Raw genomic sequence first — 57,192 nt, 5'->3', positions numbered from 1 at the left:
TTTTGGAAATGAATATCTGTTTTCATCGGAGGTTGCAGTCCTGCCATCCGCTTCAATCTTTTTGTGGTACTGTCATGCTGAGGCACGAAGCATCTGTTTCATCGGCTGTGAAGATAATATATCCAATATTGCTATTAATAAAAGTTATCATTATACTTTTAAGAATTATAAATTAATTTCTTCTTAATTTTCTTATAAATGTTTCCCAGCTTTCCAATTTAATTGGAAGATTGAAATTATATTCAAAGTTTTGCCGCTTATAGCTTTCTTTTATATCATCAATAGTTCGACCTCCTATAATGATATTATGAATATTAATGTCCTTGTTTTTATCAACCCGAGTCGTTTTATCAGGCCCAATAAAAGAGTTAAATAATGATTCACCACCTACTACTCTTTCTCTAATCATGTGGATATTTTTTCTAAACTCTAAATTATTTCTATGTATATATCCTAGCCTGTCCGTAATTTGTACTACCGCTCTATCTATTTTTGCATTAAATTTTTCATAGGAGCCTTTATTTAAAATATTGAATTCTGCACCTTTTATTTCTATTAAAAATACATCCATTCTTGATGTGCCTGTAAGTAATACGAAATCAACAAATCCGCCATTTAATGGAAATTCTGCAAAACAAATATAGTTGTCTGATGGGGATGCATATACTTCAGCGAATAGTGATAAATCTTTTTTTAATAGATTTAGAAAATCTATTTCTTTTGAGTTCTTTTCTACTAATTCGATCAAAGATAATTTAGGTACCATGTTTTTTTGAATTTCGAGACCTCTAAGTATATAGTCTGATTCTAATTGTCTTGGCAAATCTAAATGAGGGTTAATTTGTGTTATTGTTTTATCTATTTCATCAAGTAAAAATTTATTTTCTAGGCTTAGATTATCCAACTCTTCGTCATCACAATCCAATAAGCATTTTGCTGCTGATAAATTTATGTTTTCCCATTTGGGTTCATTACCTTTTTCTATAGTTATTATGTCGAATGTATGATCATTTACTGATGAAGGTTCATAGTGCTCAATAAAAATTGAGGTTTCTGGAACAATTAATCTAGTTTTTAAAGACTCGCAAATTATTTCGATTGAATTTGTTACTGAGGCGGAAGTATTTTTTACACCAAGATCTGTTATTAAAACATATACCTGAAACCGTGAATTAATAAACGTCCTTACTCTACATAATCCATCTTTAGGCCAATTATTAGGAAAAGAATATCTGAAAATTAAATCGTTGATTTTCATTTTTTTTTTGTAGTAATTTTAAAATTAGGTGTAACATTTATTTCTAAATTACTGAATGTAAATAACTTATTTATGAAGATTGTTAAGTATGCAAAAACAAAGCATCTTTTTTGGAAATGAATACCAGTTTTTCATCGGAAAGTGCAGCCCTGCCATTCGCTTCAATCTTTTTGTGGTATTGTCATGCTGAGGTACGAAGCATCTGTTTCATCGGCTGCAGATGCTTCGTGCCTCAGCATGACAGCATATTCAAGGTTGCTGCAAACAAAAAGGATTTTCGCTGCTGTCAGGTTTATAAACAAACGACCCCCACTTTTTTAGGTTTTAGCACGGGAAACCCTCCACCTTAAACCTTCCGCCTTCTATCTTTCTAAAATCCTCACAAAAAAGTAAACATATTAAACCTTAACATAATCCTGCAGTCAATAGAATGATTTTAAATAAATCCGATTATTTTTGAAAAAACTTAACATAGGTCAACAACAAGAGATTGGTAGTTCATCTATATTTGTATCAAATTTTAAAAAACCAGAAAATGAAATTAAAAATTAGCTCAATTTTTTTATTAGTGGCAGTAGTAGCATTGTCAGCTTTTAAAAACCCAACCAAACCAGTAACTTATACTGTAGATGCAGCAAAATCAACCATTACCTGGATTGGTAAAAAAGTAACAGGTTCTCATAACGGAACTGTAGCTTTACAATCAGGTACCTTAGCCGTTAACGGTAAAAGCGTAACTGGTGGTACTTTTGTAATCGATATGGCTTCAATTAAAGATGCTGATGGCAGCGCGAAATTAGAAGGTCACTTAAAAGCAGACGATTTCTTCGGTACAGCTAAATTCCCAACTTCAACTTTCGTAATTACTAAAGTTGCGGGTTCAGGTGCTAATGTAACCGTATCAGGTAATTTAACCATCAAAGGTATTACTAAACCATTAAGCTTCCCTGCAACTGTAACCGTTAATGCAGATGGAACAGCTTCAGCTTTAGCTGGTAAAATCGTTGTTGATAGAACTAAATATGACATCAAATACGGTTCAAAATCATTCTTCGATAGCATTGGCGACAAAGCAATTGATGATAACTTCGAATTGACTGTTAAATTGGTAGCTAAGAAATAATTATTTCCGTCTCGGAAAATGAAAGCCCCGGCATTTGTCGAGGCTTTTTTGTTTTAACCGCAAAGAGGGCTAAGTTTAACGCGAAGGGGCGCTAAATTATGTCAGTCTGAGCGAAGTCGAAGACTAACCACCGAGAACACCGAGTTTTGCACAGAGAGGCACAGAGTTTTTAAGAATTTTGGATAGCACCCAACTCTGTGTACTTCGCGCCTTTTCTCTGTGAGCTTTGTGGTAAAAAAGCGAGTAGAGTTACCTAATCTTAAACCCGCCCTCAACAGCATCCACAAAACCAGTTGCAGCACTTTTGCCATGGTAGAATAAACATTCCCAGTTTTCTTCTGCAGCTCTTTTTCCAAATTCTTTTCTTAATTCCATTGCCTTGCGACCGTCGAAATCATATTTGGCAATAAAATTTTTAACCAGTTCCTCAGGCTCAGGCAAAACATCGCCACCAAAAAATACTTTTTGATTGCCTTCTGTTAAAAGAAAAACCTGGTGGTTTGGACAGTGTGCACCAGTAAATTCGTAAGCAATGGTTTCATCCAATGCACCATCTCCCTCAACAAACTTCAACTGCGCATTTCGCTGCACAAAATCGAAAATATCGGTATGGTAAGATGAGGAAGTGCTGCTAAAAGCGGTTTCCCATTCGCCACGGTTAATGACATATTCTGCATCAGGGAAACTCAATTCAACTTTATCGTTGCCTTGTTTATGGATCATACCGCCGGAGTGGTCGTAATGTAAATGCGACATTAAAACTTTGGTTACGTCAGTTGGATCGAAACCTGCATTGCGGATATTTTTATGTAAAATCAGTTCGCCGTGGTCATCACTAAAACCTAAACCCGTATCAAAAAGCACAAGGTCGTTTTTTAGCTCAACCAAAAAAGGCTGAACATTGATGAATAATGAAGCGGGTCTGTCTTTAAAACTATGTATGGCTGGGTCGAAAGGCACAAATTTCTTTGATGCATCAACAGAATAGGTTCCTTCGAATAGGGTGTGAACTTGCAAAATGTATTAAATTTAATTGTTAAGATTTGTAGCGGATTTTATTTCATTTATCACATAAGTCATAACTAATTTAGCAATACTATCAATATTGTATTTAGATAAGAATGTCTTGTAAGGTAAAATGATTAATTCTTCATTTCTTGCGTCATTGTATATTCTATAATTATAATCAGCTAAGTCAACGCGTAATTTATAATATATGTTTTTTTGTCTTACTGTTTTTTTCAAAGCAGTACATATAATATTTATTGATGCAGATTTTATCTCGTAACCTTCAAAGGAGTTTTCAGATACATAGTCTTTGGCGGAGAAAAATAAATCTTCGTGATATCCATTTGGTTTGATTTGTAAGATTTGTAAGTCGACATCTACTCTTACAAATAAATCTTTTATTTTTTCGATTTTTGAGTTAATCTCACGAAATAGAGGAACAATACTGTTTTCAATTACATTTGCTATATCAGAATTGGTTTTCTCTTGTTCAAATTCGTTAGGAACCTGATTAAGTTCCTGTTTCAATAACTCCAATTCCTTATCCAGATCGTCATCCTCATCAATATTTTCACCCTTGGCAGCTTTAATACTCAAATCCAAACTCCATAAAAGTTGCTTACCAATATATTCAACAAAAGCATTTAAATCTCCTGCATCTGCCCTATTCAAAGTAGCTAAATAATCTTTTTTCTCCTCACTTTTAATCACTACCAAAGGAAGGTTGTTTTTGGCAAAAACATAATTCATTAAAAGCCTTGCCGTTCTGCCATTACCATCATCAAAAGGATGGATCCGCACAAAACGGTAATGTAAAAGAGCAGCTAAAAGAACCGGGTTTTCTTTTCCGTTGTTTTCATTAAACCAGGCTACTAATTCTGCGATTTCATTTGCTACTTCAGATGGTGCGGTGTAATGGAAAATCTCTCCATTTGAAAGCCTTACTGAGTTTGGCGTTTTTTTGTATTCTCCCGGAATAATCTGTTTACGAGTACTTTGCCCATCAGCAGTAATGGCGTCTTTCCAAAAAGGCTTAACTAAAATCTTTTCATTTAAATTTCTAATGAAATTTTCCAATAGAGGTCTTTCAGTTTCAGCTGCTTCTTCCTGGATCATGCGTAAAGCAACATCATGTGCCTGCATTTCCTGGTATTCACGATAATCGTGTGTGCCTTCAGTCTGATCAAAAATTAATAATAACTCAGTTTCTCCATAAGTTAAAGTGTTGCCTTCTAAATGATTGGAATTGAAATTAAATTCTAAGCGAAACTTCTTGTCAAGCTTGGCTTGATTCTCAGGACTTAAAGGCTTTAACGAATTAAGCATATCTGATTTTTCTTTAATTTCGGATAGCAGGTTTTTAGAAAGCATTGGCAAAGATTTAATTTTTAAGGAAACATGTTAAATTAAGAATAATCTAATATACAAAGGTAACAATCTAAACACTAGTATTAGTTTCGGTAAAAGCTTGGATACTTCCTTTTTTTGTAAAATATGATGCTTAAATTTCAGGCATGAATCTTCGAATTTTAATTTTTCTGCTGGCTTGCAGCCTTTCCATACAGTTAAAAGCACAACAAAAGCCAAACGTAATAATTGTATTGGCCGATGATATGGGTTATGCCGATATTTCATGTTATGGTAGTCCGCTGATAAAAACACCTTTCTTGGATGGAATGGCAGCGAAAGGAATAAAAGCTACAAACTTTGTAACCACTTCACCAACCTGTACTCCATCCAGGGCATCATTATTAACAGGAAGATATTGCAACAGAATGGATCTGCCATGGCCAATAGGCCCGGGCGATAAACGTGGCATACCCGAAGATGAAATTACGATTGCACAGATGCTTAAACAATCGGGTTATGCTACCGCATTGGTGGGCAAATGGCATTTGGGCGATCATGGCGTTTCATTACCCAATAAAAAAGGGTTTGATGAGTTTTACGGTCTTTTATACAGTCATGATTACAGGGCACCTTATGTAAAAACAGATACCACGATTAAGATTTTCAGAAATACAAAACCAGAGATTTATAAACCACACGATAGTATTTTGACGAGTTCTTATACCCGCGAGTCGATTAAATTTATTAAAAAAAGTGCAGCAGAAAAGAAACCGTTTTTTCTTTACCTGGCGCAGAATATGCCGCACTTGCCTGTGGCATTTGCCGCTCAAAAAAGCAGAATAGCACCGTCAGCAGGAGGCGAACTGGGCGATGTAATTGAAGATATGGATGCAGGTTTAGCCGCAATCTGGAAACAGGTAGTCGCTTCTGGACAGGCAGATAATACCATTTTTATTTTCACCAGCGATAATGGCCCGTGGATTAATGCACCACAACGGATGTATGATGATGGGTTTACCAAATTTTATCATGTAGGCTCTGCTGGGATTTTTAGGGGCTCGAAAGGGATTTCTTACGAGGGTGGTCACCGCGTGCCGTTTATCGTATACTGGAAAGGCCATACCCTTAACAATACCCAGTTAACCAAACCAATTTCTAATCTGGATGTTTTTCCTACGCTTGCTGAATGGACAAAAAGCAAACTACCTCAAAGAGTGTATGATGGTGAATCTGTTTCGGGATTACTTACCAACAAAGGTTATAGTAAAACGCATCGCCCAATCTATTACCATAACTATGTTTTAGAAGGGGTGAAAGATGGTGACTGGAAACTTAGGATTACTAAAAAAGATGATAAAGAACTTAGCGAGTTATACAATTTATCCTGGGATCCGGCAGAGCGCGTAAACTTAATAGATGATGCTAAATATGCAGATCAGAAAGCGCATTTGATGAAACTTTACTCGGCATATCCTGGAAATTCAAAGTAAAACCTAACATTTTGTTATTAAGGGGGTTGTTCGTCAGCTCACTAAAGTTTGCCGCCATCATATCCAATTAAAATGTATATTTACTGTTCGGAGACAGAATAAAATGGAAAAAAGATGGGTGCTGGCATCGGATTGTAATGATGACACGATAACAAAAATAGCAGAACAACTTAATATAGATCGCTCACTTGCTCAAATACTGGTGCAGCGGAATATTTGTGATTTCGATCAGGCCAAAGATTTCTTCAGGCCAGACCTCGATCATCTTCATGATCCTTTTTTAATGAAGGATATGGATGTTGCTATTGCCCGTATCGAAACCGCATTGGCTACTCACGAAAAAATATTAATCTATGGCGATTACGATGTAGATGGTACAACTTCGGTTGCGCTGGCTTTCAGTTTCTTTTCACAGCTCACTAAAAATATAGAATATTACATTCCAGACCGTTATCTGGAAGGTTACGGCATTTCTACCGCAGGGATAGATTATGCAAATGCAAACGGATTTTCTTTAATTATTGCCCTGGATTGTGGTATAAAATCTATCGATAAAATTGATTATGCCAATAGTCTAGGAGTCGATTTCATTATCTGCGATCACCATTTACCGGGCGATGAACTGCCTCAGGCCATTGCGGTTTTAGATCCTAAACGTGCTGATTGCCCATATCCTTTTAAAGAGCTTGCCGGCTGTGGTATTGGATTTAAACTGGCACAGGCTTATGCGCAAAAACATGGACTAGCTAAAGCAACTTATCTGCAATATTTAGATTTGGTTATGGTAAGCATAGCTGCCGATATTGTACCGGTAGTAGGCGAAAACAGGATTTTGGCTTATTATGGGCTTAAAAAATTAAATAGCAATCCCTGCGAAGGCTTAAGGGCTTTGATGGAAGTTTCGGGCAAAACGGAAAATTACAGTATTACCGATGTGGTTTTCACCTTAGGTCCGCGGATTAATGCGGCCGGAAGGATAGATCACGCAAAACATGCCGTTGCCATGCTGCTTTGCCAGGTGGATAGTAACTCATTGGAGCAAAGTGAACTCATCAATCTTAAAAATACGGAACGAAAAACTTACGATCAGGACATTACCCGCGAAGCTTTGGCCTTAATTGGCGAAAGTGAAATCCTCATCAACAGGAAAACCACCGTAGTGTTTAACGAAAGCTGGCACAAAGGAGTAATCGGGATTGTAGCCTCGCGTTTAACCGAAAAATATTACCGCCCAACAATTGTACTCACTAAATCTAACGGACATGTGGCGGGTTCGTGCCGCTCGGTAGTGGGCTTCGATTTATATGAAGCTTTAAGTGGCTGCGCGCATTTATTGGATCAATATGGCGGACATAAATTTGCTGCCGGTTTAACTATGCAAGAGCATAATATTGATGCTTTTGCCGATAAATTTGAAGAAATTGTATCTGCTAGCATTACAGAAGAATTGCTTACACCAATGATCAGGATCGATGCAGAAATAGAACTGGCGCAGATTGACGGTAAGTTTTACAGGGTTTTATCGCAAATGGGGCCATTCGGACCTGAAAATATGTCGCCGATTTTTGTTACGCACAATGTATACCTCGCGCAGCATGCTATGGCTGTTGGCCAAAATCATTTAAAAATTAATATAAAACAACAAAATTCGCCTATTTTTGAAGGCATTGCATTTGGCTTGGCAGAATTTCAAAACCTTTTACAACCAAAGGTGCCATTTTCTGTTTGTTATACGTTAGAAGAAAACGTGTGGCGTGATAAAAAACGTTTGCAATTAAATATTAAAGGAATAAAAGTTAATTAAATATTTCTAAGGTATCATCCTGATCCTGTCGAAGAACATTTCGACAAGCTCAATGTGATAACCAAAGAATATCAATCAATATATGATATTAAGAGCCGAAAACCTGGTTAAAAAATACAAACAGCGTACTGTTGTAAACAATGTTTCCTTTAACGTAAGTCAGGGGGAGATTGTTGGACTTTTAGGGCCAAACGGTGCCGGGAAAACAACTTCGTTTTACATGATTGTAGGTTTGATTAAACCGAATGAAGGACGTATATTTTTAGAAGAAGAAGAAATTACGGAAGATCCGATGTACCGCAGGGCACAGAAAGGAATCGGTTATCTGGCTCAGGAAGCATCAGTTTTTAGAAAACTTACTGTAGAAGATAATATTCTTGCCATTTTGGAAATGAGTAAAATGAGCAAGGAAGAACAAAAAGACAAACTTGAAGAACTGATCAATGAGTTTAGCTTACATAAAGTACGTAAAAACCGGGGCGATTTATTATCAGGTGGTGAGCGTCGCCGTACCGAGATTGCCCGTGCTCTAGCGGCCAACCCTAATTTCATTTTATTGGATGAGCCTTTTGCGGGTGTGGATCCAATTGCCGTAGAAGAAATCCAAAGTATTGTTGCCAAATTAAAACATAAAAATATCGGCATTTTAATTACCGACCACAACGTGCAGGAAACGCTTTCCATTACCGATAGGGCATACTTGCTTTTTGAAGGTAAAATTTTAGAACAGGGTGTACCCGAAGTTTTGGCCGAAAACGAAATGGTTAGAAAAGTATATTTAGGATCGAACTTCGTTTTAAAACGGAAAAAATTTGATGTTTAAGCATTCTATCGCCAATAAAAGTATTTTGATCAACAAACAAATTTTCATTTTGGGTGTTGCCTAATCGCGATATTAAAACTAAAGTTATAAAACTATTTACTGTGTATAAAAATCTGTGCGTATCCCTGCGTAATCAATGGGCAAGTATGAAAACCTTTGGCAAAACGAGGCTCATTCACTTTAACATTTAAAGATGGCATTTGTAAATTCAATTTTTACCTGGTTAATGAAAAAGCGGATCCACCAGATCGAGCTTTTTATGAAATACCCCTACGATGTTCAGGAAGAGTGGTTCCATACTTTGATCGATAGTGCAGAAAATACTGAATGGGGCAAAAAATACGATTATAAGTCAATTTTAACCCCGCAACAATACCAGGAGCGGGTTCCCATCCAAAATTACGATAGCCTGAAGCCATTTATTGAGCGTATGCTTAATGGCGAGCAAAATATCCTTTGGCCATCTGATGTTAAATGGTTTGCAAAATCATCGGGTACCACCAGCGATAGAAGCAAGTTTATTCCGGTTTCTCCAGAATCATTAGAAGAATGCCATTTTAAAGGCGGTAAGGATATGCTTTCTATTTATTGTAATAACCGCCCTGATAACCAGATGTTTACCGGTAAAGGTTTAGTTTTAGGTGGCAGCCATCAGGTTAACCAGTTAAACGAAGATTGTTTTTATGGCGATTTATCAGCAGTGCTGATCAAAAATCTTCCCATATGGGCCGAATATTACCGTACACCGGACATGTCCATCGCCCTGATGGACAATTACGAAATCAAGATGGATAGAATGGCCGAAGCCACCATCAACGAAAACGTAACCAGTATTTCAGGGGTACCCACATGGACCATCGTACTGGCAAAAAAAGTGCTCGAACTTACCGGAAAACAGAATTTACTGGAAGTTTGGCCAAACTTAGAGTTATATATTCATGGTGCGGTAAACTTTGCCCCCTATCGTGAGCAGTTTAAGCAACTCATCCCATCCGATGACATGTATTATCTGGAAACTTACAATGCATCCGAAGGATTTTTTGGTATTCAGGACCAGGATAACTCAGAAGAGATGTTGCTAATGCTCGATTATGGTATTTTCTATGAGTTTGTTCCAATGGAGAATATCTGTGAAGAAAATCCTAAAGCATTATTACTTGGAGAAGTAGAACTGCATAAAAATTACGCCATCGTGATTTCTACGAATGGTGGTTTGTGGCGCTACATGATTGGAGATACTATTCAGTTTACCTCGCTTTCTCCTTACCGCATAAAAATTACAGGACGTACCAAACATTTCATTAATGCCTTTGGTGAAGAGGTAATTATTGACAACGCCGAACAAGCCTTAACAAAAGCTTGCCTGGAAACTGGTGCCGAAATAAAAGATTATACCGCCGGACCGATTTACTTTAAAGGCGAAAAGGCCGGAGGGCATGAGTGGATCATCGAATTTGATAAACAGCCTAACGATTTTGAGAAGTTTGTCGATATCATGGATGGCACATTGCGTGAAGTTAACTCTGATTACGATGCCAAACGCTTTAAAGATATGGCGCTGGCCCGTCCTAAGGTACACAACGCACCCGAAAATACGTTTTATAACTGGTTAAAGGCAAAAGATAAACTGGGCGGGCAGCATAAAGTGCCACGCCTCGCTAATGAGCGTAAATACATTGATGATATTTTGGATATAATGAAATCTACTTAAATTTAATAAGTCTAATTTATGCGTGTCAGTCTGAGCCTGTCGAAGACTTTACAGGCTATTTCGACAAACTCACTGTGACTTCGTATAATTTAATAACGCAACTAATTATGAAAAATACCTTACTATTTTTTTTCATTCTAACATCATCGATATATTCAAAAGCCCAGGTTAAAGAAAGCTACAAAGCACAAATTGCGTATAAAATTGTAGAAACCTCACCAAGGTGCAAACAGCTTACCAAAGGTCTCTATGAAAGGGTGGTGAAAAATGGCGGAACCTCTTACGGCATTATGCTCGAAAGTAGTCCGAACCCTCAAACCGATCCATCGCAAGAGTATTCGAAAACCTATAATTTTAACCTGCACGAAAGTTATGCAGATAGGATGCCTGTTATTGCCAGATTTGTATTTGACCCAAAAAAGCAGCAGCTTTACGAAGATGATGTGGTGAATGCACAATTGGTTGCCATAGCCTTCGATAAAAAATTACTCGCGCTCTTCAACAAAAAATAAATGAAAAGCATCAGCTATAAACAGGTGGCCTGGCTATTGTTTTTTGCCTATTTTTTTATGCTGATGGTGCAGATTACTTTGCGTTATATCCCCTTGAATAGCGAAGTTTCTTTTTTACAGATCAAACAGACCGAAGTATCCGGAATCAAAGCCTACCTGCCTATATTTTACATACATGTGTACAGTGCCATTTTTGTGCTGCTAGCCGGTTTTACACAGTTTAACAGCAAAATTTTAGCTAAGTATCCTAAAATACACCAATGGTTGGGCTATTTATATGTAGGTTTAGTGTTATTGTTTGCCTCACCATCAGGTATTTTTATTGGTTGGTTTGCAAATGGCGGGTTAATGGCAAAAACCTCATTCATAATTTTAGGTATTTTATGGTTCTGGTTTACCATTAAAGCGATATTATTGATCTTGAAAAGAAAAATAATTGCCCATAAAAAGTTCATGTACCGCAGTTTTGCTTTAGCAGCTTCTGCCATCACGTTAAGGCTCTGGAAAGTTATTTTAGTATATTTATTCCATCCGGCTCCTATGGATGTATATCAGATTATCGCCTGGCTGGGCTGGATACCCAATTTGTTAATTGCCGAATGGCTGATCAAAAAGAAAATCGTTTGACCTATAAAAACAAATAAAACACTATGAAAAAGATCTTATTACTCGCTCTGGTCCCACTTTTAATGCTGTCATGCAGAGATACAAAAAAAACTAACACTACAAAGGCAGCTGGTGTGGCTCAACAGGAAATCCACAAAGAACTGTATGGTTTTTGGGTTGGTGATTTTTACACAACAGATGAATTAGAGTACGAAGGCGACATGTCTGACGCTATTAAAAAACTGAATATCAATATCAAAAAAATCACTAAAGATACGGTAATTGCCCAGAGCGTAGTTTCTGGTAACAGCCGTCCGCTATTGGGTAAATTATCTGAAGACGGAAGTAAAATCAGTTTTGTTTTAGATGAGCCTGGCACCGAAAAATACGATGGAAAATTTGAAATCACACTGGTTGGCGATACCTTAATAGGAAAATGGAATGCCTACAAAAAAGAACTAAAATGGCCTGAAAAAGAATTTAAATTACTCAAAAAGAACTTTGAATATAATGCAAGCCTAATGTTGCCATCAGAATCGAGTTATGTAGACTGGAGTGACCACAAGATGGTAAAAAGACTGGATACCTTAGAAGATGGACAGGTTGATACCCTGAAGGCAAATCCTTTTTACAGAAGTGCATCCGATCAGATTTTTAAATTAAACGCTTCAACAACGCTACTTAAAGAGGAAGATGTAAAGAATTTAAGAAAACTTGATCTCCAGATTCTTAAAAATACCATTTTTGCCAGACATGGTTATGCCTTTAAAAAACAGACTTTTAGAAATTTTTTCGATCCTGTAGAATGGTATGTGCCTGTTAAAAACAACGTTGATAATGATTTAACCTCAGTCGAAAATAAAAATATTAAGTTATTAGACCGGTTTACCAAATATGCAGAAGACAATTATGATGCTTTTGGCCGTTAATTTGTAATACAATTAACTATGAAATTGAACAGGGAGAAAATATTGGGTTTCTTTAGAAAATCGGAAAGTAAGGCTTCGGTGATTTTAAGTAGTAAAACAAAAGCCAGCAATACCATTAAAGATGCTTTAGGAAAGGCAGTAACCAATAAAGGCGATCTGGAAGGGGTTTGGTCGAAACTGGTATTGCTGTTTGCTGTATCGAAAGATTATGTAAACGGCGACTATACTGAAATCCCGAAAAGATCCATTATAGCCATTTTAGGAGGACTGATTTACTTTTTGTCGCCCGTAGATGTGATACCAGATTTTGTACCTGTATTGGGCTTTGTTGACGATATTTATATCTTAAACCTGGTATACAGGCAGGTAGTTAAGGACCTCGAAAAATATAAAGTCTGGAAAGATGCCCAGGTGAAATTTATTGGAGATATTAATGGCTCAACCGCAACATAGTTTTATCGATTGGTTGGGGAATCATCTTTTTAGTTGTCCTTTTAAGGCACATTTCGGGATAGATTGCCCTGGCTGTGGTTTACAGCGCTCGGTTTTAGCCCTTTTTAGCGGAGATATCATATCTTCATTTAAATTTTACCCGGCAACAATCCCACTCCTTTTTGTGGTTTTATTTACCATTGTTCACCTTAAAGTAGATTTTAAGTTTGGAGCACAGCTCATTAAAATCGTTTTTGCAGGTGTTGCAGTAATTATCTTAATCAATTACATTTACAAAATATATACTCACCAATTGATCTAAATATACCGATGTCAGAAGAACAAGGAAATCCCGAAGAAAATAAACCCATTGATCTTTCAAAGAATCAAAATCCAGAACCAGCACCTTTTCAGCCGATTGATCAGGGACCTGTAACACCACCGCCTTTCCAACAACCTCCACCGTTTCAGCAGCAGCCGCCATTTGGTCAGTTTGGAGCCGGAGGATTTGGTCAGCAAAATTTACCTAACGCCACAGCTTCGCTTGTATTGGGTATTTTAGCCATCCCCGCTTGTTGCTTCTATGGTGTATTTGGGCTAATATTCGGAGTAATTGCGTGGATATTGGGCGCAGGTGACATGAAAAAGTATCAGCTTAATCCCAGTTTGTATACCGAATCATCATATAAAAACGCAAAGGCTGGTAAAATCTGCGGAATGATTGCAACCATTTTAAGTTTATTATTTATCGTTGTTGTTGTACTTATTGTTGCAGGTGCAATAGCTAATCCTCAGCTATTTGACGAATTTATTAAAGGTGTGAAGTAGTGAATTAATTTTACCTTAAAAATATAAATCGAATGGTGCATGCCATTCGATTTTCTTATTTTTGTATCATTGAAATTGTAAATAAAAACTAAGATAATGTATCCAGAATATTTAGTAGAACCAATGCGTAAGGAATTAACTAACGTTGGTTTTCAAGAATTAAAAAATGCAGCAGATGTAGATCAGGCTATTAAAGGCGAAGGTACGGTGTTGGTAGTGGTGAATTCGGTTTGTGGTTGTGCAGCAGCAAATGCACGTCCGGCAGCCAGAGCAGCAGCAGCACACGAAAAACATCCTGATAAATTGGTTACCGTTTTTGCAGGTATGGAAAAAGAAGCGGTAGATCAGGCCAGGAACTACATGATGCCTTTCCCTCCATCTTCTCCGGCAATGGCTTTGTTTAAAGATGGTAAATTGGTGCATATGATCGAACGCCACCAGATTGAAGGTCGTCCGGCACAAATGATTGCTGATAACCTGATTGGTGCTTTTGAGCAATATTGCTAAAGATTGATTGTACAGATTGAGGGATTACATCAATAAGTAATTCTTAAAATTATATTGAAAAGGTGAATGGAAACATTCGCCTTTTTGCATTTGTGGAGTTGCTAAACTAACTGGTTTATCTTGCCACGGAAACACGGAGTATTCATCGTTATGCCATCCTGAGGGATAATATATTTCATAAAAATCGATATAAATGACAGGTTTTTTTGGCAAAATGATAGGCTGCGTGAGATCGTCATTCCCAACTCGATTGGGAACCACGGAGTGCTCATGAATACCTTTGAAACAAGGGAAGCTTATGAATAATCGTAATGCAATAAGCTTTAAGATTCCCGCCTACGCGGGAATGACGATCATTCTTAGGATGACGACTCCTTCTTTAATCTGTGTTTACTAAAAATCCTTATTCAGCAATTTCTCTAATTCCCCGAAAGAAACATTCATCCTTACACGGCCTTGCTTGGCATACGATATTTCTCCGGTTTCTTCAGATATGATTACCGCAACCGCATCAGTGGTTTCAGAAACACCAATCCCGGCGCGGTGCCTTAAGCCAAACTGCGATGGCAACTGGTCGTTATCCGTTAAAGGTAAAATACAACTGGCACTTTTAATCTTGTTTTCAGAAATCACTACGGCACCATCATGCAGCGGACTATTTTTCTGGAAGATACTTTCTAATAAACGTTTTGATATTTTGGCATCTACAATTTCGCAGCTATTGGCAAAAAACTGTTCATCATAAAATTTAACGAATACCATTAATGCACCAGTACGGGTTTTTTTCATGGTTTTGCAGGCATCGATAATGGGTTTTATCCTCGTTAAATTGTTCCTTTCAATCTCTTTTCTGCCAAATAAATAACCCCACCAGGCTTTGTTTTTCTGTAAAAAAGCGTTCTTCCCGATCAGTAAAAGAAAACGCCTGATCTCCGGGTGGAAAATTACAATCAAGGCAATAATCCCCACGCTCATAAACTTGTCTATGATTGCGGTCAATAATTCCATGTGTAAGGCCTTTACTATCCAGTAAAAAACTGTAATAATAAACATGCCCACAAGCAAATTAACGGCTAGTGTATTGCGGATTAAGGTATAAACGTAGTAAATTAATAAGGCCACCAGAATGATATCAACGATATCAGTTGGCGATACTTTAAGGAAGTCAAAATCAAAACCTTTCATTTAGTGGCAAGATAGCAAAACGGATTTCAGTATACAAGATAGGTTAATTGTTTAAAGCGGTTAATTGTTTGGGGTTGTGGGTTAATTGTTTAAAACGGTTAATCGGTTAATTGTTTGGGTGCATAAGAATTAATTCTTTAATATCGATCTGCGTAATGCATTTAGCTTGTTTGTTAATTCATCTAGTTTTAACCTGAATGAAATATATTCATCTTCATTGATATACTCCAAATCGTATGCTCCGATAATGTGATTAATAGTTTCTATCGCGCTTGAATAAGACATGGATATAAAGTGTGCTTTGTCTTTGGAAGTAATTCTCGCTGAACCTTCTGCCAAACAATCCCCAATGCTGCTGGATGATCCTTTAATCTGACTGGTTAAGCCAAATGTTTCATCTTTTGGGAATTTTCTCGTCAAGTTGTAAATGTCTTTTCTAAACATTCTGGCTTTTTGCCAGGTTTCTAATTTTTCAAAGGAATATACATGCATCATAATTAAATTTTAGGTTTTAATCATTAGATGTAAGCCGAGAATAGGAATATTTGAGATGAATTTAAGCCATTAATTGTAAATGACCAATTAATTTCATAGATTATGAATGTTCAATTAACCTATTGACCATATCTTGTCAGTTAACCGATTTAAACAATTAACCAGTTAACCTTTCAATCTTTCCACCAACCTCACACATTCCACAGCTTCCTTCACATCATGCACCCTTAAAATACCAGCGCCTTTTTGCAGCGCAATAGTATTAAGTATGGTTGTTCCGTTTAGCGCTTCTGCTGCTGTAGTGCCGAGTGTTTTATAAATCATTCCCTTACGCGAGAAACCCACCAAAACAGGCAGCTTGAATATTTTAAAGGCCTCCATCTGGTTGAGCAATTCGTAATTATGTTCAGTTGTTTTTCCGAAACCAAAACCTGGGTCGATAATGATGTCGTGAATATGTAATGCTTTAAGTGCAGCAACTTTTTTCGCCAGGTAATCAATAACCTCTAAAAGCACATTATTATAAACCGGATTTTGTTGCATGTTTTGTGGGGTACCCTGCATGTGCATGATCATATAAGGTACCTGTAGTTGGGCTACGGTTTCGAACATCTTCTCGTCCATATCGCCACTGGCAATATCGTTAATGATGTGTGCGCCTGCTAAAATGGTTTCTTCGGCTACTTTCGCCCTAAAGGTATCGATGGAAATTACTGCTTCCGGAAATTCCTTTGTTAAAACTTCAACCATGGGAACCAAACGATCTATTTCTTCATTTGTCGAAATATCTTTAGCGCCTGGCCTTGATGAATACCCACCAATATCGATAAAAGTAGCGCCCTCGTTTAAAAATTGGGCAGCTTTGGTTAAGGCTTCATCTATTGTTTTTGTACGGCTGTTGCTATAAAAAGAATCGGGGGTAATGTTCAAAATCCCCATCACTTTTGGCCTGCTTAAATCGATAAGTCTGCCTTTTATGTTTAAGCTTTGTTTGGGCTCAAAAAAGTTTTTTTCTGCCATAATAAACCCTTTCGGGATTTGGGTTTCGCTTTAAAAATGTATCTTTAGCTTTTGTTTTTTCACGACAAAAATACACTAAAAACTAAATAATTATTGGCTTTGGCACAAACAAATACCTCTACAGAATTTGATGAAGTGATTGCGGTTTGCAGATCATTATTTTTAAAAAAAACTAAAGATTACGGCACTGCATGGCGGATTTTAAGACCGAGTTCGATCACCGATCAGATTTTTATCAAGGCACAACGCATTCGTACCCTGGAAGAAAAAAAAGTAAGCAAGGTGGGAGAGGGCGTAGTATCCGAATACATTGGCATTGTTAACTACTGTGTAATTGCCATGATGCAACTCGAACTGTCAGACAGCGACCCCAATGAAATGCCTTACGCTGAGGTTGAAAAACTCTTTGAAGGAAAAGTGACCGAAACCAAAGATTTAATGTTTGCTAAAAACCACGATTATGGCGAGGCCTGGCGCGATATGCGCGTTAGCTCTTTAACCGATCTGATTTTGATGAAAATTTTTAGGGTTAAACAGATTGAAGATAATGAAGGACAGACGCTGGCTTCTGAAGGTGTAGAAGCGAATTATCAGGACATGCTGAACTATTCGGTTTTTGCTTTGATTAAGTTAGGCGTTAAATAAAATAAAATTGCCCCCATCACCATTAGAAAAACAATTATACCGATGCAAAATGTACTTTTAAGATGCTCCAGAGTTTTTGTTGGTGCCTTATTCATCTTTTCAGGATTAATCAAAGCAAACGACCCGCTTGGTTTTGGCTATAAACTGCAGGAATATTTTGAGGTTTTTCACATGAACTTTCTCAGTGGAATGGCTACTGGTATTGCTATTTTGCTTTGTACTTTAGAAATTGTATTGGGTGCATTATTGTTACTGGGTTTCTGGAGCAAAAAAGTTGCCTGGGGTTTATTATTGCTGATCATCTTTTTTACCCTGCTAACATTTATTTCTGCCGCATTTAAAGTGGTTACTAGTTGTGGCTGTTTTGGCGATGCCATTCCGCTTACCCCCTGGCAGTCGTTCAGTAAAGACCTGATTCTTTTGGTGCTTATTATTGTGATTTTCTTAAAGAAAGACCTGATTCAACCTTTGTTTAAAAAAGAAGCCACGCAAAGGAATATTGCCATTGCTGCAACCGCTGTATCTCTGGGTTTCGGTCTTTACACTTATAATGTGCTGCCAATTCTAGATTTCTTACCTTACAAAGTTGGTGCACATATTCCTTCATTAATGGTGATCCCTCCGGGAGAAAAGCCTGATGAATTTGAGATCATGTACCACCTGAAGAACAAGAAAACCAAAGAAGAGAAGGATATGAGTGATAAAGATTACCTTAAAACGGAAATCTGGAAGGATAACAATTGGGAAATTATAGGTGAGCCTACCAAAAACCTCGTAAAAAAAGGATTTGAACCTAAAATAAAAGATTTAAATATTACCGACGCTTCTGGTACTGATTATACCAAAGAACTGATCGAAAATCCATACTATAATTTAATTTTTGTGGCTTACGATCTTCATAGTGCAAATGAGGCAGCCATTGGTAAATTAAATGCGCTGGCTATAAATGCTACGCAGCAATTTAATATCCGTACGGTATTACTTACTTCTAACTCTGCACAGGATGCACAGGTTTTTATCAAAAAGAACAACCTGTTTTCAGAAGTGTTTTATGCCGATGCGGTGCCCTTAAAGAGCATGGTAAGGGCAAATCCGGGTGTTTTACTAATGAAAAATGGAGTAGTGATCAATAAATGGCATTTCCATAATGTTCCTACTTTCGATCAGTTGAGCAGAAAATATTTCGATAAATAACATGATCGGATACGCACTGAAAAAACTGATGTATGGACTACTGGTAATGGGTGGTGTGATATTGGTTGTTTTTGTGCTGTTCAATATTTTACCCGGCGACCCTGCCCGGATGACGATGGGACAGCGTGCAGATGTACAATCACTTGAGGCCGTTCGTAAAGAATTTGGTTTAGATCGCTCCAAACCAGTCCAGTTTGTTTTGTATATCAACGATTTATCCCCAATCAGTGTCCTGGATAATGATAGTGCCAGTCAGCAGAAGTACCATTATGCTAAACTGATTACTTTTGATAAAAAAGTACTGGCACTAAAATGGCCATACCTACGTAGTTCTTACCAAACCAAACGCGATGTAACAGCCATCCTTTCCGAAACGGTACCGAACACTTTTATCCTCGCTTTAACCGCAATGATTTTTGCCACTATGATAGGTGTATTTCTAGGCGTTCTATCGGCGGTTTATAAAGATTCGTGGATTGATAAATCGGCTAATGCGTTTGCTATTTTGGGAATATCTGCACCTTCTTTTTTTGCTGGGATTATTATTGCCTGGCTTTTCGGATTTGTGCTAAGCAATTACACAGGTTTAAAAATGAGTGGTAGCTTATATTCTTACGATCCATTTAGTGGTGAAGTATTAACCCTGAGAAATTTATGGTTGCCGATGATTACCCTGGGTTTAAGGCCTTTGGCCATTATTGTACAGCTTACCAGAAGCGCCATGTTGGATGTATTGGCACAGGATTACATCAGGACCGCACGCGCTAAAGGTTTAAGCAGAAATGCCATTATCTACAAACATGCTTTGAAAAATGCGATGAACCCGGTTATTACAGCCATTTCTGGATGGTTCGCCTCTCTATTGGCAGGTTCCTTTTTTGTAGAATATATTTTTGGTTATAATGGCTTAGGAAGAACAACGGTAACTGCCTTAGAAATGTCTGATTTTCCGGTGGTGATGGGCTCTATTCTTTTTATCGCTTTCGTATTTGTGGTGATCAATATTCTGGTTGATATTTTATATGCTTATGTGGATCCAAGGGTTAAATTAAGTTAAAGCGATGCAGGAAGAGGAAATCATCAATTATACCGAGCTTGCCGATGGCCGGATTATCGAAATATTTAAACTGGCAACGGTTGAATTATCCGATGCTGAACGGTTATTTAGTCATGTGCTTAATGCACAGCATATTTGGGCACAACGTATTTCAGGTAAAAAACCGCTTTATGGTGTTTGGGACATTCACTCAAAGGAAAATTTTGAACGCCTTTCTGCAGATAATTTCAAACTGATCAGGGAGACAATGAATAACAATCCATTGGATAAAAGAATTATTTATACCAATTCGAGGGGTGATCAATATGAAAACCGGATAGATGAAATTTTATTTCATTTATTTAATCATTCTACTTATCATCGCGGACAGGTTGTAACTTTATTGAAAAAGGCAGGTTTTACGCCGCCTGTAACCGATTATATTATGTTAAAACGCGACCATTTGTTATAGGTCGGCTATAAAAACTTCAGATGAAAATTTTCCTTATCGGATATATGGGCTGCGGCAAAAGCACCAAAGCAAAACAATTGGCACACCGTTTAGAGTGTCCGGTGATAGATCTTGATGCCGAAATTGTTTCGAAAACAGGTAAAACCATAGCCGAATATTTTGCCGAATTTGGAGAAAGTGGGTTTAGGGATTATGAAAGCGAAATGCTTAAAACCTTCGATTACCCTGAAACTTGTGTGGTGGCTACCGGAGGTGGATTGCCATGTTTTTTCGATAATATGGAATGGATGAATGCGCATGGCGAAACAGTATACCTGCAAATGGAACCTGCTGCCTTGGTTTCACGTTTACATAACCGTCAAAAGCGCCCGTTGATTAAAGATTTAAATGATGAACAACTCCTGGTATTCATTAAAGAAAAACTTCAGGAACGTGACCCTTTTTATACAAAAGCGAAAATAATTGTGGATGCATTTGATCTGGATGGAGAAAAGCTGGAAGAAGCGATTGAGGGAAGTCGTTAGTCTATAGTCCTTAGTCCCGAGTCTTCAGTCTTTAGTCGATTAATCGCTTAAAGCAATGCTGCCATAGGTCATGAGCTATCAATAATGAACCACTAAACTATTGACCAACTGAACTAATATCATCATCAATTATCTTAGCGGACAATAACGCAAGGGGAATTCCACCACCCGGATGTACACTTCCACCGCAGAAGTATAGGTTTTTAACTTTTGAGCTGAAATTAGAGTGTCGTAAAAAGGCAGAAAACTGGTTGTTTGAGCTGTTTCCATATAAAGAACCCTGATACGATCCTGTTTTGCTTTCTATGGTTCTTGGATCTAAGATCTGTTCGCAAATGATATCTTTTTCGATGTTCCGGTTTAGAATTCGACTAACCTTTTTAATAATATTTGCTTTCGCTTCCTTAATCAATTGATCCCAGTTTTGCCCGTTATTGGAAGGTACATTGATCATCACAAACCAGTTTTCACCATCAGGTGGAGCATCACCTCTAATGTGTTTAGCACTGATATTGATGTAAACAGTAGGATCGTCGTAAATGGTTTTATCTTTCCAGATGGCATTAAATTCCTTTTGATAATCTTCAGTAAAGAAAATATTGTGTAAACCTAAATCACTGTAATTCCCATCCATACCCCAGTAAAAAATTAACGCCGAACTGCTGCGCTCCTGATTTAATAGTTTTTTAGGTTCGGGTATGGCTTTAAGCAGATTTTTATAAGTAAACCAGATGTCGAGGTTAGAGATCACAACATCTGCTTTGTAGGTTTTATCGTTAACTTTTACCCCATTTATTTTAGGTTTGCTTTCATTGGTGTATAAAATTTCTTCCACTTTCTGGTTATAATGAAACCTGATGCCCAGTTCTTCAGCCAGTTTAACTAAAGCCTTAACAATACCGTACATTCCATCTTGTGGGATAAAAGCGCCAAAATGATATTCAAAATGTGGGATTACATTTAGTGTAGCCGGTGCCTGATATGGGTTTGAACCATTATATGTTGCATAGCGGTTGAAAAGCTGTGTCATCCTCTCGTCTCTAAAGAATGATTTATTCGCCTTCGCCTGCGTTCTAAAGGCATCAATCTGGCCAAAACGGAATATTGATTTTAAGGTATCCCAATGCAGGTAACTTTTAAGTTTGTGTAAACTCCTTTCTAAAAACACACGATGAGTAATCTCGTAGATTGTATCGCTTTTTTTTAAATATCGCTGAACTTCTGCTGCGGTAGAATTTGTTTTTTCTTCTATTTCCCTAGCAAATTTATCAAGATCGGAACTGGCATTTAGCCTCAAACCATCTTCATAGAAGTAACGGCAAATTTCTTTTAGTTTAATATATTTAAAATAGTCTTCAGGATTTTTACCCGCCAGTTTAAAAAGTTCATCCACATATTGGGGCATGGTAAATAGACTTGGGCCGGCATCAAACCTGAAACTATTCATTTTTATTTCACCCAGCTTGCCTCCGGCTTTAGAGCTGGCTTCAAAAACATCAACTTCATAACCCTTTATAGAGAGTCGAATGGCAGACGCAATTCCTGCAATTCCTGTACCGATAATTATGGCTTTTGGTTTAGGCATAATACGAAAATAGAATAAATATTTTACTAACTTAAGGCAATGACTAAGGATGAAATTATAATTTATAAAAATGAAGAGGGATTGCCTGTTATAGAGGTAGCAATTAAGAATGAAACTCTTTGGTTAACCCAGAAACAGATTGCTGATATTTTTGGCACTCAGGTTCCTGCGATTAATAAACACATCAAGAATATATATCAAGATAAAGAGTTGGATAAAACAACTATTTCCAAAATGGAAATAGTTCGTGTTGAAGGCGTAAGAAATGTGAAAAGAACAGTTGATATTTATAGTCTTGATATGGTATTATCGATAGGTTATAGGGTAAATTCAATTAAAGCAACGCAATTCAGGATATGGGCTAACCAGATTTTAAAAGATTATCTAATAAATGGGTATGCCTTAAATGATAAAAAATTACAAGAGCAAAGCCAGCAACTCATAGAATTAAAGCAGACCATTAAGTTGATTGGTGCTGTTCAAAATCGCCACTTGCTTAATAATGAAGAGCTAAAAGATACTTTTAAAATTCTTACAGATTATGTTTATGCTTTAGATGTACTTGATCGTTACGATCATCAGCAGCTAGAAAATGAAGTTTCTGGTTATAAGGGCGATTTTAAAATAGATTACGATTCTGCACTTGAAGCCATAGATGATTTGAGGGTGAAATTTGGTGGAAGCAAACTTTTTGGAAATGAAAAAGACCAGTCATTTAAAAGTTCATTGTATACTATTTATCAAACATTTGATGGAGAAGAGCTTTATCCGAGTATGGAAGAAAAGGCGGCCAATCTATTATATTTCGTAGTAAAAAATCATTCATTTTCGGATGGAAATAAACGGATCGCTGCCTTTTTATTTGTTTGGTTTCTGGATAAAAATAAAATGCTCTATCGTGAAGATGGTACAAAAAGAATAGCCGATAATGCACTGGTTGCGCTTACCCTACTCATCGCAGAAAGTGATCCTAAAGAAAAAGAAATGATGGTTAAAGTAGTTGTTAATTTAATTAACTCTAAAAATTAACCTACTTCAATTCCTCTAAATACACTTTTGTTTGTTTTTCAATATCATTGGTCGCAAATTTAATGGCCGAACCTACTCTTGTGGTTTCTGCTTTTACAGGCATTTTATTAATTGTTGCCAAAGCATCTACATACCATTTGCACCAAACCTCGATAATATGCTTTTCGTCATTTGTAGCTTTTCCACCAGCAATTGCTTTTTTGCTAAGCTCAAATTCGGTTTTTAGGCGTGTCAAAGCATCTGCTTTAATTTGCGAAACAGTAGCTACAGCTGTGTTTTCATCGGCAGAAATTAAAGTATAAGCTGCAGTTAAACCACTTATACCAACGTTTTTCATTTCAGTTGGCGAAACCTTGTCTATCCGGTCGTTATCCGTGTGGTAAAATACATCCGTAAAATGCCACATCAATAATCCCGGGATCTTATTTTGTAAAAATGGGGTATGATCGCTACCGCCTTCGAAAGGATTATAGTTAACCGTCCAATTGGCAAATTTCCCCTGTGCTTTACAGATATCGAAAATAAAATCGTTAAAATAATGTGGGAAAAGATCTTTCTCACCAACATCGCCAGCGCCCCATTCGGTGTGTTTATCTGTTCCCCTTGTCCAGATGGCAGATGGATCAGGCATCTTTTCAATCAGAAAAGAACCTCCTGTTTTTTGGGTGTCTTCGCCAACCATATCCAAACTCATTCCCCACATAATGCCTTTAGCACGGATGGTATCTTCTGTAATATACCGTCTTGTCGATACAATTTCATCACCCCATAAAAAGGTTAAGGTACGCTTCGGAATGATTTTTTTTGCCTGATGCAATTCAGCTGTTAATCTCGCCATTTCTGCTAAGGTACCTACACCGCTTGCATTATCGTTTGCACCGGGCTCCTGTACGTGTGCGCTGAATACAAAACGTTCAGTGGGATTTATACTGCCCCTCACATTTGCTACAATGGTTAATTCTTCTGAAGGATATATTTTGGTCTGAATATTTACTTTTAACCTGGTTTCACCTTTTAAACAGGCTGCTTTTAGCTTTTCTTTAGCTGCGTAAGATAGGAGCAGCGTCCATACTTCGCTATTGGCTTTCATGCTGCCAAACTGAATAGAAGTTTGATGAATTTCTGGTTGCGTGTACTTCGGCATCGAATAACCTAAAACACCAATGGCTCCGGCTTTCGTTGCGATTTGAAGTAAACGTGATGGATTATTTTCTGAAAACAGGATTTTTCCTTTTAAATCCATCTTTTCTATTTCCGATGGAACTATTTTTTCGATGTAAACCACATTGGCCGTAATGCCGCCAATAGGGGTTGAGCCGCAGTTGATGGGAATCATGTTGCGGTTGGTTTTGTATGAAATAAGTGGCTGTGCCTCACCAACGATATCAATATTGGCATCAACAGGCTCCCATGTATTGTTTTTCATCGCTCTTTTTTCGATGCGATAAGTTAATGGGGCTTCAGTTTCATTTTGCTTCTGTTCTACAAATCCAGCTTTTTTAAGGATATTTTCTACATAATGAATGCTGGCATTAAAACCCGTATTGCCGGGCACACGGAAGTACTTTTCTACAAAAGCGGTGGTTTCATAAGCGTTTTTTTCGTTAAAACCTGCCCTTGTCAGTTTGAAATAATCGTTCGTTGGGTTTTGTGCGTAACATGCTACTCCCGCAAAAAGCAGTACAAACAGTATCTTCGTTTTCATGATTCATCTATAAAAACGAAAGATACTAAGAATATTTAATGTTGGTTAAGCGTAACGCTTACCTGTTTTGTTTTTTAGTCCTTCATCAACCGATAGCGGACCCGAACCAACCACCCAAAACATAATGAGCAGGAATAACACCAGCACCGAAAACCATAATTCCGAATTTGGCGTAGAGAAACCCGGGGTAAGGTTAATGAAAAACACGGCGAACAGTAAGATTGGGATCTGGATGACAACGGCAAAGCGTGTAACCAGGCCTAATGTAATCAAAATACCGCCAACCAGATGTGCAAAGGCCACAACATGAATGGCTACACTGATCAGTACTCCTGAAAAACCAAATACGTTGTTTTGTGTAATCATATTCTGGAGTACCGACGTGTCGCTAATAAAAGAAACACCTTTTCCAAAAATGATCAGGCCAAGGATAATGCGCAGATAATCCAGCCATTTTGAGTGATGAACATCTCCCCAATGTTCAATTTTACGGATAACGTTCATAATGAACCTCCATTTTTATGTGAATGATATATTAAGTTACGGATTTATATTCATTTATCAAATAGATTGCTGAAAATCAGTGGGATTGAACTCAGAATTCAAAATAATGATTGCATTTAACCATTTGATGTAAAATTAACATAAAATTAATTTATACCGTTTCGGTTTTCGGTATGAATTTTGTATTATTGCTTAAATAGATAGGTTTTTTATCATGAGCAAAGAAATATTAGAGTTTTCCGTACAGGTAGATGAAAAATTTGACCTAAAATTTAACTGGTTAGATGGCTTCTGGGGAGCTGCATTTAAATTTTTTGGAAAATAATTTTTAGAATTTAAATTTTTATACCGGACAATCTTCGTTCGAACGAGATTCTATTGTCTAATTTTTCTATTCAGGTTTAACCCTCTGCCTTTCTACCCTCTACCTTTAGCCTCATTCAGACAAATTATTTGTATTCATTCTGACCTTAGCTTTCTACTTTAGTCTTTCAGCCTTTTGCCTTATCTTTGCAAAATAATGAGTAGAAGAAAACCCGGTACGGTAACAATAGTTCCAAACGTACAAATAATCGATATCGCTGAAGAAGGAAAAGGTGTTGGCAAGGCCGACGAATTGGTCATTTTTGTTGACAAAGCCGTTCCTGGCGATGTGGTAGATGTGCGTTTGACCAAAAAGAAGAAGAATTTTGCGGAAGCAATCATTGAGCAACTGCACGAAAAATCAGCATTGCGTACCGATCCTTTTTGTCCTCATTTCGGAACCTGTGGTGGTTGCAAATGGCAGCACATGGGTTACGATGCTCAATTGAAATTCAAACAGAAAAATGTGGAGGCTGCTTTACAGCGTTTGGGTAAAATAGATACTTCGGGTACTGAACCGATTTTAGGTTCTGAAAAAAACAGGTACTATCGCAATAAATTGGAGTTTACTTTTTCGAACAAACGTTGGTTAGAGAAAACAGATATTGAACGCGAAGAAGATTTTGATATGAACGCTTTGGGTTTTCACGTACCCTTACGTTTTGATAAGATTTTAGATATTGAACATTGTTATCTTCAGGATGAACCTTCTAATTCGATCAGAAATGCAGTACGTAAATATGCTTCTGATAATGGTTTGTCGTTTTACGATCTCCGTAATCACGAAGGTGTTTTACGCAACCTGATTATCCGTACTTCTACCACTGGCGAAGTAATGGTGGCGGTGGTATTCGCTTATCCGGAGCAGGCACAGGTTGATGGTTTGATGAATTTCCTTAAAACCGAATTCCCTCAGATTACTTCACTTTTATACATCATTAACCAAAAGAAAAACGATACCATTTTTGATCAGGATGTGGTATTATTTTCTGGCCGCGATCATATTTTTGAAGAAATGGACGGTATCCGTTTTAAAATCGGTGTTAAATCTTTTTACCAGACCAATTCTGAACAGGCTTTTGAATTATATAAAATTACAAGGGATTTTGCCGGATTTAAAGGTGATGAACTGGTTTACGATTTATATACGGGTGCAGGTACCATAGCAAATTTCATCGCAAAAAATGTAAAACAGGTGGTAGGGGTAGAGTATGTGCCAACCGCAATTGAAGATGCAAAATTTAACTCCGAATTAAACGGAATCGACAACACGATCTTTTATGCCGGAGATATGAAAGATATTCTTACAGCTGAATTTATTCTGGCACATGGAAAACCTGATGTAGTGATTACCGATCCGCCACGTGCAGGGATGCATGCTGATGTAGTACAGCGCTTACTGGAAATGGAATCAGAAAAGATTGTGTATGTAAGTTGTAATGCAGCTACACAGGCACGCGATTTGGAACTGTTAAAAGAAAAATACGATGTAGTGCGCATTAAGCCGGTAGATATGTTTCCGCACACACAGCATGTAGAGAATGTTGTGCTTTTAAGGTTGAAGGCGTAAGATGGAAGATGTATGATGGAATTTTAAAACATTTCAACATTTAAACCTTTCAATAATAAAAAAATGGATAGAGAAGAATTATTACACGCAACACCGGAAGATAGCGGAGAACCGCAAAAAAAACAGGAGAGTCCGCTCGTAAGTTTAGAAAAAGACCTGGAGTTTTATGCTGACGCGATTAAGGAAGTAGCGATCGAAATTATGGTTGAAGGCATTTCTGCTCACCCGATTTTTATTGCGCACCAGCACGAAGTAAATATTGGCGAACTTATTTTAAATAAGGAAGAACTCAATACCGATTGGACAATACAAGCTTCTACCTTAGAAGAATTTGTAGAGAAAGGAATAATCAGTAAAGAAAGAAAAGAGCCATTTTTAAAGGTTTATAAAAAACCTGAAGATTTTATGTGCGTTTTTGTAGTTGTTCCGGAAGGTGCAAACTTTATTTACTATCCATATAAAAAAGGTAGAAGGTAGAAAGGCGGAGGACTTAAGGTTTCCCTGCTATAGCCATTAATAACCAGAATCTGTGTAATCTATTAATCTGTGCAATCACCTTCTAAAAGACAACGCCGCTTTGCATCCACAAAGCGGCGAGTTATTATTAACTAAACTAAAGTCTTAATTTACGTGGTGTACATCACCGCTCTTAGAGTTAGATATTTTTTTAAGTGAAGCATTTCCTTTATAGCTCACATCGCCACCACCACTTGCCGCTGCTTCCAGGCCTTTATTTACATGTACATTTACATCAGAACCACCAGAAGCCTGCACTTTTGCATATTCTGTAATCAGTTCGTAAGCATCAATATCGCTACCACCACTCGATTGAATGGTCATATTTTCAGCTTTACCTTTTAAATCCAGATCGCTGCCACCGCTTGACTGGATGGATAAATCGTTACAAACCACCGTTAGTTTTAAGTCGGAACCGCCAGAAGAACGGATGGCAAGCTTATCGGTTTTAATCTGGTTTTGGGTAAAAACATCCGATCCGCCTGATGCGGCAAGTGCATTTAATGTTTTGAAATTTACATAAGCTTTAATTACACGGTTTTTAAATATACCGCTCCATTTAATACCATCTCTGAATTTGATGTTAACATTGTCGCCGTTTTGCTCAACAATAATATCTTTTAATGTTTCCGTATCTGATTTTATACTTACACTCTCGCTATTGCCCTGGGTGAGGTATAAATCTATTCCGCTACTCACACCTATACTGCTGAAATTTTTTACCGGGAAACTTTTTGTATCCTGCGCTTTAGCCATGTAGCTGGTAACCACTATAAATAAAATGGCGGATGATTTAATAAGGATTTTCATAATTGTATTTCGTTAAATGATTGTGAAGCTATCTTTTCGCGAATGTTTCGCGGAATGATATTTCATGATTTTGTGTTTTGGTTATTCATTAGACGCATCTCTTCCGGAAACGTTGCAAACAATCGAAATTATTTTTCAAATAGTTTGAATTTCATCCTTAAAATCGTTCTTTTTGTATTCAATCCTTTTTATACAATGGCATCGCAATTACTTATTCTTAACAAGAAACAGATTCAGCAGAAAATAGACCGTATCGCTTATCAGATTTTGGAAGACAACCTGAATGAGAAAGAAATTGTACTGGCTGGTATCTGGGACCGCGGCTATAAGTTGGCACTGAGGTTAGAAAAGGTACTTAAAAAAATCTCTGGCTTTAAGTTAACGTTGTTGCGTATTGATCTGCAAAAGGAAAGTAGCAAATTGATTGCTTCAACTGATCTGGATGAAAGTCATTGGAAAAATAAAGTAATCATTATTGTAGATGATGTGCTGAATAGTGGCAAAACATTAGCTTATGGATTAGGCGTTTTCTTAAATACCCCGCATAAAAAAATCCGTACCGTAGTGTTAGTAGATCGTAGTCACAAAATTTTCCCAATCGCAACCGATTTCGTTGGTCTTGAACTGGCTACCATTCTAAAAGAACATGTAGATGTGGTAATGGATGTTGAAGGCGAAGAAGATCGGGTTTATTTGAGTTAGGGCCGGATATAAAATTGAAGAGGTAAGATGGATGAGGGGATAATGATGGACATCGTCCTCGTTTGCAACGAGTATGCGTGAGCACAGCGATTGTATCGCTGATAGATTTGTTTTTTAAAATTAATTCGCCCGCATTACAAATGCGGATCTCGCTAATCCTCGTTACAAACGAGGACTATACTACAGCAAAATTTGCAATTCACCTCAATTTTTTGCAATTTCCCCACATGTACCATCCCAGAAAAAATAACCTGATTTTTAACTTTTTCTCCTGGTACATCCAATTTATCATCAAAAAAGATTTTGCTGCGTTCAATTATGATCAAATGAAGGTAAAATCAGATGCTTCTGTATTGGTTTTAGCCAATCATTTCAGCTGGTGGGATGGCTTTTTTCTATTTTATATCAATAAAAAAGTATTTAAAAAACAGTTTCATGTTTTAGTAAACGCCGAGAATTATAATAAAGTGGGTTTTCTGAAATATCTAGGTGCTTTTGCTGCTGAAAATAAGGGAAAAGATGTGCTTTCCACTTTAGATTATGCTGGTAAATTATTAAATGATCCTTCAAATCTTGTACTGGTATTTCCTCAGGGAAAATTGTATTCAAACCATTTAAAAAATATCAGTTTCGAAAAAGGGGTAATGCAAATGATCAATGCCAGTCAGAAAAAGATTAACATCATCTTTGCGGCTACTTTTATTGATTTTTTTGCAAAAAGAAAGCCATCTGCCTATACTTATCTGCAGCATTGGGAGAATGAAGAATATATAAGTCTGCAATTGTTAAAAAGTGCCTATAATAAACATTACGATCAATCGCTTATTAAACAAAATCAGATTATCGAATGACAATTTTTATTTATGCAGTTTTAATTTTCCTGGTCATTCGGTTTTCGGTTACTGTTTTTAATTTCCTTTCCAATCCGAAATTGCCGCGGGTGATTAAACATTACCATGATAAAGTTTCCATTTTAATTCCCGCCAGAAATGAAGCTGATAACATTCTGGAACTGCTCGTATCCATCAAAAATCAGGATTACACCAACTATGAAGTTATTGTTTTAAACGATAGCAGTACCGATAATACTTTTGCGATAGTTGAAAATTTTTGCATTGCTAACCCGCAGTTTAAAGTGGTAAATGGAAAAGAACTTCCGCCAAACTGGCTGGGTAAAAACTATGCCTGCTATCAGCTCAGCGAATTGGCTTCAGGCAAATACCTATTGGTTATAGATGCTGATGAATCCATAAAAAGGGGATTGATCAACAGTTTAATTGCGAGGATGGAAACTGGAAACCTCGCGCTATTGAGTGTTTTTACTAATCAAATAATGAAATCGATAGGTGAACGGTTAACGGTGCCTTTGATGCATTTTATCCTTTTAAATTTACTGCCTTTACGTTTGGTAAAACTTTCAAAAAATCCGGCATTTGCTGCAGCTAGCGGACAGTGTATGTTTTTTAATGCCAATCAATACCGAGAAAACCAGTGGCACGAAAAGGTTAAACGCCAGGTTGTGGAAGATGTGGAAATTATGAAACTGGTAAAACAGGAAAAATTAAATGCTGAAGCGCTTTTGGCCAACGGCCTGATCTATTGCAGGATGTATAAAAACTTAGGCGAAAGCTTAAATGGCTTTAGTAAAAATTTACTTGCAGGTTTTGGTAATAACATCATAATATTATTACTTTACCAGCTTTTGGTAACCATAGGGCCGGTAATTTTAATCTTAAACTTTAACATTGCTTTACTTGTATTACCATTAACTTTAATAGTGTTAAGCAGAATCATGATCTCTTATTTATCGGGGCAAAATGTTTTGATAAATCTGATCTTACATCCATTTCAGATGTTGTTCTTCTTAATTATTTCAATCATCTCTATAACAAAGCATATTTTTAAAACAGGCACATGGAAGGGCAGAACGATCAAAACGATTTAAAGGTTAAAAAGATTGCGGTTGCAGTTATCATCGTTTTTCATTTGGTTGGCTTGCTTGGGTTTTTAATTCCTGCCGCACAGCCTTACTTTATCAAGCTGGTTCCTTTTCATTTGTTATTGATGTTTGCCATCATTGTTTTCGCTTATAATGCAGATGTTAAACGGTTGTTGTTATTTGTATGCGGCGTTTTTCTTTGCGGTTTTTTGGTAGAAGTATTGGGGGTGAGCACTGGTAAAATATTTGGCAGTTATTATTATGGCAATACTTTAGGATATAAAATTGCTGCGGTTCCATTACTTATGGGCGTAAACTGGGTAATCCTGATTTTTAGTGTGGGACAGATGCTCAAAAGTATGAAAATCAGAAACAGCATTTTAGCGTCACTTATTGGTGCTTTTGTTCTCGTTGGTTTCGATTTCTTTTTAGAGCCTGTAGCCATGAAATTTGATTACTGGCATTGGGACTGGCATGAAATTCCCGTTCAAAATTATGTTGCCTGGTTTATTGTTTCAGTAATACTATTAAAGTTTTACTATGCTTTAGACCTTAAACAACAGAAATATATTGGTACAGCCATGTTTGCATCGCAGTTAATCTTTTTTGTTGTCTTATACATGACAACCGGAACAAATATTTTTGCTTAATTTTGTGGTGTTATTTTATTTAACTTTATAACATGGAAACACTAATCGTACAGCCTAAAACTAAAAAACAACTTTTGGCAGTTGAGGCCGTGTTACAAGCGTTGAATGTAACTTTTAAAAAAGAAAAAAGTTATAGTCGGGCATTTATAGAAGAAATAGCTAAAGGTGAAGAAGATATAAAAAATGGACGCCTAACCAGGATTAAGGATGTTCAGAATATAAGGGAAAATATTTTGTAGATATTACTGATCAGGCTAAAAAACAATTAGCTGCTATCCTTAAATCTGGAGATCAGGCTTTCATAAAGAAACTCCAGCAAATTTTTATAGAATTAAGTATCCATCCGGAATCAGGCGTAGGTAAGCCTGAAAAATTAAAATTTGATTTTTCCGGCTATTGGTCGAGGCAAATAAATAAAAAAGATAGGTTAGTCTATAGGATCGATGAAGAGATTATTACAGTATTTGTAATTTCTGCAAAGGGACATTATGGCGATAAATAACTAATCCTAAAAACAAATGAGCAATTTAAACTTACAGGTTAACATCGATAAATCATCAGGCTTCTGCTTTGGCGTAGTGTATGCCATAGAAATGGCCGAAGATATTTTGGATAACGAAGGTTATTTATATTGCCTTGGCGATATTGTTCATAATGATGAAGAAGTAGAACGTTTAACCAACCGCGGATTAAAAATCATCGATCACGAAGTTTTAAAAAACCTAAGAGATGAAAAGGTTTTGATCAGGGCGCATGGCGAGGCTCCTTCAACTTATCAATTGGCTTTAGAGAATAACCTTACTTTGATTGACGCTTCTTGTCCGGTGGTGTTAAAATTGCAGAACAGGATTAAAAACTCCCATGATGATGATGAGCAGGTGCTTATCTTTGGGAAACATGGTCATGCTGAAGTTATTGGTCTCCAGGGGCAAACAGATGGCAAGGCAATCGTTTTTCAGGATTTAGCTGAGTTGGATAACGTTGAGCTTCCTGCTAAATTTACATTATACAGTCAAACTACCAAAAGCACCGATAAATTCTACCACATTAAAGATGAATTATTGAGCCGTGGTTACGAAGTGAAAGCGAATGATACGATCTGCAGGCAAGTATCTAACCGTTACGAAGAACTAGAAGATTTTGTAGGGCATTATGATAAAATCGTTTTTGTTTCGGGCAAAAAATCATCTAATGGAAAAGTGCTTTATGATGTTTGTAAAAAGCATAACGATAACTCTTACTTTGTTTCTAACGTAGAGGAGTTAAACCAAACCTGGTTTAACCAAAATGATAAAGTTGGTATTTGTGGGGCCACTTCTACACCAATGTGGTTGATGGAGAAAGTAAAGGCAGCTTTAGAGCAGTATTAGTATTGATCAGGTTTTTTTAACCTTTTTCTTCTTTTAGTGTTTAATCAAGATACATTCTTTAACTGTTAATTGTAAATTGAAAACTGTAAACTCAAATGCTGGAATCCTCGTTGCGTTAACCGTAATGGCTTGCTGGTTTACTTCCCTTTTTTTATTGTTAAACTGGCATTTTAACTGGAGTAATCCTTTGGTTTATCTGATGATTCTCATTCAGATGCATTTATATACAGGTTTATTCATCACTGCGCACGATGCCATGCACGGTACAATCTCATCCAATAAAAAAGTCAATAATTTTATCGGTTATTTATCCGTTTTTCTCTATGCTGGTTTCTTCTTTAATCGTTTATATGCTAAACATCATCAGCACCACAGGCACGTACATACCGAAAAAGACCCTGATTTTGCACCACATCGTTTTTGGAAATGGTATTTCCGTTTTATGCTAAATTATGTTACCATCATCCAACTGGTTATTATGGCGGTGGCTTATAATGTGTTAAAAATCTGGGTAGATGAAAGAAATCTGTTGTTGTTTTGGGTACTTCCTTCACTATTAAGCACTTTTCAACTGTTTTATTTTGGCACTTACCTGCCACACAAAGGTGAACACGATAACGAGTACCATTCTGCTACTTTACAGAAAAATCATTTTTTAGCTTTTATTAGCTGTTATTTTTTTGGTTATCATTTGGAACATCATCAAAAGCCGGGCATGCCGTGGTGGCAGCTGTATAAAACGAAGGGCTAGTATTGGTCGTGGTGTCAGATGTTACCATCTGACACAAAATCAAATCTTTTCTGATTCCCAAATGAATTTTTACTCCACTTATTCTAATTGTCAGATGGTAAATCTGACACCACAGTAGAGCGAAACCACATTCATAAACCTGACTGTACGAAAATCCTTTTTGTGCCACCGCCGTTTAAAAATGCATTACCGCTAACAAAAAGATTGTAGGGAAGGCAGGACTGCAATAAATAGACTTACTGCATTTGCTTTTCTAATAATCTAGCAGCAAATACTATTTTTTTTGACCAAAAAATGTCGACCATCACATTTTTAGCATAGGTAAAAAACAATAAAAAGGCGATATTTGCGCCACGAAACATATTCTTGTATAAATGAGCAAAAAGGGAATTTTACTGGTAAACTTAGGAACACCTGATAGTCCGGCAACGGCAGACGTTAAAAAATACTTAGATCAATTTTTAATGGACGAAAGGGTAATCGATATTCCAAAGTTAAACAGAACGTTATTGGTAAAAGGAATTATTGTACCTTTCCGTAGCCCAAAAACTGCAAAACTATACAAAGAAATCTGGAACGAAAATGGTTCACCATTGTTGTTCTACAGCAGGTTACAGGCTAAAATGTTACAGGAAAGGCTGGGCGATGATTACCATGTAGAACTGGCTATGCGTTATCAAAGTCCTTCTATCGCATCGGCCCTTGCCAATTTAAAAGCAGGTTTGGTAGAAAGCATTCAGGTCATCCCGATGTTCCCCCAATATGCTTCGGCAAGTACCGGTTCGGTAATGCAATTGGTAATGGAATTGGTGAGCAAATGGCAAACTGTTCCGCCAATATCGTTTGTAAATTCATTTCATGATAACGAACTGATGATTAAGGTTTTTGCAGAAAATGCCAGAAAGCATGATGTGGCAAGCTACGATCACGTGTTGTTTAGTTTCCACGGTTTGCCAGAGCGTCAGTTATTAAAGTGCGATCATACAGGAAGCTATTGTTTAAAAAGTGCAGATTGCTGCCAGACCTTAAACGATACCAATAAATTCTGTTATTCTGCTCAAGGACATGATACCGCCAGGTTAATCGCCAAAGAATTAAACCTCTCAAGAGATCAATATACCGTTTGTTTTCAATCACGCTTAGGTAAAGAGCCATGGGTACAGCCTTACACAACTGACGTGTTGAAGAAGTTAGCTGCAGAAGGTAAAAAACGTTTGTTGGTATTTAGTCCAGCTTTTGTTGCCGATTGTTTAGAAACCCTTTACGAAATCACGGTAGAATACCATGAAGAGTTTAAAGCTTTAGGTGGTGAACATGTTCAGCTGGTAGAAAGTTTGAATGATAGTCCGGTATTTATTGAGGCACTTGCCGGAATGGTTAAATAGTTTTAGCTTTAGAGATGGCGAATTTTATCATTTTAATGGGGGTTTCTGGAAGTGGTAAAACGGTTATCGGAAGGGCTTTGGCGCCGAAACTCAATGCCGAATTTATAGATGGTGACAATCTGCATTCGCAACGGAATGTTGATAAAATGGCTGCCGGAATCCCATTAACAGATGCCGACCGATTGGATTGGCTTCAGTTGATTGCTAAAGTAGGTCGCGAGCATGCCGCACATGGCACAACCTGTATTATTGCCTGCTCAGCACTAAAAAAATCATATCGCGATCTGTTAAGAACTGATAATGAATCTATCCGCTTTATTTATTTAAAGGGAAGTTTCGATTTAATTCATGATCGGATTACCAAACGTTCGCACCAGTACATGCCATCCAGTTTGTTGAAAAGCCAGTTTGAAACATTGGAAGAACCAAATGCTGACGAGCCGGATGTGTTTACAGTTTCCATCGATCAAAGTATCCCCGAAATTGTTGAAGAAATTGCTAAGGCCGATCTGATTTCGTAATCATCGAAATAATCTGATCTGTTGCTCCTTTTTTATCCGCTACGTATTTTCTGGCCAGTTCTGCCGCATTTTTATTTTCAGCGAAACTATCAAAAGCATTGATTAATTCTGCTGTTGAGCTGATACTTTTTGCCGCACCAATCGTTATTAAATCTTTCGCTTCCTGAAATTTATCATATTTAGGCCCAAAAATTACGGGTAATCCAAATGCTGCGGCTTCTAAAGTATTATGAATACCTGTTCCAAAACCACCACCAATATAAGCCACATTTCCATATTGATAGAGGGAAGAGAGCATGCCGATGTTATCGATAATGAGCGTTTGGTGTTCCGCGTTTAGCGCTTGATTGGAAGCACTTAAAACTGAAAACCGTAAACTGTTAGTTGAAAACTGTTTCTCAATACTTTCGATATGGCTTTCATGGATCTCATGCGGAGCGATAATAAACTTCCAGTTGGGGTATTTTTCTGGCAGGTTCGATAATATTTTTTCATCTTCCGGCCAGGTACTTCCGCAAACTAAAGTAGGCGAACTGCCAATAAAGCTTTCGATAAGGGGAAGCTGTTTGGGCGATTGGGCATTTTCGTAAACACGATCGAAACGCGTATCGCCATTAATGGTCACATTATTTAAACCAATTGATTTTAAAAGGTTTTGGCTTTCTTCATTTTGCACAAAGAAATAGGTAACCGATTTTAAAATATTGCGGTAAAAACCACCATACCATTTAAAAAACGCCTGGCTTCCTCTAAAAATCCCAGAAATTACATATAAAGGAATTTCGAGTTCTTTTAGTTCCTTAAAATAAAAATGCCAAAATTCATATTTGGTAAAAATGGCCATTTCCGGATTAATGCTTGCGATAAAGCGCTTGGCATTGCCAGCAGTATCAATTGGGAGATAAAATACATCAGCCAGCGCATAATTTTTTCTGATTTCATATCCCGAAGGTGAAAAAAAGGTGACCACTATTTTCTTGGCAGGAAAAAGTGCTTTTAATTTTTCTAAAACCGGTCGGCCCTGTTCAAACTCGCCTAGCGATGCAAAATGAAACCATATATGTTTTTCCTCCGGGTTAATTTTCTGGGCAATTAATGTGTAGATATTCTTACGCCCATTTATAAACAGTTTAGCCTTAGGATTAAATAATGAAAATATCCTGATGAGTAAAGTGTAGGTCCAGATTCCGATGATGTAAAGTAATTTCATATCTTCGTGCCAAGATAAAACGAATATATTTAAAAAGCTTAAAAATATATGGATCCATCTGCATTTTGCTTAGTATTCAACCGGATAAATAGGCTTCAATGATCGCTCCATAGCAGCTAAAAATAAAATAAAACAGAATGAAGATAGCCGTTATTGGTACCGGATACGTAGGTTTAGTTACCGGAACCTGTTTAGCCGAAACAGGAAATGATGTAATATGTGTTGATATTAACGAAGCCAAAGTAAAGCAAATGCAGAATGGCGAAGTGCCGATTTACGAGCCTGGTTTAGACCTTTTATTCCACAGAAATATTGAGCAGGAGCGGTTAACTTTCACTACAAACCTTGCTGATGCCGTAAAAGAAGCACAGATTATTTTTATGGCTTTGCCAACCCCTCCGGGCGGTGATGGTGCGGCCGATCTTTCTTACATTTTAGGTGCTGCAAAAGATATTTCAAAAATCATTACCGAATATAAGGTTATCGTAAACAAATCAACTGTTCCGGTAGGTACTGCCGATAAGGTAAAAGCTGTTTTTGCCGAAAATACTTCGATTGAGGTTGATGTGGTTTCGAACCCTGAGTTTTTAAGAGAAGGTGTAGCGGTGGAGGATTTTATGAAACCCGACCGCGTGGTACTGGGTACCAAAAGCGAAAAGGCTAAAAAACTGATGACGGAGCTTTATGGTCCTTATGTACGTCAGGGAAACCCGATCCTTTTTATGGATGAACGTTCTTCCGAACTGACCAAATACGCTGCAAACTCTTTTCTTGCTACAAAAATTACCTTTATGAACGAAATCGCAAACCTTTGCGAGCTGGTAGGTGCTGATGTAGATGCGGTAAGGAAAGGCATTGGATCTGACGAACGTATCGGTAAACGTTTCCTTTTCCCGGGTGTAGGTTACGGTGGTTCATGTTTTCCGAAAGATGTTCAGGCTTTGGTAAAATCATCTGATGATTATGCCTACGATTTCCAGATTCTGAAATCGGTGATGGAGGTTAACGAAAGACAAAAAACAATTCTTGTAGATAAAGTGCTTAAATATTATAAAGGCGATATCAAAGGAAAACATTTTGCCCTTTGGGGCTTGGCTTTTAAGCCAGAAACCGATGATATCCGCGAAGCACCGGCCTTGTACATTATTGATGCACTGGTTAAAAACGGGGCTACAGTTACCGTATTCGATCCGGAAGCCATGGATAATGTTAAAAATGTAATCGGTAATCAGGTAAATTATGCCAAAAACCAATACGAAGCTTTAGAAGGTGCTGATGCCCTGTTGATTGCAACAGAATGGTCGGTTTTCCGTAACCCTGATTTTGAAAAAATAGATAACATCTTAAAAAATAAAGTGGTTTTCGATGGCCGTAATTTATACGATCTGCAAAAAATGATCGATCTTGGCTATTATTATAACAGTATCGGCAGAAAACTGATAGATTAACATGGGGAAGAAAAGAATATTGATTACAGGTGCTGCCGGATTTTTGGGCTCACACCTTTGCGATCGCTTTATAAAAGAAGGTTATCACGTTATCGGAATGGATAACCTGATTACTGGTGATATGGCAAATATCGAGCACCTGTTCAAATTGGAGAATTTTGAGTTTTACAACCATGATGTTTCCAAATTTGTGCACATTCCCGGAACACTTGATTATATCTTACATTTTGCCTCACCTGCAAGCCCGATTGATTACCTTAAAATCCCGATCCAGACCCTTAAAGTAGGCTCTTTGGGAACGCATAATCTTTTAGGTTTGGCCCGCAGTAAAAAAGCAAGGATGCTGATTGCTTCTACATCTGAAGTTTATGGCGATCCGAATGTAAACCCACAGCCTGAAGAATACTGGGGTAACGTAAACCCTGTTGGTCCGCGTGGAGTATACGATGAGGCCAAACGTTTCCAGGAAGCCATTACCATGGCTTACCATACATTCCATGGGGTAGAAACCAGGATTGTGAGAATCTTTAATACCTATGGGCCAAGAATGCGCCTGAATGATGGCCGTGTTTTACCTGCTTTTATCGGACAGGCGTTAAGAGGGGAAGATTTAACTATCTTTGGTGATGGAAGCCAGACCCGTTCTTTCTGTTACGTGGATGACCTGATCGAAGGGATTTACCGTTTGCTGATGAGCGACTATGCCCAGCCTGTGAACATCGGTAACCCGGACGAAATCACCATCAAACAGTTCTGCGAAGAAATTATCAAACTTACGGGCACCACACAGAAAATAGTGTACAGGGAGCTTCCACAGGATGATCCGAAACAGCGCAGGCCAGATATTACGAAGGCAAGAGAGATACTGGGCTGGGAACCAAAAATTGGACGTGCGGAAGGATTAAAAATTACATACGAATATTTTAAATCATTGCCTGCAGAGGCCTTGGAAAAAATAGAACATAAAGATTTTACCACATTTAACCGTTAAAATGGCAAAAATATTAGTTACTGGTGGAACAGGATACATAGGTTCGCACACAGCTGTAGAATTACATAACGCAGGATACGAAGTTGTAATTATCGATAACCTTTCTAACTCGAATATCAAAATTTTAACCCAGCTGCACGCCATCACCGGCAAATGGTTCGATTTTCATGAAATCGATCTTCAGGATGAAAAAGCGGTGCAGGAATTTGCAGAAAAGCATACAGATATTGATGGAATTATCCACTTCGCAGCTTCAAAAGCCGTAGGAGAATCGGTAGAACAACCGTTAAAATATTACAAAAATAACTTTTACGGATTAATTAACCTGCTGACCTCGTTTAACAGAAAAATTAATTTTGTATTTTCTTCATCATGTACCGTTTACGGTCAGCCAGAAACTTTGCCGGTAACCGAAGCTGCGCCAGTGCAGAAGGCCGAATCTCCTTATGGCAATACCAAACAGATTGCTGAAGAAATATTGTCAGAAACTGCTGCGGTAACTCCTGATTTAAATGTAATCGCTTTGCGTTATTTTAATCCGGTTGGTGCCCACGAAACAGCTTTGATCGGCGAATTGCCAAACGGTGTGCCTGCAAACCTGGTTCCTTTTATTACCCAGTCGGCCATTGGTAAACGCGGTCCGATTACGGTTTATGGTGATGATTATAATACCCCTGATGGTTCAGCCATCCGCGATTATATCCATGTGGTAGATCTTGCAAAAGCACACGTTGCCGCCATTAAAAAATTAGAAAACGGAAACCCTAACGGCAATTACGATGTTTTTAATATTGGTACTGGTAAAGGTTCTTCAGTTTTAGAGATTATTGCCGCTTTTGAGAAAGTAAATGGCGAAAAACTCGATTATAAAATCGGTCCGAGAAGGGCAGGGGATATTGTTCAGATTTATGGCGATGTACAAAAATCGAATAATGAACTAGGCTGGAAAGCTAACCTCGATATCAATGAAATGATGCGCTCGGCATGGGAGTGGGAAAAATACATTAAGGCTAACCCTTTTTAGATGAAATTATCGGAGCACAAAGATTTAAAAACCGCCATTACCGAGCTGCCTGTTAAAGAAAAAGACAAGCTGTTATTGCGTTTGGTGGCCAAAGATAAAGTGCTTACCGAACACCTTCATTATAAATTATTAGAGGATGAAACCGATCTGGAAGACCGGAAAGAAAGGATTAAAGCCGATGTTGACGAACAGATTCCGGAACTTAAAAAACTAAATGCCAAAGAGGCATTGGTAAAAGTAAGGAAGATGATTACTTCGGTGAACCACTTTTATAAAGTAACCAAAGATCCTGTTGGGGAAGTAGAGCTTAAATTGTTTATCCTCAATGCCATCCCTTTTGACTATAAAAAATCAATTTTTGGTTACCGCGATTTTATGATGCTTTTTAGTGTATATTACATCAAAACGGTTGCGGTAACCATCAATAAATTCAAAAAACTGCACGAAGACCTGCAGTTCGATTTAAGTGAAGATCTGACTCATTTACTCGATAAAATCTATTCCTCTAAATTAGCTGGCGCAGCCGAAGCCAGTAATTTGCCAAAAGAGATTAGCTAAATTATGACCTATTATTATGTTCGGATTATTTAAAAAGAAAAAAATAGCACCCGAATTTAATTTCTCCGGTATTAAGACTGATATGCACTCGCACATCATTCCGGGGATTGATGATGGGGCACAAAACCTTAAAGACGCATTGCTGCTGGCCAAAAAGTTTAAAGCTTTAGGTTATCAGAAACTGATTGCAACACCGCACATCATGGCCGATTATTTCCGTAATACGCCAGACACTATTAACCGTGGATTGGATATTTTAAGAAAAGGCCTGGAAGAAAATGAAATCGCTTTAGAAGTTAATGCCGCTGCTGAATATTACCTGGATGAAACTTTAGAGAAAAAAATCAGGCAGAAAGAGGTGCTCACCTTTGGCGAAAATTACATGTTGTTCGAACTTTCTTATATCAATCTGCCTCAAAACCTGATCGATTTTATCAAAACCATACAGGATGCTGGCTATAAACCTGTTTTGGCGCATCCCGAAAGGTACCCATACTATTACAGTTCTTTTGAAAGTTATCATCAAATCAGAGAAACAGGCTGTTTGTTACAATTAAATTCGATTGCTTTAACAGGTTATTATGGTTCTGGAGCAAAAAAAGTAGCAGAAGAAATGGTAAATAATAACATGGTTGATTTTTTGGGTAGCGATATGCACCACTTAAAACATGCTGCCGCACTCGAAGACAGTCTCAGCACACCTCTAATGCAGCAGTTGCTTACGCAGCATCAGCTTAATAATGCATTGCTTTAGATTGGGTTAACTGTTTAAATTGGTTAATCGGTTAATTGTATAGAGCTTTCTGCAGTTAAGCAGTTTAAACAATTAACCGATTAACCTTCTGTTATTCGTACCTCAACGCCTCCACAGGATCCAGTTTCGAAGCTTTTTTAGCAGGGTAATAGCCAGAAAGAATTCCTACCAGTACGCAGAGCACAAAACCACCTATAATAAATAACCAGGGAATTAAGAATGAACCGCCCATGGCAAGGGAAATCAGGTTGCCTAAAACGATCCCCAGGAAAATACCAAACACACCGCCGATTAAACAGATCACTACCGCTTCAATTAAAAACTGGCGACGAATTACCTTTGGGTTAGCGCCAATAGCCTTACGGATCCCGATTTCGCGTGTACGTTCCGTTACCGATACCAGCATGATATTCATTAATCCGATGGAAGCACCAATTAATGTAATGATCCCGATTGCAACACCACCAATGGCAACAAATGCCAGGTTTTCGAATAAAGTTTGGGCAATCGCATCACTTTTGGTGATTTCGAAGTTATTGGTTTCATTTACTTTTACCTTACGGATATTCCTGAATAATGCAGTAGACTCGCCGATAATATTTTCCTGCATTTCATTGCTCGGAACCATTACCGTTATGGTATAAGATGGATTGGCATTGGCATTAATCTGTTTTGCTTTGATTAGCGGGACATAAACGGCCCTATCACCGCTAAAGCCCATACTTGATCCCTTTTTCTCCAGTATGCCAACAATTTTGAAACGGTTATTACCTACATTGATCAGTTTATCCAATGGATCCGAATCTTTGAATAGTTTTTCAACTACTTCACCCCCTACAATACATACATTGCTTCCCAATTGTATTTCAGAAACACTAAAATTTCTTCCCTGCGAGAGATTTAAGCCCTGCGAGGCTAAACCATTTTCATCAATCCCCTGAACGTTGATATTGGGATTGGTTTTTAAACTTCCGTATTTTACAGTAGAACCACCGCTGGCAAAAACACTCACCGCAACAGTGGCCGGTGTATTGAGGCTATCTTTAAATTTAACAGCATCTTCATAGCGGATCGCTTTAAAAGGTTTTGGCCTTTTACCATTCCCAATCCTGATTCCTGTACCTCGGTTTCTGATCGTAAATGAGTTAGCACCCATGCTACTAAAAGCATCCGTCATACTTTTCTTTACAGCATCCAGCGTGGTTAAAATCCCAACCAAGGCCATTAAACCAATGGCAATAATCAAGGCAGTAAGCATGGTACGCAAGCGGTTACCTTTAATAGATTCTAATGCCAGTCTGATGTTTTCTCTGTAATTCATTTATTGTAAGTACCAAGTCAAGTATTGAGTATCAAGTATGAAGATGGGATTAACCTTACACCCTACACCTTTTGCCTTAAACCTTTATGTGTAAAAATAAAAAAAGTCCCGATGTTTAGACAAGGGGACCGCACTATATGTTACAATAATATTTTATTTATGCCGAGAAACTCGTACCACAGCCACAGGTGCTGGTTGCATTAGGGTTAACAAAGGTAAAACCACGTGAGTTTAAACCATCTTGCCAATCAATCATCATGCCCATTAAGTACATTTGGTGTGCTTTGTTCATGAAAACTTTAATGCCATCAATAAAATATTCCTGATCGCCTTCTTTTCTTTGATCGAAACCCAAAATGTAATTCATACCAGCGCAACCACCGCCCTCTACGCCAACACGTAATCCGTAATCCTCACCGATCTCCTGCTGATCTTTTAATTTATATAACTCTTTAGCTGCTCCTTCCGAAAAAGTAACCGGTGCAAATGCTGTATCAACTGTTGTGCTCATGTTATTTAAATTTTATCTGTTACAAATATAAATAATAATGCACATTTTTGCTTTTAACGGTTCATTAATATTACCGTATATAAACAATACTTATGAATACCCAACAGATTTTAGTCGATGTAGTGATCTTATTTGCAGGCATTTTCGCAGCATTAATGGCCGTTTATTATATTTTAAAGAGCGATATTCAGCGGTTTTTTAACCTCAAAAATATTGAATTAAATAAAGAAAGCCGGGCGCATATTTTACCGCTAAGATTACAGGCGCACGAACGTTTAATCATTTTTATCGATCGCATTAACCCTGCAAACTTACTTGTGCGTCTGCACCAACAAGGAATTGCCATTGCAACTTTACAGGCAGGCATATTAAATGAGGTACGTTCGGAGTATCAGCATAACATTACCCAGCAGTTATATGTTGATAGCGTAACCTGGAATGTGGTTCGTAAATTAAAAGACGATACCATTGCAATGATCAATAACGCCGTTCAGGGTTTGCCAGCGGATGCAAATGGAATTGAACTGAGTAAAGCAATTTTGCAGCACATGGCCAGCATAGATGAAAATCCTTATGATTTAACGATTGAGTTAATTAAGAAGGATATACATAGACTGTTTTAAGAAGGGTTAACTGGTTAATTATTTAAATCGGTTAATTGCCTCAACAAATTGCCAGCCATTATGCTCAGTTAACCGATTAACCAGTTCAACAGTTAACCAACTTAGCTATTAACTATGAACCAATAAAGGACTAATGGCTAATGATCCACTGAACTAATAACCTAACCAAATGAGCGATAAAAAACATACCACCACTTCAGGCATTGAAATAAAGCCCTTGTATACCGAGGCCAAACCGATGGATGAGCGTCCGGGCGAATTTCCCTTTACCAGGGGAATCCAAAAGGATATGTACCGTGGACGTTTGTGGACCATGAGGCAGTATGCCGGTTTTTCTACCGCTGAAGAATCGAACAAACGTTATCATTATCTATTGGCGCAGGGAACAACAGGTTTATCGGTGGCGTTTGATCTTCCTACTCAAATTGGGTATGATTCTGATCATGAAATGGCTGATGGTGAAGTAGGTAAGGTTGGGGTAGCTATCGACTCGCTGAAAGATATAGAAATCCTGTTTGATGGCATTCAGTTAAAAGATATTACCACCTCGATGACCATCAATGCAACAGCTTCAATTTTATTGGCTATGTACATTGCACTGGCAAAAAAGCAGGGAGCAGATCTAAAACAGATTTCGGGCACCATTCAGAATGATATATTAAAAGAGTACGCCGCCAGGGGGACTTATATTTATCCACCAAAACAATCCATGAGGCTGATTACCGATATTTTTGAGTTTTGTAGTAAAGAAGTGCCCAAATGGAATACCATTTCTATCTCTGGTTATCATATCCGTGAGGCTGGATCGACAGCAGTACAGGAACTTGCTTTTACATTAGCTAACGGTAAAACGTACTTAAAAGCTGCATTGGATAAAGGTTTAGATATTAATGTTTTTGCAAAACGCTTATCATTTTTCTTTAATTGCCACAATAATTTCTTTGAAGAAATCGCGAAATTTAGGGCAGCAAGGAGGATGTGGGCAAAAATCACCAAAGATTTGGGTGCTACAGATGAAAAAGCCCAGATGTTAAGGTTTCATACGCAGACTGGAGGTTCTACGCTAACTGCACAACAGCCTTTAAATAACGTAATCAGGGTGAGTAATCAGGCCATGGCGGCGGTTTTGGGCGGTACGCAATCGCTCCATACCAATGGCTATGATGAGGCACTTTCGTTGCCAACAGAGTCGGCAGCAAAAATCGCTTTACGTACCCAGCAGATTATTGCCTTTGAGAGTGGGGTTACCGATACTGTAGATCCATTGGCGGGATCTTTCTTTGTGGAGAGTTTAACTGATGAGGTTGAGGCTGCTGCATGGGCTTACATCGACAGGATAGATGTAATGGGTGGTTCGGTGAATGCTATTGAAAGCGATTACATGCAAAATGAAATAGCAAGCGCGTCTTATCAGTATCAAAAAGAAATTGAAAGTGGAGAACGGATCTCAGTTGGGGTAAATAAATTTACACAGCAAGAGGAAGGATTGACGGAAGTTTTCAATATAGATGATTCGATCCGTAAACTGCAATCGGAAAAGCTTGATCATCTAAAGTCAACCCGTGATCATGTTGCGGTGGAAAAAGCGCTCGCTAAATTAAATGAGGCAGCTGGTAGCAAAACCAACGTAATGCCCTTGATTATAGATGCCGTTGAAAAATATGCCACACTTGGCGAAATAGCAGATGTATTTAGGAATGCTTTTGGTGTGTATTAATGGCTTTGGTTTAGGATTAAAATAACGATAATCTTCCTGCTGGGATGTGTTTAACTATTTAACAAGTCTCTTAGCTGAAAATTTTAGATAACAGGGTATATGCTGTCGTAAAATTCATACAAATACACAACATCTTGTGTGTGTTTGTGTGGTAAATCAGTAGTAAGATTAAAAAGATGTGCAATTATTTTAATTATGGGTTTGATTTTCAGTTGATTCGGGATTAAAAGGTGCTAAAATACTTAGGTAGAGGCTAAAATGGCTCAGAATTTGCTTTTTAAAAGCGATTTGAAATTAAAAGGAAAGAATCGTGTTAAATAATTGTAATGTGGATAACCAGTGTTAATAAATAGTTATCAACATAAAAAATTGAGGTTAAGTGGGCTACCATATTCCTTATCAGTGCGTTACGATTTATTTGAAATTTTTGTTTAAAATGTTGATAATTTTGTCAATATTCGTAGTCCCTAAACGGACCATCCCTTTAATTCGAATAGGCACTGTAAACCAATAAATTATAGAAATCGCAATGGAAAAAACTTGTACAGAAGTGTGGAAGAACTGTCTTCAAATTATTAAGGATAATATTCCGAACCAAAGTTTCAAAACCTGGTTCGAGCCGATAACGGCCCTTAAATTGGAAGGCAAGGTTTTAACCATACAGGTGCCAAGTTTGTTCTTTTACGAATGGCTTGAAGAACATTATGTAGGCTTGCTACGCAAGACTGTAAAAAAGCAACTTGGAGAGGATGGCAGGTTGGAATATAATATCGTTGTAGATAAATCATCGAACAGCGGTAATCCTTATACTACCAATATGCCCTCAAATGGAAATGGAGCGGAGGCAAAGGTACAATCGATGCCGATTCCGGTTTCCATTAATAAGGATATTAAAAACCCTTTTATTATCCCCGGATTAAAAAAATTAAATGTTGATCCACAATTAAACTCTAACTATACTTTCGAAAATTATATTGAGGGAGATTGCAACCGCCTGGCGCGTTCTGCAGGTTACGCTGTAGCTGCTAAACCAGGAGGTACGTCTTTTAACCCTTTAATGATTTACGGTGGAGTAGGTTTGGGTAAAACCCACCTGGCGCAGGCAATCGGTAATGAGATTAAACGCAGCATGCCAGATAAATTGGTGATCTACGTAAGTTGTGAGAAATTCTGTCAGCAGTTTGTAGACTCATTAAAAAACAACACCATTAACGATTTCGTTAACTTTTACCAGGCAATGGATGTAATTATCATGGATGATGTACACAACTTTGCAGGTAAAGAAAAAACACAGGATATTTTCTTCCACATTTTTAACCACTTACACCAATCGGGCAAACAGGTAATCTTAACATCTGATAAAGCACCGAAAGATTTAGCTGGTTTGGAAGAGCGTTTGTTAAGCCGTTTCAAATGGGGGCTTTCTGCAGATTTGCAGATTCCTGATCTTGAAACGCGTATTGCCATCTTAAGAAAGAAAATGTATGCCGATGGTATTGAATTACCAGGCGAGGTTGTAGAATATGTTGCGCACAACATTGATAACAACGTACGTGAGCTTGAAGGTGCTATGGTATCGCTCCTGGCGCAGGCTACTTTAAATAAAAAAGAAATTGATTTAGCCTTAGCTAAACAGATGTTGAAAAACTTCATCAAAAATACTTCTAAAGAAATTTCGATGGAATATATCCAGAAATTGGTTTGTGAATATTTTGAGGTTCCTGTTGATATGGTTAAATCGCAAACACGTAAACGTGAAATTGTTCAGGCACGTCAGATTTCGATGTACCTTTCAAAAAGTCATACCAAATCATCACTGAAAACAATCGGGGCTTTCTTCGGTGGTCGCGATCACAGTACCGTAATTTATGCTTGCCAAACCGTAGAAGATTTAATCGATACCGACAAGAAGTTTAAAGCTTACGTACACGATATCCAAAAGAAATTAAAAATGAGCTAAACTAAGGTTTAGGGACAGAAAGGTAAAAGGGTTTAAATTAAAATCTTTCGTTCAGGTTCAAAAAGTTTATGCAATAATAAAGGCCTGATATTTTATCAGGCCTTTATTATTTATGATGTTTTCTAACTATTAAAGCTTTCTATTTCTGCTAAACCATATAACAAAGCAGCAACATGTAGTGCCTGTGCTATTTTATTATCCTTAATAAACTGTTTTACCTCATCCACAGTATATTCTTCAACATTTAAAATTTCATGTTCATCTAAATGCTGTTCATGAGTTTTAACACCACCTGTTAAAAAATAGGTGAAAGTTCTGTTGTTTGATGTTGCAGGGTTAGGGTAGAGCTCTGCTATAAATTTGCAGGTTTCAAAACTATAACCCGTTTCTTCTAAAAGTTCGCGTTTAACTGCAAATTCTGGCGTTTCATCCCCATCCATTACACCACCCGGAACTTCGAGTGAAACAATATCTGCCGCATGACGGTACTGACGGACCATAATTATTTTTCCTTCGGCCGTTAGCGCAATGGCATTTACCCAGTTTGGATACTCCAGTACGTAATAATCATCTTTAACAACACCATCCGGAAGTTTAACTTCATCTACCCTCAAGGTAGCCCACTTTTCTCTTACTAAATATTTAGAGGCAAGTTTCTGCCACTTTTCTATGATCATTTATTTATTTTTATTTACTGCAAACTAAAAAACTGCCAACCGCTAACTGATATACTGTTGTATCGTTTTCTGACGGTGCAGGTTTACCAAATGTACAATCTTATGCTGATCTGACAAGTATTGATAAACCAAATTAAGTTTCGGTGCAATCAGCAGATTTCTTTCGGCGCTGATCCCCAATTCATAATATAAAAATTCACTTAAAGAATCGAGTTTCTCCGGCGGAAGCTTATCTTCATGCAGCCAGTTTTCAAAAATTGTGAGGTCGTCGTTCTCCAGAATTTCTTTGGGCAGATGAAATCCGCTCTCCATCGTTTCATCAAAAAGCTGACTGGCCTCAGCCAATTTACCTTCTAGTTTGAGTCCCATAATGCGCGCCAAAACCTGGGCAAGTTTCTGTATTTCTGCTGTGATTAAATCTCTTCTGTACATTTTTGTTACAATGTTAAAATTGTTACAAAGTTGGAATGTTTTGTAACGTTAAAAAACAAAAAGGCTCCAACTTATGGACTATGGACTAACCTACCAGCTTCCGCTTGCGCCGCCACCGCCGCCACTTCCTCCGCCAAATCCGCCAAAACCACCACCACCTCCTGATGAGCCACCGCCCCAGCCACTGCCACGGTCTCCGCCACCACCTCCAAAAAGTAGCGCCCAGAATAAGGCGTTAGAGGCTCCGCGACCACCAATAATCTGGCTGCCGCCACCGCCTTTTAATGTAATGATGATGATGACGATTACAATCAGGATAATAATTGCAACGCTGCCATAAACACCTTTTGAAGAGACTTTTGGCTTATCATTTTTATATTCACCACGGGTATATTTGATTATTGATGTGGTCGCCTCATCCAGGCCGGCATAATAATTACCAGCTTTAAAATTTGGTTTAATGTCGTCATCAATAATACGTTTGGCATAAATGTCTGGTAGTGCACCTTCCAGGCCATAACCTGTTTGAATGGAAATTTTTCTATCGCCAACAGCAACAACAATCATAATACCGTTGTTTTTGCCACTTTGCCCAACTCCCCATTTTCTGAGCAGCCCTACTGCATATTCATTAATATCATAACCGCCAACTGATTTTAAGATAGCAATAGCAATCTGAGTTGAAGAAGAGTCGCTAAAAGCTACAAGTTTATTTTCTAATGCCTGTTTTTGATCGGCAGACAATACGTTTGAATAATCGTTAACCAATGTGCCAGGTTTTTCTGGAAAATCCTGCGCAAATGCAAAACTGAAAAAAAGGCTAAAGAGCGATAAAAGGAATATTTTCTTCATCACTTATTTATTTTCTTGATTATCCATAAAAACGATATCATTTGGCAATTCATTAATGTCGCCCTTTTGTGGAGGGAAGAACAAAGCCAGTTTTTCTCCTGCTAATGCAACACCAGCAATAATGCCGTCGGCTAAATTTCCTTTCGCAAAATGGGCAGTCATGGCAATTTTAGTGGTTTCCCAGAAGTTTTCAGGTACCACCTGGTGAATACCAACATCGCCAATGATGGCAAATTTATGGTCTGCGTGCGCAAGGTAAATCAGTACGCCATTTCTTCTGGCTGTTTTATCCATATCCAGCTTGCTGAAATATTCGATGGCTTTCTCGTATGGATCGCCTTCACAAAGCTTATCAATAGCAATCCTGATCTCACCCGAAGTTGATTTTTCGGCTTCGGATATCGCATTTGCTATTTTTTCTTGTTCAATATCTGAAAATAATGGCATGTGTTTATTTTATAAGAAGTAAAAAGGGTAATAAACGTTTAATTAATAAACATTCATTACCCTTAAATGTTATCGTTAGAATATTAAAACTCTACTTTAGGAGCATTTTTTGCAGCAGCATCAGCCTCAAAATATCCTTTAGGTTTAAAACCGAACATTCCTGCTGTTAAATTTGTAGGGAATGACCTGATTTTACCATTATATTCCTGCACTGCATCATTAAAATCTTTACGGGCAACCGTAATTCTGTTTTCGGTACTTTCTAACTGTGCCGATAAATCACTGAACTGTTGTGTAGCCCTTAATTCAGGATAATTTTCGGTAATGGATAATAATTTACCCAGTGCCTGACTTAGTTCTCCCTGTGCAGCCTGGAATTTTTTGATGTTTTCTGGCGATAAATCATCTGTATTAACCGTCATTTGGGTTGCTTTTGCACGTGCTTCAGTTACTGCAGTTAATGTACCCTGTTCAAATTTAGCAGCACCTTTTACGGTTGCTACCAGGTTCGGAATTAAATCTGCTCTTCTCTGATATTGGGTTTGTACCGTTCCCCATTTCGATTTAACGTTCTCATCAAGTTTAACCATGCTGTTATAACCGCACGAACTTAAAGTGCTCACTGCAATTACTGCAGCTAAAATTCCAAATATTAATCTTTTCATTTTTATGGTTTTTGTCTTTCTAATCAAACTAAATTATAGTTCAATTTACGAATTAGATATCAAATTGCATGCCTTTGTTACAGTTTCGGTATTTATCTGACAGGTTGACAAGCAACACCAGGGTTTAATAAGGTAAAATTGGTGCATTTTGATTCGATAATTGAATAATAAATTTGTGTATACCTGTCGAGTTCTTTTGTTTTAGAGCGCAGGACCTTTCGCTTTTTTTTATGTTTGTCCCGCTCTCCGCTTTATCCCGATAGAAAACCTGTGAAACAAGCAAGCACACCAAAATATAACATAAACCGGCGCTTAAATCGGGATGCCCGCTCCGATCGGGGCTAAAAACTTTGGCCTGTGGCACAGAAAACCAGTATAGTAACGGAAAAATGGTCTAATTAACCCCAATCGAACGGTTCCCAGAGTGGGACTTTAGTCTGCTTATAATTTTTAGTCATATTCTGAAATCATCAAATATGCTATCAGATGCTTATCTTTGTACCGTTCGGGATAAAAACCTGACTTGATATGCAAAAAGACATCGAAATTACTTTGCTCCCTGATCAGGTTGAGCAGATTGAAGTTATTAAACAGAAACTTGCCGAAGGGTTAAAACTATCTGAAACGAGGATAAAAGGCTACGAAATTCTTAAAAGATCGATAGATGCCCGTTCCAGAAAGGTGATTTTCCGTTTACAGGTAAAGGTTTTTGTGGATGAAGAAGCCATTCCTGAAGTCTACACCATAAACTATCCTAATGTTAGTGATGCCAAACCGGTAATTATTATCGGTGCTGGTCCGGCAGGTTTGTTTGCCGCTTTGCAATGCATCGAAAATGGACTAAAACCCATTATTATCGAACGGGGCAAAGATGTTAAACAGCGGCGAAGAGATCTGGCTGCCATAAATAAACAAGGTTTGGTCAATACTGAATCTAATTATTGTTATGGCGAAGGTGGTGCCGGAACCTATTCTGATGGAAAATTATATACCCGCTCTAACAAACGTGGCGATATCAATAAGGTGCTTCAGGTTTTTGTAAATCATGGTGCAGAACCTGATATCGCGATTGATGCCCGTCCACACATTGGTACAAATAAACTTCCCCATATTATCACCTCTATAAAAGATACGATTTTAAATGCCGGTGGTGAGGTAATGTTTGATAGCAAGATGACCGATATCTTAATTGAATTTGGAAAGGTAAAGGGAATAGAGATTAATTTTGAAGAGAAGCTCTTTGCTGATGATATTATCTTGGCAACAGGTCACTCGGCAAGAGATGTGTACGAATTGCTGAACAGTAAAAATATCCTGATCGAAGCAAAACCTTTTGCTTTGGGTGTCCGCATAGAGCATCCGCAGGAAATTATCGATTCGGCGCAGTACCATTGCGATATCCGTTCGGAATTTTTGCCACCAGCCTATTACAGTTTGGTTGAACAGGTTGGGGCAAGAGGGGTATTTTCTTTCTGCATGTGCCCGGGTGGAATTATTGCACCTTGTTCTACCGGAGAAAATGAAATTGTAGTAAACGGCTGGTCGCCATCCAAGCGGAACAATCCTTACGCTAACTCCGGCACTGTGGTTCAGGTTACTTTAAACGATGTACAGGGATACGATCCGCTGAGGATGTTGAATTTTCAATCACAAATAGAAAAAGCGGCTTTTGAAGCCGGCGGAGGAAACCTTGTTGCTCCTGCACAGCGGATGGTTGATTTTGTAAACAATAAATTATCGCTCGATCTGCCAAAGAATTCCTATTTGCCTGGCACCAAAAGTTCGATGCTCGATAATATCCTGCCTGAATTTGTTTCCAGTAGTTTGCGAGCAGCATTGCCTTTATTTGGTAAAAAAATCAGACGGTATTATACTAACGAAGCCATTTTAGTGGGGGTTGAGAGCAGAACTTCTTCTCCGGTTAGGATTCCGAGAGACAAAGAAACCTATCAGCATCCTCAGGTAAAAGGTTTATACCCTTGTGCTGAAGGTGCAGGTTATGCAGGCGGAATTGTATCTGCAGCGATAGATGGAATCAATTGTGCAAATGCAATATTGAACGCATCATAACAAACTTTATATTGTGCCAATTGTTATTTTGGTATGTTTAATATCACGAACGAAATAAAAAAAGCCTTTAACGGTGATGCCTGGCATGGGAACCATGTTATGCAAACATTAAATAATGTGAATCCGGAAAAAGCATTTAGCCATTTTGTACCGGGTGCGCATTCCATAGCCGAAATAGCCCTGCATTTAACCGCCTGGACAGAAGAAGTTACTTCAAGATTGACCGGTAAGCCAGCTGCTGAACCTGCAATGGGCGATTGGCCCGAACCTGAAGCAAGGACACCGCAGGCCTGGGAGCGCATTATCTTTAATTTTAAGATCGCAAATGAAGAACTGATTCGCCTTTGCGAAAGCCTGAAAGACAGCCAATGGAATGATGAAGTGAAGAGTGAACGAAACCCTGCTTTAGGTACTGGCGTAACAAATGTAGAGCTTGTGAGTGGTTTAGCGCAACACCATGCCTATCATTCCGGTCAGATCGCTTTATTATCAAAATTTTAATCTGTGTAATCTTCCAATCTGAGTAATCATATTATGAAAAAGACATTAATTATAGGCGCATCGCCAGATCCATCGAGATATGCTTACAAAGCGGCCAATATGCTTAAGCGTTTCAACCACGAAATTGTTAACGTGGGGATAAAAAAAGGGGAAGTAGCAGGTGTTGAAATTGAAAAACCTGGCGAAATATACAATGATATCGATACCATAACCTTGTATATAGGTCCCGCCTTGCAGCCGCAATATCATGATTATATTTTGGCTACAAAACCCAAACGGGTAATTTTTAATCCCGGAACAGAAAATTACGAACTCGAAAAGTTATTGGATCAACATGATATTGAACCTGTTGAAGCTTGTACTTTGGTATTGTTAAGTACCGGGCAATATTAAAACCGGTACACGACGCCCCAGTTTACGTAATCGGCCTGAGCAAAGTGCATGTATGTTTTCGCCTGTAAGCCTAAGTGAGGAGTAATATTGAAGGTAGGGCCAAACGTCCAGTACCAGTTTGCTTTCTCCATTAATCTGTTGTAATGAATATATTTTCCAATCTGTGCCGCTACAGTTATCCGCCATAAATTAATGTCAGCACCAACGCTAATTCCCGTGCGCCACCGATCGTAAGAAGTGCCATAATTTTGAAAAGTATCGTTAGCATTATTCGGATCGTAAGTGGTATAATAATAAACGGCATCGGCACCCGCCTTAAGCGACATTACATCATTCAGGTAAAAATTGTAACCAGCATATAATCCACTTTTGTACAAACTTTTATTTCTATTCGCAAATACGCCTCTTGCACCTAAACCAGCGCTGAGTTCGATAGAATTTCGCTGTAAAGTAGTATAAGTGCTTTTCCGCTCCGCTGTTAATGTTTTCTGATTGTTCAATTTCAGTCCGATATAAACATTGCCGGTATTTAGGCCTCCATTAGGCACTGTTGCCCCACCGTTTGATACATGCAGAAAACCAAAACCTAATAACAGATCTGCATATTGACTCATTGGCAGCTCCATTCCTAAATCAGCTTTAATGGTTTCATTAATCGGGCTTCCCAAAAATCTGTTTTTGGTATTGTTATAGTAATACTTATTCGTATAGCCTAAACCAACCCCTGGGGTAAAATTAAATTTCGCCTTTCCAATTTTAAACAATTGGAAATCCATCTGGGCCACCAAACCATATACCTGCCCAAAGGCATGTTCTGAAGTATCTTTTGTTCCCTTTAATTTGCTTAGGTCCCTAAAAATAAACCCGACACCGTAAGATTTGGCCCCGCTAAACCCGATCCATTTGTCACTGTTCCTGCTAATATCCTTAAAGTAGGCCGCGTCGAAACCCGTAATCTGATCCTGGAACAAATGTCCCTGGTCACTATTTACATGCGTACCGAAAACAGGCTTAAAAATAATCGAATGATTTTCTGGTGCAATTTGTGCCTGGGCAAAGGTAATGCAGGTAATCAGGATGATTAGGGATAGGGATAATTTTTTCATTAGTTTTTACTGAAACGGTAAGCAAGACTATAAAAGGCATAGCGGTAGCCGGTGGCACTGTTTTTAACTTCGTTCGATGTAAAGGTAGCCGTATAATTAGCTGTCCACCTTGCAATGGCAAACGTTAAACCCACTTGCGTGGTAAAAACAAAAGGTTTTGGTTTAAAGGTAATTGGTCCTTTATCGCTCAAAAATAAGCCACCCTGCAAACTAGAATCAAAGGCAACTGCATGTAACTGCGGATTAACTGAAAGATAGAGTTCATATTTTCGCGCTGCTTTACCCTTATTGTTATTGCTCACCAAACTGTTAAATGCAGAAGAGCCATCCATGTCATTAAATCTGCCTAAGCGGAACATCGCGCCAAGGTTAGCTTTAGTAATTACGTTACCAACAGCTGCCGAAGTAGTTCCTGTAATGTCGAATATTTTATTGTTAGTGGTTACTAAAAGTTTATTGTATTCTGCGCTTAGGTTTAATGTTGGCTCGCTGTTTAAGCCATATTCCCAACCTTCAATCTGGTTTTGGCCAACCAATTTGTGAAATGCCTTCTGAAATTTTTCGCCCAGCGCATCTTTTCCCGTAACCCCAACCTGTGCCGAAACCTTTAGCATTTGTTTATTTTCGTAAAACCGGCTGTAATTTGCTTCTCCGTATAAGTATGCAGTAAAAGGTCTATCCTGTAAAGCCGGATTTGGTACAAAACTATAATATGGGTTGTATATTTTTTGACCAAGTTCAAAGCCGATAATCTCTTTGCTTCTTCCAGGTTTCAGGTTTTCACCATTTAAAGCATGCCTGAATTTAATAAACGCACCATTAGTATAATAACGGTCGCTGGTAATATCTATATAAGCATCGTTTTCAGTGATAACAACAAGCTCATTTTTATAATTTTGGGCATAACCAATTTCCGCTATTCCAATAAATAACAGTGTAACGTATAACTTGAGCATCAATTTCATTAATAAGGCATTTTAAAGCTATAAAAGTATTAATTATTGTTCGGAATTTCGACAGCTGTGAGTTAGGCTTTGTTTATATATTATAAGCATGTCTGTATTTTTCAGCAAAGCAGTTATTGTGCTACTATCTAAGTTTGTTCCCGCTTTTCATTACAAGTCCTCGCTTCGCTGTGGGCTTTCCATTCCAATCGGGTTTAGGTGGGCAGGTATTTCGGGGATTTTAAAGCGTATTATCTCAAAACCTATCCCGTTTTCGAAACCTGATAGATTTGATAAACCAGCGTTAAACACCTGTTCTTCCAAAAAGTTTTAAGTACAGCGAAACTTTTTCCTGCTGTAAACCATGCGTTTACGTTAAAGCAAATAACATTCCTTAAATATCCTTTGGAAGCAATGATATTTTTCCTACTTTTGCATCCCGCTTCGGAGGAAGGGTTTTGTTGAAAAGATGGCTTAGTGATAAAGAGGGCAGGATTTATTTTAAAATAAATATTGCTAAAGAGAAAAAGATTGCTACCTTTGCAGCCCGGTTCGGAAGGACGGAAAGCCAGTTAAATCTGGCATATTGAAATAGAGGAAAGAAGAAAAAGAGAGTGAAAAAATAAAATTTATTTT

The 57,192-nt window shown here is 37.8% G+C and carries 62 protein-coding genes; 42 read left to right on the top strand and 20 right to left on the bottom strand.

From position 1 onward, the window contains the following. Positions 1-172: 172 nt before the first annotated feature. Entirely contained in the window at positions 173-1,258 is a 1,086-nt protein-coding gene (locus tag U859_RS0122730; RefSeq protein ID WP_025145580.1) for a Shedu anti-phage system protein SduA domain-containing protein, read from the bottom strand. 535 nt (positions 1,259-1,793) lie between these two features. Between U859_RS0122730 and U859_RS0122725 the strand changes: the two genes are divergently transcribed. Further along, complete coding sequence (locus tag U859_RS0122725; protein ID WP_025145579.1) at positions 1,794-2,381, top strand: YceI family protein; 588 nt, start codon at positions 1,794-1,796, stop codon at positions 2,379-2,381. Between the two features lie 249 nt (positions 2,382-2,630). On the opposite strand, the gene U859_RS0122720 is transcribed toward U859_RS0122725, so the two are convergent. Further along, positions 2,631-3,398 (bottom strand): MBL fold metallo-hydrolase, encoded by a 768-nt coding sequence (locus tag U859_RS0122720; RefSeq protein ID WP_025145578.1) that lies wholly within the window; start codon positions 3,396-3,398, stop codon positions 2,631-2,633. 12 nt (positions 3,399-3,410) lie between these two features. Next, positions 3,411-4,760 carry a Fic family protein gene (locus U859_RS30605; protein WP_025145577.1) on the bottom strand — a complete coding sequence of 450 codons (1,350 nt, stop codon included), beginning with the start codon at positions 4,758-4,760 and terminating at the stop codon, positions 3,411-3,413. Between the two features lie 143 nt (positions 4,761-4,903). On the opposite strand from U859_RS30605, the gene U859_RS0122710 reads away from it, so the two are divergent. From U859_RS0122710 to U859_RS0122660, 11 genes are all read left to right on the top strand, one after another. Continuing rightward, positions 4,904-6,229, top strand: coding sequence for a sulfatase-like hydrolase/transferase (locus tag U859_RS0122710; RefSeq protein ID WP_025145576.1), 1,326 nt, complete (start codon positions 4,904-4,906; stop codon positions 6,227-6,229). Between the two features lie 103 nt (positions 6,230-6,332). Then, a complete protein-coding gene (recJ, locus tag U859_RS0122705) occupies positions 6,333-8,033 on the top strand; it encodes a single-stranded-DNA-specific exonuclease RecJ (RefSeq protein ID WP_025145575.1) in 1,701 nt (566 codons plus the stop codon). Positions 8,034-8,115: 82 nt separating this feature from the next. Then, a complete protein-coding gene (gene lptB / locus U859_RS0122700; protein WP_025145574.1) occupies positions 8,116-8,856 on the top strand; it encodes an LPS export ABC transporter ATP-binding protein in 741 nt (246 codons plus the stop codon). Between the two features lie 193 nt (positions 8,857-9,049). Beyond that, positions 9,050-10,567, top strand: coding sequence for a GH3 auxin-responsive promoter family protein (locus U859_RS0122695; RefSeq protein WP_025145573.1), 1,518 nt, complete (start codon positions 9,050-9,052; stop codon positions 10,565-10,567). A 107-nt stretch (positions 10,568-10,674) separates the two neighbouring features. Next, positions 10,675-11,079: a hypothetical protein gene (locus tag U859_RS0122690; RefSeq protein ID WP_025145572.1), complete on the top strand. Its 405-nt coding sequence runs from the start codon at positions 10,675-10,677 to the stop codon at positions 11,077-11,079. Further along, a complete protein-coding gene (locus tag U859_RS0122685; protein WP_025145571.1) occupies positions 11,080-11,706 on the top strand; it encodes a DUF2306 domain-containing protein in 627 nt (208 codons plus the stop codon). 23 nt (positions 11,707-11,729) lie between these two features. Then, entirely contained in the window at positions 11,730-12,614 is an 885-nt protein-coding gene (locus tag U859_RS0122680; RefSeq protein ID WP_025145570.1) for a YARHG domain-containing protein, read from the top strand. 18 nt (positions 12,615-12,632) lie between these two features. Beyond that, positions 12,633-13,067: a YkvA family protein gene (locus U859_RS0122675; RefSeq protein ID WP_025145569.1), complete on the top strand. Its 435-nt coding sequence runs from the start codon at positions 12,633-12,635 to the stop codon at positions 13,065-13,067. After that, the gene (locus tag U859_RS0122670) at positions 13,048-13,368 is read left to right on the top strand and encodes a DUF2752 domain-containing protein (RefSeq protein WP_025145568.1); all 321 of its coding nucleotides are present in this window, start codon (positions 13,048-13,050) and stop codon (positions 13,366-13,368) included. The genes U859_RS0122675 and U859_RS0122670 overlap by 20 nt, the downstream gene beginning before the upstream one ends. Positions 13,369-13,376: 8 nt before the next feature. Continuing rightward, on the top strand, positions 13,377-13,874 hold the full coding sequence (locus U859_RS31695) for a CCC motif membrane protein (RefSeq protein ID WP_025145567.1): 498 nt from the start codon (positions 13,377-13,379) through the stop codon (positions 13,872-13,874). Between the two features lie 96 nt (positions 13,875-13,970). After that, a complete protein-coding gene (locus U859_RS0122660) occupies positions 13,971-14,381 on the top strand; it encodes a BrxA/BrxB family bacilliredoxin (protein WP_025145566.1) in 411 nt (136 codons plus the stop codon). A gap of 393 nt (positions 14,382-14,774) precedes the next feature. Here U859_RS0122660 and cdaA read toward each other — a convergent pair whose 3' ends face one another. The 3 genes from cdaA to folP form a co-directional block, all read right to left on the bottom strand. Beyond that, positions 14,775-15,566, bottom strand: a complete 792-nt coding sequence (gene cdaA / locus U859_RS0122655) for a diadenylate cyclase CdaA (RefSeq protein WP_025145565.1) — start codon at positions 15,564-15,566, stop codon at positions 14,775-14,777. 129 nt (positions 15,567-15,695) lie between these two features. After that, on the bottom strand, positions 15,696-16,061 hold the full coding sequence (locus U859_RS0122650; protein WP_240183085.1) for a four helix bundle protein: 366 nt from the start codon (positions 16,059-16,061) through the stop codon (positions 15,696-15,698). 165 nt (positions 16,062-16,226) lie between these two features. Continuing rightward, on the bottom strand, positions 16,227-17,081 hold the full coding sequence (gene folP / locus U859_RS0122645) for a dihydropteroate synthase (protein WP_025145563.1): 855 nt from the start codon (positions 17,079-17,081) through the stop codon (positions 16,227-16,229). A gap of 99 nt (positions 17,082-17,180) precedes the next feature. Here folP and U859_RS0122640 point away from each other — a divergent pair, with 99 nt between their 5' ends. From U859_RS0122640 to U859_RS0122620, 5 genes are read left to right on the top strand one after another with little or no spacing between them, the layout of a single operon-like run. Beyond that, on the top strand, positions 17,181-17,726 hold the full coding sequence (locus tag U859_RS0122640; protein ID WP_029986066.1) for a DUF1599 domain-containing protein: 546 nt from the start codon (positions 17,181-17,183) through the stop codon (positions 17,724-17,726). A gap of 42 nt (positions 17,727-17,768) precedes the next feature. Next, entirely contained in the window at positions 17,769-18,920 is a 1,152-nt protein-coding gene (locus tag U859_RS0122635) for a BT_3928 family protein (protein ID WP_025145561.1), read from the top strand. A 1-nt stretch (position 18,921) separates the two neighbouring features. Beyond that, positions 18,922-19,977 (top strand): ABC transporter permease, encoded by a 1,056-nt coding sequence (locus tag U859_RS0122630; protein ID WP_025145560.1) that lies wholly within the window; start codon positions 18,922-18,924, stop codon positions 19,975-19,977. A gap of 4 nt (positions 19,978-19,981) precedes the next feature. After that, a complete protein-coding gene (locus U859_RS0122625; protein WP_025145559.1) occupies positions 19,982-20,428 on the top strand; it encodes a DinB family protein in 447 nt (148 codons plus the stop codon). Between the two features lie 20 nt (positions 20,429-20,448). Next, entirely contained in the window at positions 20,449-20,952 is a 504-nt protein-coding gene (locus U859_RS0122620) for a shikimate kinase (RefSeq protein WP_025145558.1), read from the top strand. A gap of 97 nt (positions 20,953-21,049) precedes the next feature. Here U859_RS0122620 and crtD read toward each other — a convergent pair whose 3' ends face one another. Beyond that, entirely contained in the window at positions 21,050-22,537 is a 1,488-nt protein-coding gene (gene crtD, locus U859_RS0122615) for a 1-hydroxycarotenoid 3,4-desaturase CrtD (RefSeq protein WP_025145557.1), read from the bottom strand. 39 nt (positions 22,538-22,576) lie between these two features. On the opposite strand from crtD, the gene rhuM reads away from it, so the two are divergent. After that, a complete protein-coding gene (gene rhuM, locus U859_RS0122610; RefSeq protein ID WP_025145556.1) occupies positions 22,577-23,566 on the top strand; it encodes a virulence protein RhuM/Fic/DOC family protein in 990 nt (329 codons plus the stop codon). Position 23,567: 1 nt separating this feature from the next. On the opposite strand, the gene U859_RS0122605 is transcribed toward rhuM, so the two are convergent. Together U859_RS0122605 and U859_RS0122600 are read right to left on the bottom strand one after the other, a co-directional pair. Continuing rightward, entirely contained in the window at positions 23,568-25,271 is a 1,704-nt protein-coding gene (locus U859_RS0122605; RefSeq protein WP_025145555.1) for a M28 family peptidase, read from the bottom strand. 45 nt (positions 25,272-25,316) lie between these two features. Further along, entirely contained in the window at positions 25,317-25,775 is a 459-nt protein-coding gene (locus U859_RS0122600; RefSeq protein ID WP_025145554.1) for a DoxX family protein, read from the bottom strand. A 214-nt stretch (positions 25,776-25,989) separates the two neighbouring features. Between U859_RS0122600 and U859_RS0122595 the strand changes: the two genes are divergently transcribed. From U859_RS0122595 to U859_RS0122585, 3 genes are all read left to right on the top strand, one after another. Further along, positions 25,990-26,100: a hypothetical protein gene (locus U859_RS0122595; RefSeq protein WP_025145553.1), complete on the top strand. Its 111-nt coding sequence runs from the start codon at positions 25,990-25,992 to the stop codon at positions 26,098-26,100. Positions 26,101-26,295: 195 nt separating this feature from the next. Beyond that, entirely contained in the window at positions 26,296-27,708 is a 1,413-nt protein-coding gene (gene rlmD / locus U859_RS0122590; RefSeq protein ID WP_025145552.1) for a 23S rRNA (uracil(1939)-C(5))-methyltransferase RlmD, read from the top strand. Positions 27,709-27,771: 63 nt separating this feature from the next. Further along, on the top strand, positions 27,772-28,185 hold the full coding sequence (locus U859_RS0122585) for a hypothetical protein (protein ID WP_025145551.1): 414 nt from the start codon (positions 27,772-27,774) through the stop codon (positions 28,183-28,185). A gap of 144 nt (positions 28,186-28,329) precedes the next feature. Here the strand turns inward: U859_RS0122585 and U859_RS0122580 are convergent, their stop codons facing one another. After that, complete coding sequence (locus U859_RS0122580) at positions 28,330-29,034, bottom strand: head GIN domain-containing protein (protein WP_025145550.1); 705 nt, start codon at positions 29,032-29,034, stop codon at positions 28,330-28,332. 195 nt (positions 29,035-29,229) lie between these two features. Between U859_RS0122580 and U859_RS0122575 the strand changes: the two genes are divergently transcribed. The 10 genes from U859_RS0122575 (at position 29,230) to U859_RS0122530 (ending at position 36,352) form a co-directional block, all read left to right on the top strand. Further along, complete coding sequence (locus tag U859_RS0122575; RefSeq protein ID WP_025145549.1) at positions 29,230-29,736, top strand: phosphoribosyltransferase family protein; 507 nt, start codon at positions 29,230-29,232, stop codon at positions 29,734-29,736. Positions 29,737-29,963: 227 nt separating this feature from the next. Continuing rightward, on the top strand, positions 29,964-30,587 hold the full coding sequence (locus U859_RS0122570) for a 1-acyl-sn-glycerol-3-phosphate acyltransferase (protein WP_025145548.1): 624 nt from the start codon (positions 29,964-29,966) through the stop codon (positions 30,585-30,587). Further along, positions 30,584-31,681: a glycosyltransferase family 2 protein gene (locus U859_RS0122565; RefSeq protein ID WP_025145547.1), complete on the top strand. Its 1,098-nt coding sequence runs from the start codon at positions 30,584-30,586 to the stop codon at positions 31,679-31,681. Before U859_RS0122570 ends, U859_RS0122565 begins: the two co-directional genes overlap by 4 nt. After that, entirely contained in the window at positions 31,651-32,325 is a 675-nt protein-coding gene (locus tag U859_RS0122560) for a carotenoid biosynthesis protein (RefSeq protein ID WP_025145546.1), read from the top strand. The genes U859_RS0122565 and U859_RS0122560 overlap by 31 nt, the downstream gene beginning before the upstream one ends. 32 nt (positions 32,326-32,357) lie before the next feature. After that, complete coding sequence (locus U859_RS0122555; RefSeq protein WP_025145545.1) at positions 32,358-32,564, top strand: DUF2683 family protein; 207 nt, start codon at positions 32,358-32,360, stop codon at positions 32,562-32,564. Positions 32,565-32,566: 2 nt separating this feature from the next. Then, the gene (locus U859_RS31690) at positions 32,567-32,827 is read left to right on the top strand and encodes a Txe/YoeB family addiction module toxin (protein WP_084153135.1); all 261 of its coding nucleotides are present in this window, start codon (positions 32,567-32,569) and stop codon (positions 32,825-32,827) included. 16 nt (positions 32,828-32,843) lie between these two features. Continuing rightward, a complete protein-coding gene (locus U859_RS0122550) occupies positions 32,844-33,695 on the top strand; it encodes a 4-hydroxy-3-methylbut-2-enyl diphosphate reductase (protein WP_025145544.1) in 852 nt (283 codons plus the stop codon). 76 nt (positions 33,696-33,771) lie between these two features. Beyond that, a complete protein-coding gene (locus tag U859_RS0122545; protein ID WP_025145543.1) occupies positions 33,772-34,446 on the top strand; it encodes a fatty acid desaturase in 675 nt (224 codons plus the stop codon). 374 nt (positions 34,447-34,820) lie between these two features. Then, a complete protein-coding gene (gene hemH / locus U859_RS0122535; RefSeq protein WP_025145542.1) occupies positions 34,821-35,831 on the top strand; it encodes a ferrochelatase in 1,011 nt (336 codons plus the stop codon). A gap of 14 nt (positions 35,832-35,845) precedes the next feature. Next, positions 35,846-36,352 carry a gluconokinase gene (locus U859_RS0122530; RefSeq protein ID WP_025145541.1) on the top strand — a complete coding sequence of 169 codons (507 nt, stop codon included), beginning with the start codon at positions 35,846-35,848 and terminating at the stop codon, positions 36,350-36,352. Here U859_RS0122530 and U859_RS0122525 read toward each other — a convergent pair. After that, positions 36,330-37,562 carry a 3-deoxy-D-manno-octulosonic acid transferase gene (locus tag U859_RS0122525; protein ID WP_025145540.1) on the bottom strand — a complete coding sequence of 411 codons (1,233 nt, stop codon included), beginning with the start codon at positions 37,560-37,562 and terminating at the stop codon, positions 36,330-36,332. The genes U859_RS0122530 and U859_RS0122525 overlap by 23 nt on opposite strands. Positions 37,563-37,699: 137 nt before the next feature. Between U859_RS0122525 and U859_RS0122520 the strand changes: the two genes are divergently transcribed. Genes U859_RS0122520 through U859_RS0122500 form a run of 5 tightly spaced genes read left to right on the top strand, consistent with a single transcriptional unit; the run spans position 37,700 to position 42,337 of the window. Continuing rightward, entirely contained in the window at positions 37,700-39,010 is a 1,311-nt protein-coding gene (locus tag U859_RS0122520; RefSeq protein WP_025145539.1) for a UDP-glucose dehydrogenase family protein, read from the top strand. Position 39,011: 1 nt separating this feature from the next. Next, positions 39,012-40,001, top strand: a complete 990-nt coding sequence (locus U859_RS0122515; protein ID WP_025145538.1) for a UDP-glucuronic acid decarboxylase family protein — start codon at positions 39,012-39,014, stop codon at positions 39,999-40,001. Between the two features lies 1 nt (position 40,002). Beyond that, the gene (gene galE, locus U859_RS0122510; RefSeq protein ID WP_025145537.1) at positions 40,003-41,025 is read left to right on the top strand and encodes a UDP-glucose 4-epimerase GalE; all 1,023 of its coding nucleotides are present in this window, start codon (positions 40,003-40,005) and stop codon (positions 41,023-41,025) included. Next, the gene (locus U859_RS0122505) at positions 41,026-41,583 is read left to right on the top strand and encodes a hypothetical protein (RefSeq protein WP_025145536.1); all 558 of its coding nucleotides are present in this window, start codon (positions 41,026-41,028) and stop codon (positions 41,581-41,583) included. It begins immediately after the preceding gene. Positions 41,584-41,599: 16 nt separating this feature from the next. Beyond that, positions 41,600-42,337 (top strand): tyrosine-protein phosphatase, encoded by a 738-nt coding sequence (locus U859_RS0122500; RefSeq protein ID WP_025145535.1) that lies wholly within the window; start codon positions 41,600-41,602, stop codon positions 42,335-42,337. Positions 42,338-42,428: 91 nt separating this feature from the next. Here the strand turns inward: U859_RS0122500 and U859_RS0122495 are convergent, their stop codons facing one another. Further along, positions 42,429-43,658 (bottom strand): ABC transporter permease, encoded by a 1,230-nt coding sequence (locus tag U859_RS0122495; RefSeq protein ID WP_025145534.1) that lies wholly within the window; start codon positions 43,656-43,658, stop codon positions 42,429-42,431. Between the two features lie 157 nt (positions 43,659-43,815). After that, complete coding sequence (locus tag U859_RS0122490; protein WP_025145533.1) at positions 43,816-44,169, bottom strand: HesB/IscA family protein; 354 nt, start codon at positions 44,167-44,169, stop codon at positions 43,816-43,818. A gap of 92 nt (positions 44,170-44,261) precedes the next feature. Between U859_RS0122490 and U859_RS0122485 the strand changes: the two genes are divergently transcribed. The 3 genes from U859_RS0122485 to dnaA all read left to right on the top strand — a co-directional run bounded on the left by U859_RS0122485 (position 44,262) and on the right by dnaA (position 48,469). Continuing rightward, the gene (locus U859_RS0122485) at positions 44,262-44,792 is read left to right on the top strand and encodes a hypothetical protein (protein WP_025145532.1); all 531 of its coding nucleotides are present in this window, start codon (positions 44,262-44,264) and stop codon (positions 44,790-44,792) included. A gap of 169 nt (positions 44,793-44,961) precedes the next feature. Further along, complete coding sequence (locus U859_RS0122480) at positions 44,962-46,509, top strand: methylmalonyl-CoA mutase (RefSeq protein WP_025145531.1); 1,548 nt, start codon at positions 44,962-44,964, stop codon at positions 46,507-46,509. Between the two features lie 529 nt (positions 46,510-47,038). Next, positions 47,039-48,469, top strand: a complete 1,431-nt coding sequence (gene dnaA, locus U859_RS0122475; protein WP_025145530.1) for a chromosomal replication initiator protein DnaA — start codon at positions 47,039-47,041, stop codon at positions 48,467-48,469. A 122-nt stretch (positions 48,470-48,591) separates the two neighbouring features. Here the strand turns inward: dnaA and U859_RS0122470 are convergent, their stop codons facing one another. From U859_RS0122470 to U859_RS0122450, 5 genes are all read right to left on the bottom strand, one after another. After that, positions 48,592-49,146, bottom strand: a complete 555-nt coding sequence (locus U859_RS0122470) for an NUDIX hydrolase (RefSeq protein WP_025145529.1) — start codon at positions 49,144-49,146, stop codon at positions 48,592-48,594. A gap of 42 nt (positions 49,147-49,188) precedes the next feature. Beyond that, the gene (locus U859_RS0122465) at positions 49,189-49,578 is read right to left on the bottom strand and encodes a hypothetical protein (protein ID WP_025145528.1); all 390 of its coding nucleotides are present in this window, start codon (positions 49,576-49,578) and stop codon (positions 49,189-49,191) included. 90 nt (positions 49,579-49,668) lie between these two features. Beyond that, on the bottom strand, positions 49,669-50,430 hold the full coding sequence (locus U859_RS0122460) for a TPM domain-containing protein (RefSeq protein ID WP_025145527.1): 762 nt from the start codon (positions 50,428-50,430) through the stop codon (positions 49,669-49,671). A 3-nt stretch (positions 50,431-50,433) separates the two neighbouring features. Beyond that, on the bottom strand, positions 50,434-50,877 hold the full coding sequence (locus U859_RS0122455) for a TPM domain-containing protein (RefSeq protein WP_025145526.1): 444 nt from the start codon (positions 50,875-50,877) through the stop codon (positions 50,434-50,436). An 83-nt stretch (positions 50,878-50,960) separates the two neighbouring features. Then, complete coding sequence (locus tag U859_RS0122450; RefSeq protein WP_025145525.1) at positions 50,961-51,542, bottom strand: LemA family protein; 582 nt, start codon at positions 51,540-51,542, stop codon at positions 50,961-50,963. A gap of 528 nt (positions 51,543-52,070) precedes the next feature. On the opposite strand from U859_RS0122450, the gene U859_RS0122445 reads away from it, so the two are divergent. The 3 genes from U859_RS0122445 to U859_RS0122435 are packed head-to-tail and all read left to right on the top strand — an operon-like array spanning position 52,071 to position 54,506. Next, positions 52,071-53,612 (top strand): NAD(P)/FAD-dependent oxidoreductase, encoded by a 1,542-nt coding sequence (locus tag U859_RS0122445; RefSeq protein ID WP_025145524.1) that lies wholly within the window; start codon positions 52,071-52,073, stop codon positions 53,610-53,612. Positions 53,613-53,645: 33 nt separating this feature from the next. Then, complete coding sequence (locus U859_RS0122440) at positions 53,646-54,113, top strand: DinB family protein (RefSeq protein ID WP_025145523.1); 468 nt, start codon at positions 53,646-53,648, stop codon at positions 54,111-54,113. A gap of 33 nt (positions 54,114-54,146) precedes the next feature. Next, on the top strand, positions 54,147-54,506 hold the full coding sequence (locus tag U859_RS0122435) for a CoA-binding protein (protein ID WP_025145522.1): 360 nt from the start codon (positions 54,147-54,149) through the stop codon (positions 54,504-54,506). On the opposite strand, the gene U859_RS0122430 is transcribed toward U859_RS0122435, so the two are convergent. Then, entirely contained in the window at positions 54,503-55,612 is a 1,110-nt protein-coding gene (locus U859_RS0122430; RefSeq protein ID WP_025145521.1) for an acyloxyacyl hydrolase, read from the bottom strand. The two genes, U859_RS0122435 and U859_RS0122430, sit on opposite strands and share 4 nt — an antisense overlap. Then, on the bottom strand, positions 55,612-56,568 hold the full coding sequence (locus U859_RS0122425; RefSeq protein WP_162800018.1) for a lipid A deacylase LpxR family protein: 957 nt from the start codon (positions 56,566-56,568) through the stop codon (positions 55,612-55,614). The genes U859_RS0122430 and U859_RS0122425 overlap by 1 nt, the downstream gene beginning before the upstream one ends. Between the last annotated feature and the right edge of the window lie 624 nt (positions 56,569-57,192).

This window comes from Pedobacter jeongneungensis (assembly GCF_000633455.1).
Classification (GTDB): domain Bacteria; phylum Bacteroidota; class Bacteroidia; order Sphingobacteriales; family Sphingobacteriaceae; genus Pedobacter; species Pedobacter jeongneungensis_A.
The sequence above is the reverse complement of the archived record's forward strand: the minus strand, read 5'-3'. Positions and strand labels throughout refer to the sequence as shown.

Excerpts from the sequence above, each read along its gene's own strand:
- U859_RS0122600 (WP_025145554.1), bottom strand. The coding sequence starts at position 25,775 with ATGAACGTTATCCGTAAAATTGAACATTGGGGAGATGTTCATCACTCA.
- U859_RS0122445 (WP_025145524.1), top strand. The coding sequence starts at position 52,071 with ATGCAAAAAGACATCGAAATTACTTTGCTCCCTGATCAGGTTGAGCAG.
- U859_RS0122450 (WP_025145525.1), bottom strand. The coding sequence starts at position 51,542 with ATGAAAAGATTAATATTTGGAATTTTAGCTGCAGTAATTGCAGTGAGC.
- U859_RS0122520 (WP_025145539.1), top strand. The coding sequence starts at position 37,700 with ATGAAGATAGCCGTTATTGGTACCGGATACGTAGGTTTAGTTACCGGA.
- recJ (WP_025145575.1), top strand. The coding sequence starts at position 6,333 with ATGGAAAAAAGATGGGTGCTGGCATCGGATTGTAATGATGACACGATA.
- U859_RS0122580 (WP_025145550.1), bottom strand. The coding sequence starts at position 29,034 with ATGAAAATCCTTATTAAATCATCCGCCATTTTATTTATAGTGGTTACC.
- U859_RS0122485 (WP_025145532.1), top strand. The coding sequence starts at position 44,262 with ATGAATACCCAACAGATTTTAGTCGATGTAGTGATCTTATTTGCAGGC.
- U859_RS0122670 (WP_025145568.1), top strand. The coding sequence starts at position 13,048 with ATGGCTCAACCGCAACATAGTTTTATCGATTGGTTGGGGAATCATCTT.
- U859_RS0122550 (WP_025145544.1), top strand. The coding sequence starts at position 32,844 with ATGAGCAATTTAAACTTACAGGTTAACATCGATAAATCATCAGGCTTC.
- U859_RS0122575 (WP_025145549.1), top strand. The coding sequence starts at position 29,230 with ATGGCATCGCAATTACTTATTCTTAACAAGAAACAGATTCAGCAGAAA.
- U859_RS0122515 (WP_025145538.1), top strand. The coding sequence starts at position 39,012 with ATGGGGAAGAAAAGAATATTGATTACAGGTGCTGCCGGATTTTTGGGC.
- U859_RS0122435 (WP_025145522.1), top strand. The coding sequence starts at position 54,147 with ATGAAAAAGACATTAATTATAGGCGCATCGCCAGATCCATCGAGATAT.
- U859_RS0122460 (WP_025145527.1), bottom strand. The coding sequence starts at position 50,430 with ATGAAGAAAATATTCCTTTTATCGCTCTTTAGCCTTTTTTTCAGTTTT.
- U859_RS0122480 (WP_025145531.1), top strand. The coding sequence starts at position 44,962 with ATGAGCGATAAAAAACATACCACCACTTCAGGCATTGAAATAAAGCCC.
- U859_RS0122505 (WP_025145536.1), top strand. The coding sequence starts at position 41,026 with ATGAAATTATCGGAGCACAAAGATTTAAAAACCGCCATTACCGAGCTG.
- U859_RS0122465 (WP_025145528.1), bottom strand. The coding sequence starts at position 49,578 with ATGTACAGAAGAGATTTAATCACAGCAGAAATACAGAAACTTGCCCAG.
- U859_RS0122425 (WP_162800018.1), bottom strand. The coding sequence starts at position 56,568 with ATGCTCAAGTTATACGTTACACTGTTATTTATTGGAATAGCGGAAATT.
- cdaA (WP_025145565.1), bottom strand. The coding sequence starts at position 15,566 with ATGAAAGGTTTTGATTTTGACTTCCTTAAAGTATCGCCAACTGATATC.
- crtD (WP_025145557.1), bottom strand. The coding sequence starts at position 22,537 with ATGCCTAAACCAAAAGCCATAATTATCGGTACAGGAATTGCAGGAATT.
- U859_RS0122685 (WP_025145571.1), top strand. The coding sequence starts at position 11,080 with ATGAAAAGCATCAGCTATAAACAGGTGGCCTGGCTATTGTTTTTTGCC.
- U859_RS30605 (WP_025145577.1), bottom strand. The coding sequence starts at position 4,760 with ATGCTTTCTAAAAACCTGCTATCCGAAATTAAAGAAAAATCAGATATG.
- U859_RS0122725 (WP_025145579.1), top strand. The coding sequence starts at position 1,794 with ATGAAATTAAAAATTAGCTCAATTTTTTTATTAGTGGCAGTAGTAGCA.
- U859_RS0122555 (WP_025145545.1), top strand. The coding sequence starts at position 32,358 with ATGGAAACACTAATCGTACAGCCTAAAACTAAAAAACAACTTTTGGCA.
- U859_RS0122570 (WP_025145548.1), top strand. The coding sequence starts at position 29,964 with ATGTACCATCCCAGAAAAAATAACCTGATTTTTAACTTTTTCTCCTGG.
- U859_RS0122530 (WP_025145541.1), top strand. The coding sequence starts at position 35,846 with ATGGCGAATTTTATCATTTTAATGGGGGTTTCTGGAAGTGGTAAAACG.
- rhuM (WP_025145556.1), top strand. The coding sequence starts at position 22,577 with ATGACTAAGGATGAAATTATAATTTATAAAAATGAAGAGGGATTGCCT.
- U859_RS0122490 (WP_025145533.1), bottom strand. The coding sequence starts at position 44,169 with ATGAGCACAACAGTTGATACAGCATTTGCACCGGTTACTTTTTCGGAA.
- U859_RS0122730 (WP_025145580.1), bottom strand. The coding sequence starts at position 1,258 with ATGAAAATCAACGATTTAATTTTCAGATATTCTTTTCCTAATAATTGG.
- U859_RS0122620 (WP_025145558.1), top strand. The coding sequence starts at position 20,449 with ATGAAAATTTTCCTTATCGGATATATGGGCTGCGGCAAAAGCACCAAA.
- U859_RS0122710 (WP_025145576.1), top strand. The coding sequence starts at position 4,904 with ATGAATCTTCGAATTTTAATTTTTCTGCTGGCTTGCAGCCTTTCCATA.
- U859_RS0122525 (WP_025145540.1), bottom strand. The coding sequence starts at position 37,562 with ATGAAATTACTTTACATCATCGGAATCTGGACCTACACTTTACTCATC.
- U859_RS0122455 (WP_025145526.1), bottom strand. The coding sequence starts at position 50,877 with ATGCCATTATTTTCAGATATTGAACAAGAAAAAATAGCAAATGCGATA.
- U859_RS0122650 (WP_240183085.1), bottom strand. The coding sequence starts at position 16,061 with ATGATGCATGTATATTCCTTTGAAAAATTAGAAACCTGGCAAAAAGCC.
- hemH (WP_025145542.1), top strand. The coding sequence starts at position 34,821 with ATGAGCAAAAAGGGAATTTTACTGGTAAACTTAGGAACACCTGATAGT.
- U859_RS0122680 (WP_025145570.1), top strand. The coding sequence starts at position 11,730 with ATGAAAAAGATCTTATTACTCGCTCTGGTCCCACTTTTAATGCTGTCA.
- U859_RS0122560 (WP_025145546.1), top strand. The coding sequence starts at position 31,651 with ATGGAAGGGCAGAACGATCAAAACGATTTAAAGGTTAAAAAGATTGCG.
- lptB (WP_025145574.1), top strand. The coding sequence starts at position 8,116 with ATGATATTAAGAGCCGAAAACCTGGTTAAAAAATACAAACAGCGTACT.
- U859_RS31695 (WP_025145567.1), top strand. The coding sequence starts at position 13,377 with ATGTCAGAAGAACAAGGAAATCCCGAAGAAAATAAACCCATTGATCTT.
- dnaA (WP_025145530.1), top strand. The coding sequence starts at position 47,039 with ATGGAAAAAACTTGTACAGAAGTGTGGAAGAACTGTCTTCAAATTATT.
- U859_RS0122470 (WP_025145529.1), bottom strand. The coding sequence starts at position 49,146 with ATGATCATAGAAAAGTGGCAGAAACTTGCCTCTAAATATTTAGTAAGA.
- U859_RS0122500 (WP_025145535.1), top strand. The coding sequence starts at position 41,600 with ATGTTCGGATTATTTAAAAAGAAAAAAATAGCACCCGAATTTAATTTC.
- galE (WP_025145537.1), top strand. The coding sequence starts at position 40,003 with ATGGCAAAAATATTAGTTACTGGTGGAACAGGATACATAGGTTCGCAC.
- U859_RS0122495 (WP_025145534.1), bottom strand. The coding sequence starts at position 43,658 with ATGAATTACAGAGAAAACATCAGACTGGCATTAGAATCTATTAAAGGT.
- U859_RS0122605 (WP_025145555.1), bottom strand. The coding sequence starts at position 25,271 with ATGAAAACGAAGATACTGTTTGTACTGCTTTTTGCGGGAGTAGCATGT.
- U859_RS0122625 (WP_025145559.1), top strand. The coding sequence starts at position 19,982 with ATGCAGGAAGAGGAAATCATCAATTATACCGAGCTTGCCGATGGCCGG.
- U859_RS0122595 (WP_025145553.1), top strand. The coding sequence starts at position 25,990 with ATGAGCAAAGAAATATTAGAGTTTTCCGTACAGGTAGATGAAAAATTT.
- U859_RS0122585 (WP_025145551.1), top strand. The coding sequence starts at position 27,772 with ATGGATAGAGAAGAATTATTACACGCAACACCGGAAGATAGCGGAGAA.
- folP (WP_025145563.1), bottom strand. The coding sequence starts at position 17,081 with ATGGCAGAAAAAAACTTTTTTGAGCCCAAACAAAGCTTAAACATAAAA.
- U859_RS0122695 (WP_025145573.1), top strand. The coding sequence starts at position 9,050 with ATGGCATTTGTAAATTCAATTTTTACCTGGTTAATGAAAAAGCGGATC.
- U859_RS0122440 (WP_025145523.1), top strand. The coding sequence starts at position 53,646 with ATGTTTAATATCACGAACGAAATAAAAAAAGCCTTTAACGGTGATGCC.
- U859_RS0122675 (WP_025145569.1), top strand. The coding sequence starts at position 12,633 with ATGAAATTGAACAGGGAGAAAATATTGGGTTTCTTTAGAAAATCGGAA.
- U859_RS0122635 (WP_025145561.1), top strand. The coding sequence starts at position 17,769 with ATGCAAAATGTACTTTTAAGATGCTCCAGAGTTTTTGTTGGTGCCTTA.
- rlmD (WP_025145552.1), top strand. The coding sequence starts at position 26,296 with ATGAGTAGAAGAAAACCCGGTACGGTAACAATAGTTCCAAACGTACAA.
- U859_RS0122690 (WP_025145572.1), top strand. The coding sequence starts at position 10,675 with ATGAAAAATACCTTACTATTTTTTTTCATTCTAACATCATCGATATAT.
- U859_RS0122630 (WP_025145560.1), top strand. The coding sequence starts at position 18,922 with ATGATCGGATACGCACTGAAAAAACTGATGTATGGACTACTGGTAATG.
- U859_RS0122660 (WP_025145566.1), top strand. The coding sequence starts at position 13,971 with ATGTATCCAGAATATTTAGTAGAACCAATGCGTAAGGAATTAACTAAC.
- U859_RS0122430 (WP_025145521.1), bottom strand. The coding sequence starts at position 55,612 with ATGAAAAAATTATCCCTATCCCTAATCATCCTGATTACCTGCATTACC.
- U859_RS0122565 (WP_025145547.1), top strand. The coding sequence starts at position 30,584 with ATGACAATTTTTATTTATGCAGTTTTAATTTTCCTGGTCATTCGGTTT.